Here is a 57,332-nt window from a genome sequence, read left to right as displayed (position 1 = left end):
CGCCAGAGCTTGACGCCCTGGAGTGCGATCTACCGATATTTGTGGAAAAACCGCTCTCCCTGGACCTCGCCACGGCCGAGAAGATAGCCGCGGAGATCAAGCGCAGGGGGCTGCCGTCGGCGGTCGGGCACCACTGGCGCTACCTCGACATCCTCGACCGGGCCCGCGAGCTGCTGGCCGACCGGCCGGTACAGCTCGCGATGGGCTACTGGCTGGACAAGATCCCGCCGGTCCCGTGGTGGACCAACCCTGAGATGTCCGGCGGCCAGGTGCTCGAACAGGCCGTGCACGTGCTCGACCTGGCGAGGGTCCTGGTCGGCGAGGTGACGATGGCGCACACCGTGCCCGCGGCCGAGAAGGACGGGGAGATCGCCAAGGCGACCGCGGCGGTGCTGCGGTTCTCCAACGGGGCGGCGGGACTGCTCGCGGCCACCTGCCTGCTGCCGGGCAAGAACAGGATCGGGCTGGAGCTGTGCGCCGACGGAATCTCGCTGGATCTGAGCGAAACGCGTCTCGCCGCCGACGGGTCGAGCATCATGGAGGATCCTGGCCAGGCCAAGACGCGCGTGGACAGGGAGTTCGTCAACGCCGTCCAGGGCAGGGCGAGTGACGTGCGCGTGCCGTACGAGGAGGCGCTGCGCACCCACCGGCTGGCCCACGCGGTCGCGCGTTCGGCTGTGGAGGGAGGCCCCGTATGGATGACATCCGCACCCTGAGCATCGAGGCGCCCGGCGAGATCACCTTCGTCGAGGAGAAGAGCCCCACCCTCGAACCTGGGACGTTCAGGGTCGAGACCGTCTACAGCGGCGTCTCGGCGGGCACCGAGCTGACCTACGTGAAGGGCACCAACCCCTACCTGCACTCCTCGTGGGACTCAGCGCTCGGCCTGTTCACCGAGGGCGTGCCGTCGATGGAGTACCCGGTGCGCGGCATCGGCTACATGCAGGTCGGCATGGTCACCGAGACCAGGACCGCCGCCGTCCGTGAGGGGACACTGCTGGCGATGGCCTACGGTCACCGCACGGGCTACGTCGCCGACCCGCTCAAGGACCGCTTCGTCGAACTTCCCGACGACCTCGACCCGCTGCTCGGCATCTACGTCGCCCACATGGGCCCGATCTGCGCCAACGGCCTGCTGCACGCCGCCGCCGACCTGCACGGGCCCGCCGTCCACGGTCTGGGCGACGGGGTGAGGGGGCGGCGCGTGGCCGTCACGGGCGCGGGCGTGGTCGGCCTGCTGACCGCCAGCTTCGCCCTCAGGCACGGCGCGGCGGAGGTCGTCGTCGTGGACGAGACCGCCGAAAGGCTCCGCATCGCCGAGGCGCTCGGCGCGAAGACCGTGCAGGAGGATCCGGCCGTCACGCTCAAGGAGCGCTGGCGCCACGCTCCAGGCGACCGCGGCGCGGACGTGGTGTTCCAGTGCAGGGGGCAGGCCCGCTACCTCGCCCTGGCGCTGAAGCTGCTCAGGCCCCAGGGCACGGTGATCGACCTGGCCTTCTACCCCAGCGGCGCCGACGAGGTGCGCCTGGGCGAGGAGTTCCACCACAACGGGCTGTCGATCAGGTGCGCCCAGATCGGCAGGGTGCCGCGCGGCCTCGCCCACGCTTGGGACAGGGAGCGGCTCTCTCACGAGACGATCGAGCTGCTCCACGATCGCCGGGACCTACGCCGGCACGTGGTCACCGACCTCGTGCGTTTCGACGACGCTCCCAAGCTCCTCGCCGACCTCGCGGAGGGACGAAGGCACGCCGTCCAGGCCGTGCTGGCACAGGAGGTCGAGGACTAGCGCGGCCGACCAGCTGAAGTCGCGGCAGCCGTGGCCTTCGAGGGTGAAGGGGTCGAAGTACTCCCTGAACCCCGAGGTCGTGACCGCCCTGACCATGCCGTCGGCCAGCAGCTCCGCGAGATCGGGCCTGCGGTGCCTCAGGCCCTGCCAGACCAGCCAGGTGAGGTTGATCCAGCTGGGCCCGCGCCAGTAACGGGCGGGGTCGAACTCGGCGGTGCCGGGGGCGAAGCTGGGCAGCAGCCCTCGCTTGATCTCGAAGCGGTCGAGCGCGGTGCCGATCAGCGCGTTGACGATCTCGCGGGGCAGGTCGGGCAGGATCAGCGGCACGAGGCCCGCCGCGCTGCTGGAGCGCAGCAGGATGCCGCTGCCGGCGTCGCGACCGTGGAAGAGGCCGTCGTCGTAGAGGTGCTCGACCATCGCGGCGGTGATCCTGGCGGCCTCGGCGTGGTGCGGGGCGGGGTCGAGGCCGACAGCGGAGGCTATCTTCGCCAGGGCCGACTCGGCGGCGCCGTACGCGGCGTTGAACAGCGGGTCCTCCACCGCGAACGCGCCCGCCCTGCGGTAGCCGGTGTCGCGGTAGGCGCGGGCGAGGGCGGTGTAGCGCTCGTAGTCGCGGTCGGTGGGCCGCTCGTCGGGGCTGACGTGGGCCAGGTCGCGGCGGCGCACGCCCATCGGGCCCGCGACGACCGCCGCGAGGGGGATGTCCCACGCGGGGCTGTTGTCCATGCCCGACTCCCACGGGTGCACGATCGACATCAGGCCCTCGGGCGACTGCCTCGCCGTACGGAGGAACTGCTGCTGGGCGACCAGGCGCGGGTAGATGCGGCGCAGGAAGGCAGGGTCCGGCTCGGCCAGGTGGACCTGCCATGCGGCCATGGCGTGCACGGGCGGCTGCACGATGCCGGAGGTCGCGCTGCCCGAGGGGGCGCGCGCCTCCCAGAACTCGGGTCCTGGGAAGTAGGCGCCCTCGGGCACATCGGGGTTGAAGACGATGTGCGGCACCCTGCCGTCGCGCCACTGGGCGCCGAACAGCGACAGCAGCTCGATGCGGGCCCTGCGCGGCGACCATCGCGCGTTGCCGATGGCGATGAAGGCGGAGTCCCAGCTCCATTGGTGGGGGTAGAGCCGCCTGGACGGGACGGTGTAGCTACCGTCCCAGTTGGCGACCAGGACACGCACGGCTTCACGCGCGATCATATGAACTTCCTGATGAAGGCCGCGGTCTGCGGCAGGACGATCTCGGGTTCACCGCGCAGCCGGCACTCGAGGGCGAGGTAGCCGTCGTAGCCGATGGCGTCCAGGGTGGCCAGCTGCGCCGCCCAGTCCAGGTGGCCCGTCCCCGGCTGGTTGCGGTTGGACTCGCTGATCTGCATGTGCGCGAGGTACGGCCCGGCCTCCACCAGCGAGCGGCAGGGGTCGTCCTCCTCGATGTTCATGTGATAGGTGTCGCCGACGACCCTGATGGAGTCCATGGCGCAGTAGGACACCGCCTCGGCCAGAGTGTTGACCATGTGGTTCTCGTAGCGGTTGAGCGGCTCGAGCATGATCTTCACGCCGTTGCGCTGCGCGTGCTCGCCCAGCGTGCCGAGCGCCTCGGCCAGCACCTCGCGGTCGTCGTCGGGGCCGCGCGGCGGCTCGAACGGCGGCAGCCTGCGCGAGAACTGCCCCCATGAGGCAGGCGTCATCACGCCGATGCCGCCCAGCTCGGCGATCACCGTGAGCTGCGAGCGCAGCTGCTGGATGGCGTCCTTGCGCTTGGCGGGGTCGAAGTCACCGATGAAGTGCGGCATGTCCACGCAGACCGTCGGCATCACCACGCCGTCGGCCAGCGCGCGCTTGAGCTCGGTCAGCCTGCTGGCGAAGTGGAAGTCGCCCTTGCCACGCAGCTCGATCGCGTCGAATCCCGCCTCGACCGCGAACGTGAACTTCTCCTGCAGCGTGCGCCCTGGCAGCAGCTGCTCCTGTACGGCGAGCTTCATCCTGTTGTTTCCTCAAGGCTCCGGTCGAAGGCGAAGACGAGTTGCAGTACGTCCGCGGGGTGGCGATCGAGCAGGTCGAACGCCTCGGCCGCCGACTCGACGGGCATGACGTGGCTGATCAGGCGCTCGGCGTCGACCTCGCCCCGGTAGACGAGCTCCATGAACGTGCGCTGCAGCCGCTCGACGTCCCACCTGTGGGACATCCACGAGGCGACGCCGCCGATCTGCGAGGAGACGAGCTGCACCTGGTTGTGGTGGAACTCCTCTCCCAGCCGCAGCCCGACGCCCTCGCCCTGGTAGAAGCCGGCCGCGACGACCCTGCCCCCCTTGCGGACGGTCCTGATCGCCTCGTGGAGCCCCTGGTGGCTGCCGCTGAGCTCGATCGCGGTGTCGGCGCCCTCGATGCGTTTACGGACGAACTCGGCCACCGAGCCCGCCCCCACGTCGAAGGCCTCGGCGGCGCCGAAGCGCTTGGCCAGCTCGAGGCGGGCGGGAAGGGCGTCGGCGGCGACCACCCTGGCGCCGTTGAGCACGGCGAGCCTGGTGGCGAGCAGCCCGATCACGCCCTGCCCGAAGATCGCCACCTGGTCGCCGAGATGGATGTCGGCGGCGTGGACGGCGTTGAGCGCGATCGCGCCGACCCTGGCGAAGACGCCCGCCAGCGGGTCGACGCCCGGCGGGATCATGTGACCCACCAGCTTCTCCGCGGGCACGATCGCCTCGTCGCGGTGGCCCCAGATGCCCCACACCAGCGACCCGACGGGCGGGTCGCTGACGTCGGGAGCGGCCTCGACGACCTCGCCGACTTCCTGGTAGCCCCATCCGCTCAGCGGATAGGTGTGGCTCTGACCCTCGACGAACAGGCGTCGCTCGGTGTCCCACTTGCGGTTGAGGTAGGGGTTGGTCCCCCTGTAGGCGGTCAGCTCCGTGCCCGCCGAGACGCCCGAGTAGAGGGTGCGAACCCGCACGGTGCCGGACGCCAAGTCGCCGGGCTCTTCCGCGCGCACGCGCACGAGACCCGGCTCTTCGATAGTGATGACGTGCATTCCCCACACTTACGCTTTTTGATCAAACAAAAGGTAGCGATTTAGCGCATGTTGGCATGCGATAGTTGCGCCCGTAACACACTTAAGTCTACGACTTTAGCTGGGCATTGCGTAAACAAAATTCCGCGCGTCTTCCGGAAAGCAACCTTTCCCATGATCCGCGATACGCGGGCTGACCAGGCAGATCACGCCATGCGGGTTTCTCAACGGATGCCCGAAATTGCCCTCTGCGTTGCTTGCCCTGCTCAAGGGGTACGCCCAGGCACATCACCCCTGGAGGAGCGTGCCATGCCTCAGAAGGTAACCGCCGTCCTCTCCGCCGCGTTGCTGGCCATCACCGTGGCAGCGTGCGGTGGTGGGACGGAAGAGCGGAGCGCCGACGCGATCACCGTGTGGACCGAGGAGAACCTCGCCGACCGGATGGCCGTGCAGCAGCAGATCGTCGCCGACTTCACCAAGAAGACCGGGATCAAGGTCAACCTGGTCGGCGTCGCGGAGGACCAGTTCAGCCAGATCGTCACCTCGGCCGCCGCGGCGGGCAAACTGCCCGACGTCATCGGCGCGCTCCCCCTCGCGGCGGTGCGCGAGCTGGAGGCCAACGACCTGCTCGACACCGAGACCCCTGGCAAGATCGTCGACCAGCTCGGCCGAGACACCTTCTCCGCCAGGGCGCTGGAGCTCGACAGCGCCTCGGGCAAGCTGCTGGCCGTCCCCAGCGACGGCTGGGCGCAGCTGATCCTCTACCGCAAGGACCTGTTCGAGAAGGCGGGCCTGGAACCGCCCGACACCTACGAGCGGCTGGAGGCGGCGGCCAAGAAGCTCAACACGGGCGGCGTGGCGGGCATCACGCTGGCCATCGCCCCCAAGGACTCCTTCACCGCGCAGAGCTTCGAGCACGTGGCGCTGGCCAACGGCTGCCAGCTGGTCGACAACGCGGGCAACGTCCCCCTGGACCAGCCGCCGTGCGTGCGGGCCTTCGACTTCTACTCGCGGCTGGCCTCGCAGTACTCCGTGAAGGGCAAGCAGGACGTCGACTCCACCAGGGCGACCTACTTCTCGGGCAAGGCGGCGATGACGATCTGGTCGTCGTTCATCCTCGACGAGATGGCGGGGCTGCGGAACGACGCCCTTCCCTCCTGCCCCGCGTGCAGGCAGGACAAGGAGTGGCTGGCCAAGAACACCGGCGTGGTCACCGCGTTGAAGGGCCCCGAGGGCGCCGAGCCCGCGCAGTACGGCGAGATCGTCTCCTGGGCGGTCACCAGGGACGCCAACACCTCCGGCGCGCAGCAGTTCGTCTCGTTCATGATGAACGAGGGCTACGAGCGGTGGATCGGGATGGCCCCCGAGGGCAAGTTCCCCACCCGCAAGGGCTTCGAGGACAAGTGGACGGCGCTGCCTGCCGGGGTCGACAGCAAGAAGCCGCTGTCGGAGGTCTACCCCGCCGAGATCCTCGACTCGCTGCGCAAGAGCCCCGACACCTTCGCCAGGTGGGGCATCCCGCAGGGCCAGGGCAAGCTGGTCGGCGCCACGATGGGCGAGCTGCCCGTGCCCAAGGCGCTCAGCGCGATCGTCGACGGCTCACTCACCCCGCAGGCCGCGGCCACCCAGGCCAAGTCCGACGTCGAGACGATCAAGCGGGGGATCAGGGAATGACCACCGCAGGCGGTGGACGACTCACACGCAGGGGAAGGACGCTTCAGCAACAGGAGGCGAGGGCGGGGCTGGTCCTCATCTCGCCCACACTGCTCATCACGCTGGTGGTCGTCGTCGCTCCCCTGCTGTGGGCGATCATGCTCGCCTTCCAGGACGCCCGGCTGATCAACATCCGCAGGACGGGCCTGTTCGGCAACTACACGCTGGAGAACTTCTCCTACGTCATCTCCGAGCCCGGCTTCTGGTCCGCGCTCCTCAACACGCTCCTCTACACGATCGCCGGGACCGCGCTCTCGATCGTCATCGGCCTGGTCGCGGCGCTCGCGCTGCGGGGCGCCTTCAAGGGCCGCACGCTGGTGAGAGCCTCCATCCTGATCCCCTACGTCGCCCCTGTCGTGGCGGTCGCCTTCCTGTGGGAGGTGATGCTGAACCCCCAGTTCGGCATCGTCAACACCTGGCTGAGCGAGCCGATCGCCTTCCTCACCCAGGCCAGGGGCAGCTTCCTCGGCCTTCAGGTGCCGGTGGCGCTGCTCACGGTCATCGCCTTCGAGGCGTGGCGCTACTTCCCTTTCGCCTTCCTGTTCATCCTCGCCAGGCTCCAGGCGCTGCCCGGCGAGCTGGAGGAGGCGGCGGTGGTGGACGGCGCGACGCCCACCCAGCGCTTCCGCTACGTGATCATGCCGCAGCTCTGGCGGGTGGTCGCGCTGCTGGCGGTGCTGAGGTTCGTGTTCACCTTCACCAAGTTCGACGACGTCTACCTGCTGACGGGAGGCGGCGCCGGCACGGAGGTGGTCAGCGTGCGGGTCTACAACTTCCTCACCGCGCGCGACGACATCGGTGCCTCGGCGGCGCAGGCGATCGTGCTGGCCGTGGTGCTGGTGGTGTTCCTGGCCGTCTACCTGAGGTTCTTCGCCGGAGGTGAGCGTGACCAGAGATCGCTTTGAGCGGGCGCTGTTCAGGGTGCTCAGGCCGCTGGTGATCGCGTTCCTGACGGTGATCACCGCGTTCCCCTTCCTCTACATGGTGATGCTGTCGGTCCGCGACATCCAGGAGCTGATCCTCGACCCTGGATCGCTGTGGCCGCAGAGCTTCACGCTGTCGACGTACGCGGACGTGCTGGGCAGGCAGGGCTTCGTCACCTTCATGGGCAACAGCGCGATCGTCGCGGTCGCCTCGGTCCTGGTGACGCTGCTGATCTCGATCCCCGGCGCGTACGCGGTGGCCAGGCTGCGTTTCTTCGGCCGCCGTCAGGTGCACTTCCTGTTCCTGGCCGTCTACCTCTTCCCCGCGATCGTGCTGGCGATCCCGCTGTTCGTGCTGTTCACCATGCTCGGGCTGCGCGGGTCGCTGCCAGGGCTGATCCTGGTCTACATCGCCCAGACGGTGCCCGTGACGGTCTACATGCTGCGCAACTACTTCGAGACCGTGCCGCAGAGCGTGGAGGAGGCGGCCGCCATCGACGGCTGCAGCCGGATGGAGACGATCTGGCGGGTGGTGCTGCCGCTGTCGAAGCCCGCGCTCATGGCCACGGGTCTCTACGCCTTCATGATCGCCTGGAACGAGTTCCTCTTCGCCCTGCTCTTCCTCGTGGAGCGCAGGGAGAGCTGGACCGTCTCGCTGGGACTGTCGCAACTGGCGGGCAGTATCGAGATCCCGACGACCGTTCTCATGGCAGGATCGGTGGTTCTGACGCTCCCCATCGTCGTGGTGTTCTTCGCCAGTGAGCGATTGCTGACGGAGGGCCTCACGGCAGGCGCTGAGAAGGGCTAGAGATGCTGACGGCAGGACACGTCCTCCAGTTGATCAGGCAGGGCACTTGCCGTACCCGCAAAGAGCTGATCGAGTACACCGGCCTGTCCCGGTCCACCATCACCGACAGGGTCGACAGGCTGATCGAGGCCGGCTACATCCACGAGGCCGAGCGAGGGGCGTCAGGGGGCGGGCGCCCTCCCTCGGTGCTGGCCATCGACCCGGCCAGCAAGGTGGCGCTCGTCGCCGACCTCGGCGCCAGCCACGCCCGCGTCGCGCTGACCGACCTGGCCGCGCGCCCGCTGGCGGAGGAGTCCACCCGGATGCGCATCGACAGGGGGCCCGAGCCCGTCCTGACCTGGGTGCGGGAGGCCTTCGAGCGACTGCTCGACCGCACCGGCAGCCCGCGGGAGCGGGTCTGCAGCATCGGCCTCGACCTGCCCGGCTCGGTCGACCACACCTCGGGCAAGGTGCTGAGGTCCTTCCTCATGCCGGGCTGGGACGACCTGCCGATCAAGGCGGCCTTCGGCGACCGGTTCGACGTGCCCATCCTGGTCGAGAACGACGCGAAGGCGATGGCGCTCGGCGAGTGGTGGGCCTCCTTCCGCACCTCGCCCTCGCTGCTGCTGGTGAAGGTCTCCACCGGCATCGGCGCGGGCATCGTGCTCGACGGGCGCATCTACAGGGGCGTGGAGGAGGCCGCGGGCAACATCGGGCACGTACGGCTGCGCGAGAGCGACGACCGCGTGTGCACGTGCGGCTCGAAGGGCTGCGTCGCCTCGCTGGCCAGCGGGCACGCCCTGGCCGTCGACCTCGGCCAGGAGACCAGCCAGGACGTCGTCCGCCTGGTGCAGGCGGGCGACCCCGAGGCCATCGCGCGCACCCAGGAGGCGGGCCGCACGCTCGGCCTGGTGCTGGCCACGGCGGTCAGCCTGCTCAACCCTGGCGTGCTGGTGCTGGCCGGCGACATGGCGGAGACCAGGGAGCACTACCTCACCGGCATCAGGGAGAGCGTCTACCGGCGCAGCCTGCCGTTCACGACCAGGAACCTGGAGATCGTGACCAGCACGCTCGGCGGCAGGGCGGGCATCGTCGGCACCGCCGTCATGGTGACAGAGCACGTGCTGTCGCCCGCGAGCGTCGACGCCTCACTGGCTTGAAGGCCAGGACGCTGACGGCGAGCACGGCGACACCGAGCAGCATGCCGCCCACCACGTCGCTGACCCAGTGGACACCCAGCGCGACCCGCGTGTAGGAGACCGAGAGCGCGAGGAGGGCGGCGGCCGTCCAGGCCAGCGCCGTCGGCAGGGGCCTGCCGCGCAGGGCGGGCCTCGCCAGCAGCACGAGCACGCCCGCGCCCAGCGTGGCGGCCAGCGCGTGCCCCGAGGGGAAGGACAGCCCGGGAGCGCTGGACACCGGGTCGGGGAAGATCGGTCGCGCCCTGTCGATCAGGAGTTTCAGCCCCTCGCCCAGCAGGCCGCCCGCCACGGTCGTGATCAGCGCCCAGCCCGCGGCCAGCGGCGCGCCCCGCCACGCCAGCCACGCCGCGACCCCGACCACCACCACCCGCCACGTGGCGGGACCCAGCGCGTCGGTCCAGAAGGCCATGAGACGGGTCCATGCGGGGTTGGCGACCGCGTGGGCGTGCAGATCGTGCGCGACGGCCATGTCGAGGCCGTTGAGCGGCTGGCGGGCGACGTGGAGGAGCAGCCCGAAAGGGATCACGGTCAGAGCGAACGCGAGCCTGGCGATCATCACACCAGTCTGCCCGCTAAACGCCGAGCCAGCCCTTCAACAGCGAGGGAGCCTCGACCATCGAAGGCCCGTACCAGGTCAGCGCCCTGCCGCTCACCAGCGCGCTCCTGGCGAAACACTCGGGACCGTCCTGCGCGTGAAAGGCGTAGGGCTCGTCCGGCAGCACCACCAGATCGGGGTCCTTCGCCACGATCTCCGCGAGAGGGATCTTGGGATAGCGCTCCGCGTGGCCGGCGTAGAGGTTGTCGAAGCCCAGCCGCCGCAGCACGTCCCCTGTGAAGGTGTCGCGTCCCACCACCATCCACGGCCTGCGCCAGATCGGGACGACCACCGTCCTGCGCGCCTCGGGCTCGGGCAGGTCCCATGCCGCCCTCGCCCGGTCCAGCCACGCGGGCGAGGGCGTACGGCAGGCCAGCTCGAACATCCTGGCCAGCGAGGTGAACGCCTCCTCGACCGTCCGGATGCGCGTCACCCAGACCGCGATCCCCGACTCCCTGAGTGCCAGGAGGTCGGGCTCCCTGTTCTCCTCCTCGTTGGCCAGCACCACATCGGGGCGCAGCTCCCTGATCCGATCGAGGTCGGGGTTCTTGGTGCCGCGCACCCTGACCACGTCGAGACCCGCGGGATGGGTGCACCAGTCGGTGGCGCCGACGAGCTTGCCCGTGGCGGCCACCGACTCGGTCAGGGAGGGAACGAGGGAGACGATCCTGGCGACCTCCGCGGGCACCCGCGCCTCGGCCCCCGTGTCGTCGGACGGCACGGCACGGCCTACTTCAGGGCCTTGAGCGCGCTGTCGTAGTCGGGCTCCTGGGTGATCTCGGAGACCAGCTCGGAGTGGACGACGTTGTTGTCGCCGTCGAGGACCACCACCGCGCGGGCCGCGAGACCGGCCAGCGGGCCGCCCTCCTGGACCACGCCGTAGTCCGACAGGAACTCCCTGCCGCGCATCAGCGACAGCATGACCACCTGGTCCAGGCCCTCCGCGCCGCAGAAGCGCTTCTGGGCGAAGGGCAGGTCCGCGGAGACGCACAGCACGGCCACGTCGGGGTGCTCGGCCGCCACCTCGTTGAAGCGGCGCACCGAGGCGGCGCAGACGCCGGTGTCGACGCTCGGGAAGATGTTGAGCACCTTGGTCCTGCCACCGAAGTCGGCGAGCGTGACGTCCGACAGGTCGCTGCCGACGAGGCTGAACGCGGGAGCCGCGTCGCCGGGCTGGAGGAAGGTGCCGCCCACGGTGATCGGGTTGCCCTTGAACGTGACTTCGGACATCAGTGCCTCCGGCGAGGAAAGTGTGGCAAACAGAGCCACGATCTTATCCACTGAGCTCGCAATCCCCCGCGCCGGGCGGACCGTGACTCAGTACACTCGGCGACGTTCGACTGGGCCCCCCATCCGGAGTGACATGTGAGCAGCGGGCTCGTTGACGCCCCTCCTTCCCCTGCGCCCGCCCAGGGTCCGCGGCCACGCGCGCGTCGCTGGCTGCGTCGGGTGACCGCGGTCGTGGCGACCGTGGTGCTGGCGGCGGTGGGCGTGGTGATCGGCGTCTACGTGAAACTGACGGGCAACGTCAAGCACATCGAGGTGACCGGCGACGACCTGGGCGCCACCCGTCCGCCCAAGGTCGCCACCACCTCACTCAACGTGCTGATCGTGGGCTCCGACCAGCGTGACGGCAAGAACGCCCGCTACGGCCGCAGCGTCGAGGGCGAGCGCACCGACACGATCATGCTGGCCCACCTGTCGTCCAAGCGGGACGGCGCGATGGTGATCAGCTTCCCCCGCGACTCGCTGGTCCAGCTGCCCGCCTGCCACGCCAAGGGCGGGCTGCCGGGGCAGCAGCCGCATCTCGGCATGATCAACGAGTCGTTCAACTCGGGCGGCATCGGCTGCACGTGGAAGACGATCGAGTCGCTGACCGGCATCCACATCGACCACTTCGTGAAGGTCGACTTCACCGGGTTCAAGAGCATGGTCGACGCGGTCGGCGGGGTGGACGTGTGCCTGCCCCAGCGCATCGACGACACCAAGGCGCTGCTGCACCTGCCCGCCGGACGCCAGTCGCTCAACGGCGAGCAGGCGCTCGGCTACGTCCGCGCCCGCTACAGCATGGGCGACGGCTCCGACATCGGGCGCATCCAGCGGCAGCAGATGTTCCTCTCCTCCATGCTCAAGAAGGTGATGAGCGGCGAGACGCTCACCGACCCCGCCAGGCTGCTCGGCTTCCTCGACGCGGCCACCAAGGCCGTCACCACCGATCCTCAGCTCACCCCCGGCGTCATGAAGGACCTCGCCACGAGCGCCCAGGGCATGACCGCAGGCCAGATCCGCTTCATCACCACCCCCTGGCACTACTCCGTCACCCACCCCGGCCGCGTGGAATGGGTGCAGCCGCAGGCCAGGACCCTGTTCCAGATCGTGGCCAAGGACAAGAGCGTGGCGGGCATCAAGGGCGGCCAGGCCAAGACGCCGCGATCGAAGATCAACGTCGAGGTGCGCAACGGCACGCTCCGCTCCGGTCTGGCCACGACGGTGGCGGTCGGTCTGGAGCAGCGCGGCTACCACATCACCAAGATCGGCGACGCGCCCCGCAAGCCGGTTCCCCGCACGACCGTCCACTACTCGCCCAACGGGGCGAGCCGCGTGCCCACCCTCACCGCCGACCTTCTCTCCGGTACGGCACGGCCTGTGCCGGGGGCGACGACCTCCAGGCTGGTCCTGACGATCGGCGACGACTGGAAGGGGCTCAAGGCGCTGCGAGCGGATGACTCGGAGGCTCTGAAGGGCTTCGACGCCACCCACGACACCTGCGCCTCATGAGCGGCACCCCAGCGACGGTGGCGAGCACCGGGCATCCTGTCGTAGATCAGGGTTCGGGGTGGAGCCGGCCGTCGGCCAGGCCCTCGTGCCCGAGCCTGATCAGCGTCTCTCCCAGGGCGGTCGCCTCCCTCAGGGCGTCCTCCATCGTGGCCAGCCGCCTGAACGCCTCCCCGTAGGCCCGCTGCTCGGCCAGCGACAACCTCGGCAGGCGCGTACGGCGGGCGTCCACCCTGCTCGAACCGGCGGGCACGCGCGCGCCCGCCGAGCGCAGGAAGCCGGCGAGGAAGTGCGGGTCCACGCGGCGCTGGTCGGCCCGGTAGAGGGTGAGCTGAGGCCCCAGAACCGCGCCTGCCGCCGTGATGACCCTGGCCGTGGCGTAGGTGGCCACGACGTCGCCGGGCTCGACCGCGACCAGACCGGCCTCGGGATTCGTCGCGCCCGAGGCGCCGGCTCCGCGCTCCACGTCGTCGGCGGTCAGCACGGGCACCTCACCGCCGTCGAGCGTCATCCTCGGCGGCGCCTGCAGGATCGTCACCAGCCCCGCCTTGACCAGCTCCCCGATCGTGGTCGCGGGCTGGTCGAGCGGCTGGTCGAGGACCCGCAGGTCGGGAGCGTCGACAGAGGCGGCGAGGAAGCGTTCGCGCGCGGCGGCGAAGGCCCTGCCGAGGTCGGCGCCCCCACGCGGCGCGTGCCGCGCGGGGCTGAGGTCGACCTCGTCGTCGAGCAGGTCGATGATGCGCACCCGGCGGCCCTCCTCGCTCAGGGCGGGCTCCACCCTGGCGAGGTCGCCTTCGGCGTCCATGATCAGAATGTCGGACGGCGGGCGCTCGCCACTCTCGGGCCTGCGCAGCAGCCACAGGTCGGGGCCGCCCTGCCAGAGCGTCACCACGGCCCGCAGCGCGCCGGCGCGCAGCAGGTTGCCCCTGATGCGGCGGCCCGCCCTGCGGCTGGCGGCGGCGGCCGGCATGAGGATGGCGACCAGCCCGCCCGGCTTGACGTGGGTGAGGCAGTGCTGGACCCAGGCCAGCTCGGACTCGCCCCTCGGCGGCAGGCCGTACTCCCATCTGGGGTCGCCGCTGAGCTCGTCGTAGCCCCACGAGCGCTCGTTGAAGGGAGGGTCGCAGACGACGGCGTCGGCCCTGACGCCTGGGAAGGCGTCGTGCCTGAGCGCGTCGCCCGCGACGATTTCGGCCTCGATGCCGCGCAGGGCGAGCCTGGCGGCGGCGATGCGGGCCGAGGTCTCCTCAACCTCCTGCCCGAGCACCCTGACGGCCCCGCCCGCGCCGGGGTTTCCTGCGGGGTCTCCCTGGGCGGGGTCGTCGGCCGCGGGCAGGGACAGCGGGAGCGTGGCGAGGCCGCAGGCGGGGTCGAGGACGGTGCCGCCTTCCGGGGCGGCCAGCCGTACCATCAGGGCCGCGACGTCCTCGCGCGTGACGGAGAGCTTGCGGGAGTGGGCCTCCAGGTAGCGGGCGCAGAGGAACTCGTAGGCGGCCCTGGCGCCCCGTTCGGCGGTCAGCTCGGCCAGCAGAGTGGTCAGACCCGCGTCGAGCCCGTGCCCCTCCTCGAGGGTGCGCGCCTTCCCTTCGCCGCTCGACACGGCGGCGCCCTGCTCCCCGAGCGAGGCGAGAAAGCCTCCCGCGGCGGCCACGAGCCGGCCAAGCTGAAGATCTCCGGAAGCTTTCAGGCGTTGCCACGCGCGATCTGCCAGCGAGACCTGGTAGGACTTCCCATAGCGACTCAGCCATGCCTCGACCTCGCGCAACGCGAACAACGGTTGCGAGGAGGTTCCGTCGACCGGTTTGGGGAAGTCGTCGTGGCGGCGGCGCCAGTTGCTCACCGCGGCCCGCCCGACACCGGCGAGCCTGGCGATGTCGCCGGCGTTGACGGTCGGGTCGTGGCTCATGGGGGCCACATTAGTTCACAACACTCTTCAGCGCATCTGCTTGTGAAGTGTTTCAACCAATGATTTACTGCATACTATGACGCACAACATCCGCTATGCCGCCGGGTCGGACGTGGGCCGACGAAGGGAGCAGAACGAGGATTCGGGCTACGTGAGCGCCCGCATGCTGGCGATCGCGGACGGGATGGGCGGCCACGCGGCCGGCGAGCTTGCCAGCTCCGCCACGATAGCGGTGCTGCGCGAGCTCGACGCCAGCTTGCCAGAGGCGGGCGCCGACCTCGAAACGGCCCTGGAGGCCGCCGTGCTCGAGGCGGGGCGCAGGCTGGCGGAGCTGGTCGAGATCGACCCCGCGCGCAGGGGCATGGGCACGACCGTGACCGCCATGTTGTGGGACGGCACGAAGTTCGCATTGGCCCATCTCGGCGACTCCCGCGCTTACTTGCTGCGCGAAGGCGCGCTCTACCAGATCACCAAGGATCACACGTTGGTGCAGTCGATGGTGGACGAAGGCCGCATCACGGAGGACCAGGCGGCGGTTCACCCGCGCCGGTCGATGGTGTTGCGCGTGCTGGGCAGCGAGGGCAGGTCGGAGCCCGACATGTCGCTGCGCGAGGCGGAGCTGGGCGACCGCTACATGTTGTGCTCCGACGGGCTGACCGACGTGCTCGGGCCCGAGACGCTGCACGAGATCCTGACGACCTACGCCGAGCCTGACGCGGCGGTCGGCAAGCTGATCGAGCTGGCCAACGAGGGAGGCGGCCCCGACAACGTGACCGTCATCGTGGCCGACGTGGTGCCTCCTGACGAGAGCAGCAGCTCGATGTACAGGGTGGGCGTCGGATCCTGAGCCGGGTACGGCGGTTCTCCAGCGGGTTGCAAGCGCCGGATCCCACACTCGCGGCAGACGAGAAAGGGAATCCGATGAGAGCCAGCCGTACCATCATGATCGCCGTCACCGCCGGACTGCTGACGGCGGCCCCCGTCACCGTCGCCTCCGCTTCCGCCTCCGCCTCCGCCTCCGCCGACACCGTCGCGCCCGCGACCGGCGGGGAGCTGGGCTGGGGACCCACGTACGCGCCAGGCAAGAGGGCCGTCGCCAAGGGGACGCTGACGTCCTCGGGCCTGAACAAGACGCGCATCCCCGCCACCTCCACGGTCGCCGTCAAGGGCAGGGTCACCGACCTGACCAAGGGCCCGGGCTGCGGGTGGGCGGTCTTCCGCATCTCCTACCGCACGAACGACGGCAACGTGCCCTTCAAGCACCGCAGCTACCTCGACTGCTCCAGGGGCACGCCCCGGGCGTTCGCGTTCACCGACAGGAACGTGGCCCTCGTCGAGCTCAAGGTGTGCAGCGAGGGCCGCGCTTCCCGGCCGTCCGACGTCTGCCTCTACGCCGGCACGTGGAAGATCCTCTACTCCTCCCTGTAGTAGCGCGCCACACCAGCCACATAGCCAATATTTCGGCTCATATCTAGACACTTTCTGGATGTCTGGAGCGCGACAACCGAGGCGCTACTACAGTCCCTCGTTAGTCGCCGGTCATCTGGGGAGGAGTCGTCCTGGACCCGATCGCTGAAGGACTACTGGAGGCGGCACGCCCTGAGCTCGGCTATCGCGAGAACGGCGGCCAGTACACGAAGTTCGGCAAGTGGTACGCGGATCTGGTCGAGGATTCCCAGTACCGCAACGCGCCCTGGTGCGACATGTTCATCTCCTGGGCGGCGCAGAAGGCGGGCGTCCAGGAGTTCGTCGGGCAGTTCGCGTGGACGCCCTCGCACGCGGCCTGGTTCATCAAGCAGGGCGCGTGGTCGCAGCGACCCGAGCCCGGAGCTTTGGTCTTCTACGACTGGAAGGGCGGCAAGAGCTACAAGGGCATCGACCATGTCGGCATCGTCGAGAAGGTCGTCGGATCGAAGATTCACACGATCGAGGCGAACGTCGACAGGGTCTGGCTCAAGCGCAAGGTGCGCGACACCGAGAAGGTCGTCGGATACGGGCTGCCGCGCATGGTCAAGGAGCGTCCAGGGCTGATCGAGGTGCGCCCTTCCGAGAAGCCGGCCGAGCCGTTCGCGGTCCAGGCCGCTCTGCCGGGGCTGACGGTCGAGCAGCAGGGCTCTCCCTTCGACGTGCTCGGCACGCCACAGGCGCTGCTGGCGGCGATGGTGCTGACCACGGTGGTCGTGTCGTTCAGGGTGGCGGGACGCTCCCGCGGCTCGGGCCGTCACCGCAGAGGGCTCGTGTCGTGGCTGGCCCACGGCGCCTCCCAGGCCGGAACCGCCCTCACGACCTCTGCGGAAGCGGGACCCGTCAAACACCCTCGAGCCACGGGCGTCTCAGGGAACTCTCGCCCCGCCGGCGCCGCCGGAGCCGGGCGCCCAGCGGTCTCCCGCGCTCCCGTGCCCTCGATGACCGGCGTGCCCCGCCCACGCGCCGCGGCCCCCGCGACCAGGGCCCGCGTGCCCGCCGTCGCGGGAGCGCGGGCCCCCGAGTCCATGCCGCGAGAGCCCCTGTCTGGACGCGGCGCGAGCCAGGGGCAAGGAGACCGCCTGCGTGGCCCGGTGGACCGTTCCGCCGAGCTCGCGCAGGCCGGCCGTACCCCCGGAAGCGGGCACCAGCCCACCTCCACCGCTTCGGGGGGTACGGCCAAGCGACGCAGGCCGTACGAGGCGGCCACTGGGAAATAGTAGGACGTCCTAGTATCTTCGGAAGGGAGGCCCCTCACAAAGGAGTGATCTGGCGTGCACGCACCGGTCCATCCCGTCCGATTCGTGACCGCCGCAGCGCTGTTCGACGGCCATGACGCCGCGATCAACATCATGCGGCGAATTCTGCAGGTACAAGGGGCGGAGGTGGTCCATCTCGGACACAACCGGTCCGTCGAGGAGATCGTCACCGCCGCCATCCAGGAGGACGTGCAGGGCGTGGCGATCAGCTCGTACCAGGGCGGGCACGTCGAGTTCTTCAGCTACCTCGTCGAGCTGCTGCGCGAGCGCGGCGCGGGACACATCAGGGTGTACGGCGGGGGCGGCGGCGTGATCGTCCCCGAGGAGATCGAGCTGCTGCACTCCCGTGGCGTCGCCCGCATCTTCTCCCCCCAGGACGGCCAGCGGCTCGGCCTGCCCGGAATGATCAACAAGCTGATCGAGGAGTGCGACGTCGAGCTGGGCGGCGCGCCGTCCGTCGAGGCCGTCGTCTCGGGCGACCAGGCCGCGCTGGCCCGCGCCATCACCCTCATCGAGTCGGGCCGGGCCCCCGCCGAGCTGGTGGAGGGCATCCGCGCCCGCGGCGCCTCCCCCACGCCCCCCGCACTCGGAGCCCCCGCCCCTGCGCAGACCCCTGCCGCCGAGGCTCCTGCCGGCGCGCCCGTGTCCACCGGACGCAGAGCGCCCGTGCTCGGGATCACCGGGACGGGCGGCTCAGGGAAGTCGTCGTTGACCGACGAGCTGTTGCGGCGGATCCGCGTCGACAACGACGATAAGCTGCGCATCGCCGTCATCGCCATCGACCCGACCAGGCGGCGCGGCGGCGGGGCGCTGCTCGGCGACCGGATCAGGATGAACAGTCTCGGCGGGCAGACCTACTTCCGCTCCCTCGCCACCCGCGGCGCGTCCAGCGAGGTGCCCGCCTGCCTCGACGACGTGATCGCCGCCTGCAGAGCGGCGGGATACGACCTCGTGGTCGTCGAGACCCCCGGCATCGGGCAGGGCGACGCGGGGATCGTCCCGCACGTGGACGTGCCGATCTACGTCATGACACCCGAGTTCGGCGCGGCCTCGCAGCTGGAGAAGATCGACATGCTCGACTTCGCCGAGGCCGTGGTGATCAACAAGTACGAGCGCAGGGGCGCCGAGGACGCGCTGCGCGACGTCCGCAGGCAGATGGTGCGCAACAGGGCGGCCTTCGGGGTCTCCCCCGACGAGATGCCGGTCTTCGGCACGATCGCGGCCCGCTACAACGACGCGGGCGTCACCGCGCTCTACCACCACCTGCGTGACCTGCTGGTGGAGCGGGGCATGCCGGCGGGTCCCGGGCTGCTGCCGAAGGTGCGGGGACGCACCTCCCAGACGACCGCGGCGGTCGTGCCGCCCGCCAGGGTCCGCTACCTCGCGGAGATCGCGGAGACCGTGCGCGGCTACCACGCCGAGACGATGGCCCAGGCGGCGGTGGCCAGGCGGCGTCAGCAGCTCGCCGCTGTCCGAGCCCTCCTGAACCCCGCCCCCACCCCGCGTTCACCGGGAGCTCCGGCCGACGACCCGGCGGAACCCACAGGAGCGGGCGCGACGACCGCTTACACCGCTGAGGTGGCAGCAACAGGAGTGGACGGCTGGGGATCCAGTCCGGCGGGTCAGGAGACGGGAGCGTTCCCCTCCGAAACCGGTCCGGCCGCCTCGGGGACCGACGCGGGCGCCTCGGGGACCGACGCGCGGCTGGAGGAGCTGGCCCGGCAGGCCGAGAGGGAGCTGAGCGAGGAGAGCAGGACGCTGCTGACGCAGTGGCCGGCGATCAAGGCGCAGTACACCGCCGACGAGCTGGTCGTGAAGGTGCGTGACAGAGAGATCCACACCCCGCTCTGGCGCGAGACCCTCTCGGGCAACCGCATCCCCCGCGTGGCGCTCCCCCGCTTCGAGGACCACGGCGACCTGCTGCGCTTCCTGCGCTCGGAGAACCTACCAGGCCGCTTCCCGTTCACCGCCGGGGTCTTCTCCTTCAAGCGGGACGACGAGGACCCGACCAGGATGTTCGCCGGCGAAGGCGACCCGTTCCGCACCAACCGCCGCTTCAAGCTGCTGTCCGAGGGCCAGCCCGCGACCAGGCTGTCGACCGCCTTCGACTCCGTGACGTTGTACGGCAACGACCCCGACCTCCGTCCCGACATTTACGGAAAAGTCGGCACTTCGGGGGTATCGATCGCGACGCTCGACGACATGAAGGTGCTCTACGACGGCTTCGACCTGTCGGCCCCGAACACCTCGGTCTCGATGACCATCAACGGCCCCGCGCCCACGATCCTGGCCTTCTTCCTCAACGCAGCCGTCGACCAGGCGCTCGAACGCTTCCGCGCCGAGCAGGGCCGCGAGCCGTCCCCGCAGGAGGAGCAGGAGCTGCGGGCCAGGACACTGGCCACGGTGCGCGGCACCGTGCAGGCGGACATCCTCAAGGAGGACCAAGGCCAGAACACCTGCATCTTCTCCACGGAGTTCTCCCTGCGGATGATGGCCGACATCCAGGAATGGTTCATCCGCAACCAGGTGCGCAACTTCTACTCGGTGTCCATCTCCGGGTACCACATCGCCGAGGCGGGCGCGAATCCCATCAGCCAGCTGGCCTTCACGCTGGCCAACGGCTTCACCTACGTCGAGGCGTACCTCGCGCGCGGCATGCGCATCGACGACTTCGCACCCAACCTGTCGTTCTTCTTCTCCAACGGCATGGACCCCGAGTACTCGGTGCTCGGCCGCGTGGCGCGCCGCATCTGGGCCGTCGCCATGAGAGAGAGGTACGGCGCGGCGGAGCGCTCGCAGAAGCTGAAGTACCACATCCAGACCTCCGGACGGTCCCTGCACGCCCAGGAGATGGACTTCAACGACATCCGCACCACGCTGCAGGCCCTCATCGCCATCTACGACAACTGCAACAGCCTGCACACCAACGCCTTCGACGAGGCCGTCACCACCCCCTCAGCCGAGTCCGTACGGCGGGCGATGGCCATCCAGCTCATCATCAACAGGGAGTGGGGCCTGGCCCGCAACGAGAACCCGTTGCAGGGCTCGTTCATCATCGACGAGCTGACGGACCTGGTGGAGGAGGCCGTCCTGGGCGAGTTCGAGCGCCTGTCGGACCGGGGTGGCGTACTGGGCGCGATGGAGACCGGCTACCAGCGCGGCAAGATTCAGGATGAGTCGATGCTGTACGAGACCCGCAAGCACGACGGCTCCCTGCCCATCATCGGCGTGAACACCTTCCGCAACCCTCGCGGGGAGGAGCACCACGGGCCGTTGGAGCTGGCTCGCGGAACCGAGGAGGAGAAGCGCTCGCAGCTGGACCGGCTGCACGACTTCCACGCCAGGCACCGCTCGGAGTCGGCGGCGGCGCTACGGCGGCTGCGGGAGGTGGCGATGTCGGAGGAGAACGCGTTCGAGGTGCTGATGGAGGCGGCCAGGGTGTGCTCCCTCGGCCAGATCACCGAAGCCCTCTTCGAGGCGGGCGGCCAGTACCGCCGCAACGTCTGACCCTCGGGGCCGCCGGCACCACCGCGGCGCCGACCGGCACCACGGTGGCGACCGACACCACGGTGGCGACCATGAACCCTCCAAGCCGACAACCGAAGCCGCTACAGACGGTCGCCGTGTTCCGTTGGAACACGGCGACCTCGGGGTGACGGGCAGCTCCCCCGCCGCCCCTACGACCCGACTTCCTCCGAGAACACCTCGGCCACGGTTCCCGCCGTCGCCGCCCGCGCACCCCACCGCAGAAGCTGCTCGGGATCCTCACAAGCGTCGACGACCCGCCGCTGCTCGTCGTCCAGGTGCAGTCCCCGCGCCTCCAGCATCGTGTGAAGCATCCGAGCCTCGCCCCGAGCCTCGCCCCGGGCCTCGAAGATGCGGGTGAACGAGTCACTGACCAGTGGAACGGTGGTGACCACGATTTCCTCCAAGACAGGCCCGATCGAATCGGGAAGGTGTGTCTTCAGATAAGAGTAGTAGTGAGCTCCGCGGTCGTCACGAAGAGCGACGAGCCGGGTCGCGACAGCGACAGCCGTGTCAAGAGTGGGATGGGCGATGGCGCCGAGCGTCGCCAGCTCGGGTGAGGCGGCGATGTCCTCCGGCTCGCTGAGAACGGGCAACTTGTCAGGCCCGACCACCGTCGGCCTCAGGACGACGCAGGAGTGCTCGATCTGGATGGGCTGGTCGTAGTGGGCGGCGACGCTCTTGTCAGGACAGACGACGACCAGCATCACAGGGCACTTACGTGTGCCCATCAGGCAGCCGACATAGGAGAGCCAGGCCCAGATCTTCTCCTTGATGTGCCTGTTCTGGATCTCGATGATGACGAAGACGCGTTCGCCGTCGGGCGCGGTCAGCGAGACCACGGAGTCGGCTCGGTATTCGACGGGAAGACGGACGTTCATGTCCACCGACTCCAGGCGCACATCGTCGTAGCCGGTGGGATCGCCGTCGGTCGCGAGCGCGAGAAGCTCCAACGCGAATCCGGGACGCCGCTGGATCATCTCCAGCGGCATCTCATGGGGAAGGCCGGGGGGCAAGGTCATCCTCCTTTGGGTGACCGCCACTTTACTGACTGTAGTCACGAAGAGTGATGCGATCTCTGAAGCGCTGATCTCCCGTGCCCTTCACCTCACCTGGCGCGCGCCGAGCGCCATCCGGCATCTGGGACACCGAGGCGGGTGGTCGACGGGGACGGGGGTGGGGCGGGGAGGAGGTGAGGGATGATGCCTTCCCGGAGCCGCGGTGCCCGCGAGCCCCCGAACCGCGTGATGGTCGGGGGCCGGGGTGGTTGGTGTAGCTTTTTCCGAGAGGCGCAGGGAGGGCGAATGGTCATCGGCGACCGGTATGAGCTCGACGACCTCCCCCTGGGCCGTGGCGCCATGGGCGCCGTCTACCGGGGTCACGATCGGCATCTCGATCGCAGGGTGGCCGTCAAGCTGCTCCACCCCCTCCCTGGCAAGGGCCCCGACGAGGAACTCGAGCGCAGGTTCATCAGGGAAGCGCGCATCCTGGCGCGTCTCGAACACCCGGGCGCGCCCGTCCTGTACGACTTCGGCACCCACGAGCAGCGCCTCTACCAGGTGATGCAGTTCATCGACGGCGTCACCGTCGCCGACCTGGTCAGCGAGCACGGTCCGCTGCCCGCCCCGTGGGCGGTGGCCATCGCGGCCCAGGCGTGCGCGGTGCTGTCGGCCGCCCACGCGCTGGAGATCTGCCATCGCGACCTGAAGCCGACCAACCTCATGCTGTGTCCCGACGGCAGTCTGAAGGTGCTCGACTTCGGGCTGGCGATGCAGCGCGAGACCGACGGCTCGCAGTTCACCAGGATCGGGCAGATCCTCGGCACGCCCGCCTACATGGCGCCCGAGCAGATCCAGCGCGGCGTCGCCGAACCGCGCAGCGACCTGTACTCGCTCGGCTGCGTGCTGCACGAGATGCTGACGGGCCGGCAGCTGTTCACCGGGCCGACGGAGTACGTGGTCTTCGAGAAGCAGGTCAAGGAGCGCCCTCCGACGGTTCCCGGGCTCCCCTCCGCGCTGGAGAGGGTCCTGTCGGACGTGCTGGAGAAGTCGGTGGAGGACCGGCCGAAGGACGCCAACGAGCTGTACGAGCGGCTGGAGCCTTTCGCGGTGGATCTGCCGATGCTGCCCGGCTTCCTCACCTCCCCCGTGGTGCCGAGTCCGGGCAGGATGTACGCGAGGATGGCCGGTCGCGTACTCGGCTGAGAGAACGCTCTCCCATGCCAGGTAACACTCTGGAAACGGACCCTTATTCTGGGAGCGCTCCCAACGCTGCGTAATCGCCGCTGTGACGTGGGTAAACGCTGCAAATCGCGAGAGAGCGCTCTTCGCATGGTTACCGAAACGATCCGTTGACAGGCGGCGGCCCGGCCAGCAACCTCTCTGAGAGAGCGCTCTCTCACCTACCTCATCACTGTCTTGCCCTCAGGGAGGGTTCCATGGCCACGCCGTACTCCCAGGCCCGCCGCTTCGGGCGGCTCGCCGTACCGGTGCTCACCGCGTCCGCGCTCGCCCTCGCTCTCGCCGCCTGTGGCGGCGAGGCCCCCAGTGGCACCACCGCAGGCACGCCCGCGGAGAAGGTGACGCTCAGCATCGCCCTCTTCGGCGACTTCGGCTTCAAACCGTTGTACGAGGAGTACAAGAAGACGCACCCCAACGTGGAGGTCGTCGAGCGGGTCACGCAGTTCAACGACCACCACAACAACCTCGTCAAGCGGCTGGCCACGAACGCGGGCGCCGCCGACATCGAGGCCGTGGAGGTCGGCTACATCAGCTCGTTCACCGCGCAGGCCGACAAGTTCCACGACCTCAAGCAGTACGGCCTGGACAAGCGCCAGAGCGACTACCTCGACTGGAAGTGGCAGCAGGGCCTGTCGAAGGACGGCTCCAAGCTGCTCGGCCTCGGCACCGACGTCGGCGGCCTGGCCATGTGCTACCGCAAGGACCTGTTCGAGAAGGCGGGGCTGCCGACCGACCGCGAGAAGGTCGCCGAGCTCTGGCCCACGTGGGAGCAGTACATCGAGACGGGCAAGAAGTTCGCCGGCAGCGTCAAGGACGCCAAGTTCGTCGACTCGCCCGGCGAGATCTTCCGCGCGATCGTCAACCAGGCGCCCGTCGGCCTCTACGACGCGCAGGACCAGATCGTCGTGGGCACCAACCCCGAGGTCAAGAAGGCGTGGGACCTGTCCAACCAGCTCACCCAGAACGACCTGACGGCCAAGCTCGCCGCCTTCTCCCCGCCGTGGAACACCGGCTTCGCCAAGGGCTCGTTCGCCACGATCATCTGCCCCGCCTGGATGACCGGCTACATCCAGGAGCAGGCCAAGGACGCCACGGGCAAGTGGGACATCGCGAAGGTCCCCGGCGGTTCGGGCAACAGCGGCGGCTCCCACCTGCTCCTGCCCAAGCAGGGCAAGCACCCCAAGGAGGCGGCCGAGCTGATCGACTTCCTCACCTCCAAGGACAACCAGGCGAGGGTGTTCAAGGAGGAGGGCACGTTCCCCTCGATCCCCGCGCTCTACGACGACCCGTCGATCCAGAGCTTCACCAAGCCGTTCTTCGGTGACGCGCCGATCGGCAAGATCTACTCCGACGCGGCGCGCAGCCTCAAGCCGCAGCACCTCGGCCCCAAGGAGGGCGACGTGCGCGTGGCCATCGGCGACGGCCTCGGCCGCGTCGAGCAGGGCAAGCAGACACCCGACGAGGCGTGGGCCCAGGTCATCTCGGACGTCCAGAAGATCAAGTAGCGGCCGGTACGGCGGGGCGGCCGCCCGCTCCGCCGTACCGCATGACACCAGAGGACCCCGCATGGCCACGCTCCAAGCCACGGCGAGGCGCAGGCACCGGCGGCTGGTCAGGCACACGCTCGACCTCAAGCTGTCGCCCTACGCCTACATCGCCCCCTTCTTCCTGCTGTTCTGCGCCTTGGGCGTCTTCCCGCTGATCTTCACCGCCTGGGTGAGCCTGCACGAGTGGACGCTCACCTCCGACGTGCACACCTTCATCGGGGCGGAGAACTTCACCACTCTGCTCGGTGACGGCTACTTCTGGAACGCCACGTTCAACACCTTCTCGATCGGGATCATCTCGACGGTCCCCCAGCTGGTGCTGGCGATCTGGCTGGCGCACCTGCTCAACCGCCCGCTGCGGGCGCAGACGTTCTTCCGCATCACGCTGCTGGTGCCGAACGTGACCAGCGTGGTCGCGGTCGTGGTCATCTTCAGCCAGCTCTTCGGCCGCGACTACGGGCTGATCAACTGGATGCTGTCGTGGTTCGGGATCGACGGTGTCGCGTGGGCCGAGGGCACCGCCACCTCGCACGTGGCCATCTCGACGATGATCATGTGGAGGTGGACGGGCTACAACGCGCTGATCTTCCTGGCCGCCATGCAGGCCGTGCCCAAGGAGCTGTACGAGGCGGCCACGCTCGACGGCGCGTCCAACCTGACGCAGCTACGGAAGATCACCATCCCGATGATCAAGCCGACCATCGTCTTCGTGGTCACCGTCTCGACGATCGGCGCGATGCAGATCCTGGCCGAGCCCCTGCTGTTCGGCGCGGGCAGCGGCGCGGGCGGCATCACCAGCGGCGGCCCCGACCACCAGTTCCAGACCCTCGCTCTCTACGTCTACGACCTGGGCTTCAACAAGTTCGACTTCGGTTACGCCTCGGCCGCCTCGTGGGTGATGTTCCTGTTCGTAGTGCTGGCCGCCGGGGTGAACTACCTGCTGACCCGCCGCATGGGAGGTGCCTTCAAGTGAGACGACGCCTCACCTATCTCACGCTGCTGGCGGTGGCGTTCTTCTCGGTCTTCCCGCTCTACTACAGCGTGGTGGTGGCCTCGCGGCACAACTCGGCGCTGGCCGAGGTGCCGCCGCCGCTGCTGCCCGGCGGCAACTTCTTCGCCAACGTGGCGCGCGTCTTCGACACGGTGCCCTTCGCCATGGCGCTGCTCAACTCCTTCCTGGTGGCGGGGTCGATCGCGGTGGCGGTGATGTTCTTCTCGACCCTGGCGGGGTTCGCCTTCGCCAAGCTCAGTTTCAGGGGCAAGAACATCCTGCTGCTCATCACGGTGGCGACCATGATGGTCCCCGCGCAGCTGGGCATCATCCCGCTCTACATGCTCATGGTGAAGATCGAGTGGACGGGCTCGATGTACGCCCTGGTGGTGCCGGCGCTGGTGAACGCCTTCGGGGTGTTCTTCATGACGCAGTACCTCTCGCGGGCGCTGCCCACCGAGCTCCTGGAGGCGGGGCGGGTCGACGGCGCGACGACCTGGCGCCTGTTCTGGCACGTGGTGCTGCCCACGGCCAGGCCCGCGGCGGCCGTGCTCGGGATGCTGACGTTCATGTCGGCGTGGAACGACTACTTCTGGCCGCTGGTGGTCCTGACCCCGGAGAACCCGACGGTGCAGGTGGCGCTCTCGACGCTGGCCAGCGGCTATGTCAACGACTACGTGCTGGGGCTGGCGGGGACGGCGGTGGGGACCCTGCCGCTGATCCTCGTCTTCATCCTCCTCGGCAAGCAGATCATCGGAGGAATCATGCAAGGAGCTGTCAAGGGTTGACATCCTCCCCCTCGTCAACGAGAGGGATCCCCACGGTCACCCGCGAGGGTTCCTGCTTCACCGCCGATCGCCCGCCGAGGAGGTGCCCCCTCTTGAGGTCTTACACCTGCTCCACAGGCGTTTCACCTCTCCGCCAGCCCGGCGGCGAGGATGTTTCTTGCCGCGTTCACGTCCCGGTCATGGACCACGCCGCACGCGCACTCCCACTCCCGCACGGTCAACGGCATCGACCGCTGGATCGCCCCACAGGCGGAACACAGCTTCGAGGACGGGAAGAACCGGTCGATCACAACCAGCTGCCGGCCGTACCAGGCGGCCTTGTACTCCAGCATGCGGCGCAACTCCCGCCAACCCGCATCCGAGATCGCGCGGGCCAGCGAGCGATTCTTCACCAGGTTGCCGACGGCCAGGTCTTCCACGGCGATCACTTGGTTCTCGCGAACAAGCCGGGTACTGACCTGGTGCAGATGATCATTCCTGCGATCGGCGACACGCGCGTGCGCCCTCGCCAGCCGGAGCCTGGCCTTGGCCCGGTTCGCCGAACCCTTCTCCTTCCGTGCCAGTCCCCGCTGGGCTCTGGCCACCTTCCTGCGGGCGGTCCGCTCATGCCTCGGGTTGATGATCTTCTCCCCGGTGGACAGCGTCACCAGCGCCGTGATCCCGGCATCCACCCCGACCGTGTTCTCGACGGGGTCGAGGGGCCGGATCCGGCCCTCGCACAGAATGGACACGAACCAGCGGCCCGCCGCATCCCTCGACACCGTGACGGTCGACGGCTCCGCGCCCTCCGGAAGCGGACGCGACCACACAATGTTCAGCGGGCCGTCCATCTTGGCCAGCGTGAGCCGCCCATCCCGCCAACGGAAGGCCGAACGCGTGTACTCAGCGCTCAACCGCGACCGCTTACGCGACTTGAACACCGGATACCCGGCCCGCCTGGCGAAAAAATTCGCGAAGGCCCCCTGCAGATGCCGCAACGCCTGCTGCAAGGGCACACACGACACCTCCGCGAGAAACGCCAGCCCCTCCGAACGCTTCCACTCCGTCAACGCGGCCGAGGACTCCGCATAGGAGATACGACGACCCTGCTGGGTGAAGGCACGAGTCCGCTCATCCAACGCTTTGTTGTAGACCAGCCGGACACAGCCGAACGTCCGGGCAAGCTCCTCAGCCTGCCCAGGGGTCGGATAGAAGCGGAACTTGAACGCCCGCTTCACCGTCTGCGCCACGCCTCACATCGTGCACGATCAGTGAACACTCGCGCAGGGTGTTCGGTTCATTAGGTGCGGCATCGAGCCGCGCTTCCTCCCTCGCCTGAAGGCAGGGATCTCCACTCTCAAGGAGCTTTGATGACGATCACGACCATGGAGACGCGGGGGACCGTGGTCTTCCCTGAGAACTTCGTCTGGGGCGCGGCGACCGCCTCCTACCAGATCGAGGGCGCGGCCAAGGCGGACGGGCGCGGCCCGTCGATCTGGGACACCTTCTCCGCCACGCCCGGCAAGGTGCGCGAGGGCGACACCGGCGAGGTGGCCTGCGACCATTACCACCGCTATCGCGACGACGTGGCGCTGATGAAGGACCTGGGCCTGAACGCCTACCGGTTCTCCGTCGCCTGGCCGAGGATCCAGCCCACCGGCTCGGGGGCGGCCAACCAGGCGGGTCTGGCCTTCTACGACAGGCTGGTGGACACGCTGCTCGAAGCGGGCATCGCACCCTATGTCACGCTCTATCACTGGGACCTGCCCCAGGCGCTCGAGGACCTGGGGGGCTGGACCTCCCGCGACACCTCCTACCGCTTCGCCGACTACGCCGCCATCATGTACGACCGCCTCGGCGACAGGGTGAGTCACTGGACCACGCTCAACGAGCCATGGGTCTCGGCCTTCCTCGGCTACGGCAACGGCGTGCACGCGCCTGGCCGTACCTCCGCCCATGACGCGCTCAGGGCCGCGCACCACCTGCTGCTCGGCCACGGGCTCGCGGCGAGCGCGCTGCGCTCGGCGGGCGCCGAGCAGATCATGCTGGTGGTCAACTCGGCTCCCGTGCTGACACCCGCCCAGGTGAACGACCCCTCCGCGGCGGTGTCGGAGGCCGACGCGGCGGCCACGCACCGCGCCCACGCGCTGCTGACGCGCCAGTTCCTCGACCCTGCGCTGCTCGGCCGCTACCCCGAGGAGGTCCTGGAGGCCGCGGAACGCAACGGCGGCACCGCGCACGTCCTCGACGGCGACATGGAGATCATCAACGCCCCGATCGACCTGGTGGGGATCAACTACTACAACCCCTGCGTGGTCGAGGACGGCCCAGGGCTGCCCGCGGACGCCGCGTGGCCAGGCTCCGAGGGCGTGCGGTTCGCCACCGTCGAGGCTCCCGTCACCGCGATGGGCTGGCCGATCGTGCCCAGCGGCCTGTCCCGCCTGCTCGTACGGCTGTCGCAGGACTACCCGCGGGTCGGCCTCATGGTCACCGAGAACGGCGCCGCCTTCGACGACGTGGTGGAGGACGGCAGGGTCCACGACGAGGCCAGGCTCGCCTATCTGGAGGGGCACCTGCGCGCGGCGCACGAGGCCATCGAGGCGGGCGCCGACCTGCGCGGTTACCTGGTGTGGTCGCTGCTGGACAACTTCGAGTGGGCCGAGGGCTACGGCCGTAGGTTCGGCGTCGTCCACGTCGATTACACCACCCAGGCACGCACCCTCAAGGACAGCGCGCTCTGGTACCGGGACGTGATCAGCCGCAACGGTCTGTGAGCGAGGGGGGCCCGGGTGATTTTCCCGGGCTCCCCTTGAACCGTGACATCACAGATATTGACCTCGTTATGTGCGCAAACAATCCTCAGAGAACGCTCTCACGGCCTAGGAGGATGCACATGGCGTTTGCCTCCCGACTACTCGTCGGGGCCGTCGGTCTGGCACTGGTCGCCACCGGCTGCGGCTCCACTTCCACCGCACCAGAGGCCGAGGGGAGCACACCGGCCGACTGCGCCGCCTTCTCCGCGTACGGCAAGCACGACGGCAAGAAGGTCAGCGTCTACTCCCCCATCCGTGACGCCGAGGCCGACCTCTTCCAGCAGAACTGGAAGCCGTTCGAGAAGTGCACCGGCATGAAGATCACCTACGAGGGCACCGGCGAGTTCGAGGCGCAGATCCAGGTCCGCTCCGACGGCGGCACCCCGCCCGACCTGGCCTTCTTCCCCCAGCCCGGCCTCCTGGCGCGCTTCGCCAAGGCGGGCAAGCTGAAGCCCGCCCCCGCCGAGGTCAAGACGCTGGCCGAGGAGGGCTGGTCCAAGGACTGGCTGAACTACGGCACCGTCGACGGCGCCTTCTACGCCGCGCCGCTGGGCGCCAGCGTGAAGTCCTTCGTCTGGTACTCGCCCAAGACCTTCCAGGAGAAGGGCTGGAAGGTCCCGACGACCTGGGACGAGCTGATGACGCTCACCGAGACGATCGCGGCGGGCGGCCTCAAGCCGTGGTGCGCGGGCATCGAGTCGGGCGAGGCCACCGGCTGGCCGGCCACCGACTGGATCGAGGACGTCATCCTGCGCGAGCTCGGCCCCGAGGAGTACGACAGGTGGGTCGCGCACGAGCTGAAGTTCAACGACCCCAAGGTCGTCGCCGCCGTGGACAAGGTCGGCGCGATCCTCAAGAACGACAAGTACGTCAACGGCGGCTACGGCCCCGTCAAGTCGATCGCCAGCACCGCCTTCCAGGAGGGCGGCGTGCCGATCACGACGGGCAAGTGCGCGATGCACCGCCAGGCCTCCTTCTACGCCAACTTCTGGCCCGAGGGCACGAAGGTCGCCCAGGACGGTGACGTCTTCGCCTTCTACCTGCCGGGCAAGGACGCCTCCAGCAAGCCCGTGCTCGGCGCGGGCGAGTTCGTCGCCGCCTTCACCGACAGGCCCGAGGTCAAGGCGTTCCAGCGCTACCTGGCCACCGCCGAGCACGCCAACGCCAGGATGAAGCTGGGCACCTACGTCTCCGCGCGCAAGGGCGTGGACCTGGCCAACGCGCAGAACCCGATCGACAAGCTGTCGATGGAGATGCTCGGGGACCCCGCCACCGTGTTCAGGTTCGACGGCTCCGACCTGATGCCCGCCGCCGTCGGCTCGGGCTCCTTCTGGAAGGGCATGACGGACTGGATCAACGGCAAGGACACCAGGACGGTGCTCGACTACATCGACGCCTCCTGGCCCCCGTCCTGACCGCCCCGCCGTGACACGTCGCGGTACGGCGGGCACCGGCGCCCGCCGTACCGTCTCTCCCCGGAAGGACCACCAGGAGGATCCTTGGACCTGGACTTCGACCTGAGCGCCGAGTCGCCGAAGTTCGTGCAGCTGGCGATCGGCGTCGTGGCCTTCCTGGCCGTGGTCGGCCTCGTCCTGCTGCTCCTCGACCGGACGCCGATGCGGCAGCGGGCCAGGCTGCACGCGACGATCCTGCTCGCTCCCGCCGTCACGCTGCTGACCATCGGCCTGATCGTCCCCGCCGTGCGCACGACGCTGCTGTCGTTCATGAGCGGCGACGGCACGGACTTCGTCGGCCTGGCCAACTACGCCTGGATGTTCACCCAGCCCGAGGCCGTCACCGTGCTGCGCAACACCCTCGCATGGGTCGTGCTCGTGCCGTTGCTGGTGACCGCGATCGGGCTGGTCTACGCGGTGATCGTGGACCACAGCAGGTTCGAGTCGCTGGCCAAGACGCTGGTCTTCCTGCCGATGGCCATCTCGTTCGTCGGGGCGGGCATCATCTGGAAGTTCGTCTACGCCTACCGCCCCGAGGGCGCCGACCAGATCGGCCTGCTCAACCAGGTCGTCGTGTGGTTCGGCGGCGAGCCCCGGCAGTGGCTGCTCGACTCGCCGCTCAACACGCTCTTCCTGATCGTGGTGATGGTGTGGATCCAGGCGGGCTTCGCCACGGTCGTGCTGTCGGCCGCCATCAAGAGCATCCCCTCCGACATCGTGGAGGCGGCGAAACTCGACGGCGCGGGTCCGGCGCAGATGTTCTTCAGGGTGACGTTGCCGTCGATCAGGCCGGCGATCATCGTCGTGCTGGTCACCCAGTCGTTCGGCATGCTGAAGCTCTTCGACATCGTCCGCACGATGACCGGCGGCCAGTTCGACACGAGCGTCCTGGCCAACGAGATGTACAACCAGGCCTTCCGCTACGGCGAGACCGGCAGGGGCGCCGCGCTGGCGGTCTTCCTGTTCGTCCTGGTCACGCCGGTCGTCGTCTACCAGCTCAGGACCAGGAGGGCCGTCCGATGACGAGCGTGCGCGCGAGCCTGTCCAGCAGGACGGCCTCCCTTGTCGCGCTGCTGATCGCGCTGCTGTGGACGACGCCGACCTTCGGCCTGCTGCTGTCGTCCTTCAGGCAGGAGGACCAGATCAAGTCCACCGGCTGGTGGACCTTCTTCTCCGCCCCCGAGCTCACCTTGGAGAACTACCAGGAGGTGCTGTTCGGCGCGTCCTCCTCCTCGGGACAGCTGGCCAGCTTCCTCATCAACTCGATCGTCATCACCGTGCCCTCGGTGCTGTTCCCGCTGGCCTTCGGCTCGTTCGCCGCCTACGCGCTGGCCTGGCTGCCGTTCAGGGGCCGCGACTGGATCTACATCGGCGTCTTCGCGCTCCAGGTGGTGCCGCTGCAGATGGCGCTGGTGCCGCTGCTGTCGTTCTTCTCCCAGGGCGTCGAGGTCTTCGGCCTGCAACTGCTTCCCGCCTGGAACCTGGAGGGCACCGGCAGGTTCGTCCAGGTGTGGTTCGCCCACACCTGTTTCGGGCTGCCGCTGAGCATCTTCCTGCTGCACAACTTCATGTCCGAGCTGCCAGGCGAGCTGATGGAGGCCGCCCGCTCCGACGGGGCCACGCACGGCATGATCTTCCGCAGGATCGTGCTGCCGCTGATCGCGCCCGCCCTGGCCAGCTTGGCGATCTTCCAGTTCCTGTGGGTGTGGAACGACCTGCTGGTGGGGCTGATCTTCGCGGGCGGCACCGCCGAGAGCGCGCCGATGACCGTACGGCTGGCCCAGATGGCGGGCACGCGCGGCAACGAGTGGCAGCGCCTGACCGCTGGGGCGTTCGTCTCTGTCATCATTCCTCTCGTGGTCTTTCTGTCGATGCAGCGGTATTTCGTCCGAGGGCTCCTGGCCGGAAGCGTCAAAGGATGAGGCGCCCCACGCTGGAGGCTGTCGCCGCCAGGGCTGGGGTTTCGCGTGCCACGGTCTCCCGGGTGGTCAACGGGCAGGCCACGGTGGCGCCCGACATCCGCGACGCGGTGCTGCGGGCCGTCGACGAGCTCGGCTACGTGCCCAACTCGGCCGCGCGCAGCCTGGTCACCCAGCGCACCGACTCCATCGCGCTGGTCTTCTCCGAGCCGCCGACCAGGGTGTTCTCCGAGGACCCGATGTTCTCCACCGTCATCCGCTCGGCCAGCGTCGAGCTGGAGGCGGCCGACAAGCAGATCGTGCTCATGCTGACCAGCTCGGCCAAGAGCCAGGCCAGGATCGAGCGCTACATCGCCAGCGGGCACGTCGACGGGGTCATGCTCATCTCGATGCACGGGGCCGACCCGCTGCCCGCCGCCATCGCGCGCATGCGGGTGCCCGTCGTCTCGTACGGCAGGCCGGCCGTCCCCATAGACATCCCCTACGTCGACAACGACAACGTCGGAGGGGCGGCTGAGGCCGTCACGCACCTGGTGGAGTCGGGGCGGCGCAGGATCGCCACCATCGCGGGGCCGCAGGACATGATCGCCGGGATAGACCGGCTGGCGGGCTACCGCGACGTGCTGCGCGGCTCCGACCGTCGCTCGATCGTCGCGGTCGGCGACTTCACCCGCGAGTCCGGCGCCATCGCGATGCGGCAGCTGCTGGAGGACGACCCCGCGCTCGACGCCGTCTTCTGCGCCAACGACCTGATGGCCGTGGGGGCGTTGCAGGCGCTGCGGCAGGCGGGCCGCAGGGTGCCGGACGACGTCGCGGTGGTCGGCTTCGACGACATCGAGGCGGCCAAGTACACCGACCCGCCGCTGACCACGGTCCGCCACCACATCTTCGAGCAGGCCGCGGCTATGACGAGGCTGCTGATCGGGCTGTTCGAAGGCGGCTCGGCCGAGCCGGTGATCCTGCCGACCGAACTGGTCATCCGCGAATCCTCCTGAGATGCTGGCCACGGGGGTGGCTGCATGGGTCCTCCGGGCGACTTCACCGATTTCGTCCTCATCAAGGGCATGGGGTTCGTGCGCTACGGCGTCGTGCTCACCGGTGACCAGCGCGAGGGGGCCGACCTCGCCAAGGAGGCGCTGTCCTGCCTCGAGGGCCCGAAGTCCGGCAATGCCGACAGCTTCATCGGCACCACGATGACCCGCCTGTACGTCAGCTCCAGGCGGCGCAGACGTCCGCCGAGCATCCCGGCGTCGGACATCACCGCCCACGGCGGCGACCCCGAGGTGTGGCGGCAGCTCAAGGAGCTGCCCGCGCTCCCCCGCGCGGTGATCATCCTGCGCTCGTACGGCGGGCTGTCCAACGAGGAGATCGCGAAGGTCCTCGACCTGCCCCTGTCCACGGTGCGCGACCAGACCGTCCCCTTTCGCCAGGACGACCTTCTCAGGACCCTCGACGCCGCCGCGGCCACGGCTCAACCCGCCGACCTGCTGTCGGACCTGGCGCGGCTGCGCCGCCGCAGAGGCAGGAGGCGGCTGCGCTCGGCGGCGGTCGCGGGGCTCGCCCTGGTCACGATCGCGGGGGTGGCCGTGCTGGTCAGGCCCACGATCGCGGCCCCGGCCGCGCCCCTGTCGGCCACCGCGCGCCCCGAGCCCTCCACGGTCGGCCTGGCCAGGGCGGCACAGGAGGTGTGGCCCCACGCGGTCTCCATGCTGCCCGCCCGCTCCGCCGACGGCCTGGTCTACCAGCCCGCCGTCGCGATCGACGACCGCCGCGTGGTGCTGCTCGCGCAGCGGCGGCTCGGCTACGACGACGTGCGGCTGGACGTCTACGACGCCGGCACCGGCCGTCTCACCAGGTTCGCCAAGCTGCCGGGTGACGACGAGACCCGCAGGTTCGCCACGGACGGGCGGTTCGTCGTGTGGAGCGCGCTGAGCCTGCGCGAGGACGACACGCTGGAGACGCGGTTCTGGAGGGTGCCGGTCAAGGGCGGCAGGCCCAGGCTGGTGACGAAGGCGGCGCAGGGTGACGCGCTGGCTCCCTCGCAGACGCACTTCCAGCTCGGCGGCGGCTACCTGCTCTGGAACACCGACAAGGCGATCTACCGGCTGCCGCTGTCGGGCAGGGGACGAAGGGAGAAGGTGCGCGAGGGGCTGAGGCTGCTGGAGTGGCCGTGGGCCGCCGACCTCTCCGGGCGCACGCTGACCGATCTGGAGACCGGCAGGTCGCGCGAGATCGTCACGAGGGAGCGGGGGCTCGCGCGGTGTTCGCCCGACTGGTGCGTGGAGCGGAACGCGATCTCGGGGCTGATGACGGCCCGCCGTACCGACGGGTCGGGGAGCGTCGAGCTGCCGGGGTCGACGACCGAGGGGCCGATCCTGAACAGGTTCGTGGTGCTGCGGCTGCGGGCCGGCCTCAAGGTGATCAAGGATCTGCGGGCCGGCACGCTGGCCACCTTCGACCCCGCCGAGCCCGCCCTGGCCACCGTCCTGGGCGACAGGACCGCGCAGGGCACGCTGCTGGCCTGGAGCGACTCCGCGGGCCGCGATCTGTGGGTGCTCAACCTCAAGGCGGTCAGGTGACGGCGTTCAGGTGACGCGGTAGACGCGCAGCTGCATGGCCAGGGTGGCGTAGTAGCCGACGAGGGTGGTGAGCTCGAAGAGGGTCCGCTCGTCGAGCGCGGCGTACTCGTCGTCGGTGAGGTCGCCGGATTCGAGCAGCCTTCGCGTCGTGGTGAGCACGGCCGCCTCGAAGGGGTCGGCGCTGTGGAGGGTGGCGAGCTCGTCCTCGGTGAGCCCCGCGGCGCGGCCCGCGCTCTCGTGGGCCCTGCGTTCGAAGGCGCTGTCCCAGTGGGCGGCGACGGTGAGGATGGCCAGCTCACGGGCGCGCGGCGGCAGGGTGGAGCGGTAGCGGATCGCCGCGCCGAGCTCCTGGAGGGCGTCGCCGACGGGCGGGCTGAGCAGCATCGCGGTGAAGGGGCCGACCAGGGCGCCCCGCTCGTCGGTCATCGACGCGCCGCGAGGGCCCGAGGTTATCTTCTCGTGCAGCGCCAACGCCTCGCCGTCCAGCTCACCTGGGGCCCGCCTGGGCAGTCTCGCCATCCGCCCACCCTAGCCCCGCGCGCTCGCATGGAACCCCGCCGCGCTCCCCGGAGCAGGCCGTGGAGCGGGGCGGGGTCGCGATCCAAGGAGAGCCCTACGGCGTCAGCCACACCGCCGTGTCACTCGGCAACGAGCCGTCCACCAGCGATCCGCTCTGCAGCAGCACCGCCTCGTGCGGCGGCAGCCGTACCGGCTCGGCGCCCAGGTTGACCACGCACGTCAGCCCCGAGTCCCGGGTGAACGCCAACACCTCGGGCCCCAGGTCGAGCCAGGTCAGCGACCCGTCGCCCAACCTGTCCCCGCGCAGGCGGAGGGCGGTGCGATAGAGGGTCAGCATGGAGCCGGGATCACCCGCCTGCGCCTCGACGGTCAGTTCCTTCCACTCCGGCGGCTGCGGCAGCCACGGCTCCCCTGTGCCGGGCCCGAACCCGAACGGCGGCGCGTCGCCCGCCCACGGCAGCGGCACCCTGCACCCGTCGCGTCCTGGCACCGTGTGCCCTGACCTGGTCCACATGGGGTCCTGGCGCAGGTGGTCAGGGATGTCGTCGACCTCGGGCAGCCCGAGCTCCTCGCCCTGGTAGACGTAGACCCCGCCGGGCAGCGCCATCGCCAGCAGCGCGGCCGCCCTGGCCCTGCGGTGGCCGAGCTCCAGGTCGGAGGGGGCGCCGTCCCTGCGGGCGCCGTGGTCCCACGAGGTGTCGGCCCTGCCGTACCTGGTGACCACGCGGGCGACGTCGTGGTTGGACAGCACCCACGTCGGCGGCGCTCCCACGGAGGCATGGGTGGCCAGGGTCAGCGAGATGCTGGCCCGCAGCGCGGCGGGCTCCCACGGGCAGGCCAGGAAGTCGAAGTTGAAGGCGGTATGCAGCTCGTCGGGGCGCAGGTAGCGGGCGAAGCGCTCCTGGTCGGGCAGCCACACCTCGCCGACGAGGATCCGCTCGTCGTACTCGTCGGCCACCCGCCGCCAGCTTCTGTAGATGTCGTGCACGCCGTCGAGGTCCTCGAACGAGGACGCCGACTTGACCAGCAGCGCCGCCGAGTCGATGCGGATGCCGTCGGCGCCCCTGTCGAACCAGAAGCGCAGCACGTCGTGGAACTCCTGGTGCACGTCGGGGTTGTCCCAGTTGAAGTCGGGCTGCCCTGGATCGAACAGGTGGAGGTACCACTGGCCGTCCTCGACCTGTGTCCAGGCGGGCCCGCCGAAGATGGAGCGCCAGTCGTTCGGCTCGTCGCGGAACCAGAAGCGGTCCCGCTTGGACCTGTCCTTCAGCGCCTCCTGGAACCAGGCGCTCGCGGTGGAGCTGTGGTTGGGCACGACGTCGATGATGATCCTGATGCCCAGCGCGTGGGCCTCCTCGATGAACGTCTCCGCCTCTTCGAGCGTGCCGAAGACCGGCTCCACGTCACGGTAGTCGGCGACGTCGTAGCCGCCGTCGGCCATCGGCGAGGGATACCAGGGGTTGAGCCAGATCGCGTTGATCCCGAGATCGGAGAGGTACGGCAGGCGCGAGCGCAGCCCGGCCAGGTCACCGACGCCGTCGCCGTTCCCGTCGGCGAAACTGCGCAGGTAGACCTGGTAGATCGCGGCTCCCCGCCACCACGTGTCGGACATTGCGCTCCTAACCCTTGAGGCTTCCGGCGGTGAGCCCCGCCATGATGTGCCGTTGGAAGAACAGGAAGATGACGATCGTCGGCATGCTGGCGATCACCAGGGCGGCGGTGAGCGCGTTGGTCGGCATCGTCTGCGACAGCGAGTTGATGGCGACGCTCACGGTCATGCTGTCGGTGTCGGGCAGGACCAGGAGCGGATAGAGGAAGTCCTTCCACACGGCGACCACCGTGAAGATCGACACCACGCCGAGGATGGGGCGCGAGACCGGCAGCACGATCGACCACAGGATGCGCGCGGGCGAGGCGCCGTCCATCTCCGCCGCCTCGATGAGCTCTCTCGGGATGGAGTCGAAGAAGCGCTTGAGCAGGAAGATGTTGAAGCCGTTCGCCGCGGCGGGCAGCCAGATCGCCCACGGGCTGTTGAGCAGGTCGAGGTCGACGATCGTCACGAACAGCGGCAGCATCAGCACCATGGGCGGGATCATCAGGGTCGCGAGCATCATCCCGGTGATCAGCTTGCCGAACATCGGCCGCAGCTTCGACAGCGCGAAGGCGGCCGAGACGTCGACGGCCAGCGTGAACAGCCACGCGCCCACGGCGTAGATCGCGGTGTTCTTCAGCAGCAGGCCGAGGTCGAGCAGGTTCCACGCCTCGAGGTAGGCGTCGAAGCTCGGATCCTGAGGGACGAGCGTCGGCGGGATCTGGTCGAGCTCCTCCGGCGCCTTCAGCGCTCCCGTGACCATCCAGTAGAGCGGGAACATGAAGATCGCGGTGAAGGCGACGACCATCCCCACCAGCACGATCCAGTAGATCGTCCTGCCCCTGCGGGTGTTGAGCTGGTGAGGGGAGACCAGGGTGCGGAACTGCGTCTCGATCCTGCGCCGCGCGAGCCTGCGGGGCCTGGTCCTGCGGTGCCGTACGGCGGTGGCGATCATGTGTTCTCCCGCGAGACGCGCAGGTACACGGCGGAGAAGACGATCAGAACGATCATGAGCATGAGGCCCATCGCGCTGCCGCCGCCGAAGTTCCCGAAGTTGAAGGCGTACTGGTACATCAGGTAGGCCACGGTCACGGTGGCGTTCTCAGGTCCGCCGCCGGTGAGCATGAACGGCTCGATGAACACCTGCATGGTCGCGATGATCTGCAGGAGCAGCATCACCAGCAGGATCAGCTTGGTCTGCGGGATCGTGACGTGCCTGATGCGCTTGAACATGCCCGCGCCGTCGAGTTCGGCCGCCTCGTAGAGCTCGCTCGGGATGGTCTGCAGGGCCGCCAGGTAGATGAGCGTGCCGCTGCCGAGGTTCATCCAGGTGGAGACGATGACCAGGGAGATGAGCGCGGTGTCGGTGGAGTCGAGCCAGGCCAGGCCCGGCAGGTGGAAGAAGCCGAGAATCTGGTTGAACAGGCCGGGCCCCGGGTCGTAGAACCACTTGAACAGCAGCACGGAGACGGCCGGCGGGAGCATGACGGGCAGGTAGACCACGAACCGCAGGTACGCCTTGGCGTGCCGCAGCTCGTTGAGGATGACGGCCACGCAGAACGGGATCACGTAGCCGATCAGGAGGGCGAGCCCGGTGAAGGCGGCGGTGTTGATCCAGGCCTGGGCGAAGGCAGGGTCCTCGACCACCGTCTCGAAGTTGTCGAGACCCACCCACGTGGGGGCGTCGACGAAGTTGTTCTCCTGCAGGCTCAGGAGGACTTCCCTGACCATCGGGTACCACGAGAAGAGGCCGAAGCAGATCAGGGCGGCGACCAGGAAGCCGTAGGCGGTGAGGTTGCGTCTGGCCTCGCGTCCCCTTCGTGACGGCGGCCTTCTCCCCACGCTTGCCACGTTCAACGGTTACTCCAGTGATTCGGCGACCGGCCGCCGTCCGGAGGGTCGTGTGGGTGACGACCCTCCGGGAGACGATGGTCGGGATCGGGCGGACCGGCGCGCAGGAGGCTAGCTCGCCTTGCTCAGCACGTCGTTGACCTTGGCCTCCGCCTCGGCGAGCAGCTGGTCGATGTCGGCGTCCTGACGGGTCAGCACCGCGGACATCGGGGTGTCGAGGATCTGGAAGATCTGCTGGTTCATGGGCGGCTCGAGCTTGAGCGGGATGTCGGCCGACCCCTCCACGTACGCGGCGAAGTTCTCCGTCGGCAGCGTCGAGTTCGCCTTGCGCAGCTCAAGGAGCTTCCGGCCGGTCGGGCTGTCGCCCCACACGTTGTTGTCGGGCAGGCCGACGGCCCGCCCCGTCGCCTTCTGGCGCGCGTAGTCGAACTGGCCCCTGCCGGGCGTGAGGACGTAGTAGTCGAGCCAGAGCAGTCCTGCCTTGATCTGCTCGGGGGTGGCCTTGGGGTTGAACATGTACCCGTCGCCGCCGCCCAGCGTGGCCTTGGCCTCGGGGAAGGCGGCCAGACCGAAGTCCTCGTACTTGGCCTTGCGGTTGTCGTGCAGCTCGGTGATGACGTCGGGCGCGCCGAGGATCATGCCCATCTTGCCCGCGCCCATGAGCCGCATGAGGTCGTCCCACTGGTAGAGCTGCTTGGTGCCCATGCTGTTGTCGGTCCAGCGCATGTCCTTCAGGTTCTGCAGGACCGCCTTGCCCTCGGGGGTGTTGAAGGCCGCCTTCTTGCCGGTCTCGTCGACGACCGCGCCGCCCCTGCCGTAGATGGACTGGGTGAAGTGCCAGCCGCCGGTGTTGCCCGCGCTGTACTCGCCGTAGCCGATGTAGCCGGGGCCGAGCGCGCTGATCTTCTTGGCCGCCTCGCGGATCTCCGCCCAGGTCTTGGGCGGGGTGTTCGGGTCAAGACCGGCCTGAGTGAACAGCTTGCGGTTGTAGACCAGGCCGACCTTGTAATTTCCGCGCGGAACGCCGTAAATCTTGCCGTCAACCGTGTACGCGGCCATCACGCTGGGATCGATGTCCTTGAGCGTGGTGATGGTGTCCGCGTAGGCGGTGATATCGGCGGCCTGGCCCGCCTTGATCGCGGTCTGCACGTCGCCGAAGTAGCCGTAGAAGACGTCCTCCATCTGGCCACCCGCCAGCTTGGCGTCGTACGTCTTCACGTCGTGGCAGGGGAAGCCGTCCTTGCTGTCGATCGTGATGTGCGGGTGCAGCTTCTGGAAGGCGGCGACGTCGTCGTCCCAGTCCTTGCGCTGGAGAGGGTTGGTCTTGGGCGGCTGGCAGCCGACGGAGATCGTGACGGGCGCGGCGGCCTTGGCCGACCCGCCGGCCGCCGAGGCGGCGGGCGCGGGCTGTTCGGCCGTGGAACCGCATGCCGCGACCGACAGGCCGAGGCCGGTGACGATCAGCAGGCCGAGTGCTCTGCGGGAGCTGCTCATCGGTCTGGACCCTTCTGATGGGGATGGGGAGGATCCACACGATAAGCAGCGCCGACACATTCCTGCAATCTTTTGACAGTAGATCGAAATATAACGACTAAGTGACGAGCGCCACTGATGCCTTCTCAGCAACAGCCGTGCATGAAGGACCGGACGCCAGAGGTCCCCCTGTCGGCGAGTCCCGCCGACGGAAGCGATAGCGGCCTGCTCATGACGGAGATCCGCGCCATGGGGCGAGGAAGCTCCCTACAGCGGCGGCTCGACGACCTGACCGAGGGGCGCGAATGGACGCCGAGGGACGCGGGTGGGCGTCGATCTCGGCGGGCAGGGGTCCTCCGGCCTCGCGGGTCGGTATGGGAGGTCAGTGGACGCGGGCGGTGGAGGCCCTGACGACCAGCTCGGGTTCGAAGAGCAGTTCGTCGGCCGGGACCACCGCCTTGTCGATCAGCGCGACCAGCAGGTCCACGGCGGCGCGGCCCATGGCGTCGATGGGCTGGCGGACCGTGGTGAGCGGCGGGTCGGTGCAGGTCATGAGGGCCGAGTCGTCGTACCCGATCACCGACAGGTCGTCGGGGACCTTGAGCCCCGCTCGCCTGGCCGCCCTGATCGTGCCCAGGGCCAGCATGTCGCTGGCGCAGATGACCCCGGTCGCGCCCTTGCGCACCAGCCTGGTCGCGGCGGCGTGGCCGCCCTCCAGGGAGAACATCGTGTACTCCACCAGGTCGGCGTCGCCGCCGAGTGACAGGAAGGCCTCGAGCTTGCGGCGGGAGGGCATGTGGTCCTTGGGGCCGAGGACCATGCCGACGCGCTCGTGACCGAGCGCGCGCAGATGGCCCACCGCCATCTCGGCCGCTACCGCGTCGTCGGAGGAGACCTGGGGGAAGCCGAGGTGTTCGACGGCGGCGTTCACCAGGACGGTCGGGAGTTTGCGCTCGAGGATGAGCTCGTAGTGATCGTGGGAGGCGTCGGCCTGGGCGTAGAGCCCGCCCGCGAACACGACGCCCGACACCTGCTGCTGCAGCAGCAGGTCGACGTAGTCGGCCTCGGAGACGCCCCCGACGGTCCTGGTGCACAGGACGCTGGTGAACCCCTGCTGGGCCAGCGCGCCGCCGACCACCTCGGCGAAGGCGGGGAAGATCGGGTTCTGCAGCTCGGGCAGCACCAGCCCGACCAGGCGGGCGCGATCGCCGCGCAGCTGGGTGGGGCGCTCGTAGCCGAGGACGTCGAGCGCGGTCAGCACGGCCTCGCGAGTGGCCTCGGAGACCCCGGGCTTCCCGTTCAGCACGCGGCTGACCGTGGCCTCGCTCACCCCGACCTTCTTGGCCACCTCAGCAAGTCGTCGCGTCATGCGCAAACTATACGCCGCTCGCCGTAAGTGCTTGCAACCACTTGCGCTCATCCGGCATCACCGCTTGCGGCGGCGTTTCGGGTTCTTGGACGCACGCCGAGCGGCCCCACCTGCGGCGGTCACCGTCGGGAGCGCTCCCTGGAAGCAATCGTAGATTTGCGAAACTGCGTCGAAATATTGCAGAGGTTTGTTCGCCATCTTATGGTGCAGCCACTCCCCCTCACGAAGGGTCTGCCCATGAGACGCACCCTCGCGTTACTCGCCGCCTTGGCGCTCGCAGTCCTGGGCCACGCGCCACCCGCCTGGTCGGCGGGGCCCAACCTCGCCGCGGGCAAGCAGGTGTCCGCGAGCAGCCACACCGACGTCTACGCCGCGGGCCGCGCCAACGACGGCGACCAGGCCACCTACTGGGAGAGCGCCAACAACGCCTTTCCCCAGTGGATCCAGGTCGACCTCGGCTCTGCCGTCAGCGTCAACGAGGTCGTGCTCAAGCTGCCGTCCAGCTGGCAGAGCCGTACGCAGACGCTGACCGTCCAGGGCAGCACCGACGGATCGACCTTCACCACGCTGTCCGCCTCGGCGGCCCGCACCTTCAACCCGACCGCGACGATCACCTTCGCGCAGGCCGGCGCCCGCTACGTGCGGGTCACGATCACCGCCAACACCGGCTGGCCCGCGGGGCAGCTGAGCGAGTTCGAGGTCTACGGCCCGGTCACAGGGCCCGACACGCAGGCCCCGACCGCCCCCGGCGGCCTGACCTACACCGAGCCGTCCACCGGGCAGATCAGGCTCGCCTGGCAGGCCTCGACCGACAACGTCGGCGTGACCGGCTACGACATCTACGCCAACAACGCCCTTCGTGGCACGGTCGCCGGCGACATCGTCACCTACACCGACAGCCAGCCTGCAGGCGCCACCGTGTCGTACCACGTCAGAGCGAAGGACGCGGCCGGCAACCAGTCGCCTGACAGCAACACCGTCACCCGGCAGGGCTCAGGAGGCGGCGGCGCCAACCTCGCCCAGGGCAAGCCCATCACCGCCTCGGGCTCCACCTGGGTCTACACCCCCGGCAACGCCAACGACGGCGACCTCACCACCTACTGGGAGGGCGGCGGCGGCTACCCGAACACGCTGACCGTGCAGCTCGGCTCGAACGCCGACGTCAGCTCGGTCGTGCTGAAGCTCAACCCCGACAGCGCGTGGGGCGCCCGCACCCAGACCCTCCAGGTGCTCGGCAGGGAGCAGGGCTCCTCGGCCTTCACCTCGCTGAAGTCCTCGGCCTCCTACGCCTTCAACCCCTCCAGCGGCAACACGGTGACGATCCCGGTCAGCGGGAGGGTCGCCGACGTGCGCCTGTCCTTCACCGCCAACACCGGCGCCCCGAACGGGCAGGTGGCCGAGTTTCAGGTCGTCGGAGTCCCCGCGCCCAACCCCGACCTGACGATCACCGGCATGACGGTGTCGCCTGGCGCGCCCGTCGAGAGCGACGCCATCACCCTGTCGGCCACCGTGAGGAACGCGGGCACCCGGGCCTCCGGCGCCACCGACGTCACCTTCCACCTCGGCACCACCAAGGTCGGCACCGCCAACGTGGGCGCCCTCGCCGCGGGCGCCTCCGCCACCGTCTCGTCGAACATCGGCACCCGTACGGCCGGAACGTACGCCGTCTCGGCCAAGGTCGACGAGGCCGACTCCGTCATCGAGCAGAACGAGACCAACAACACCCACACCCACCCCGCCCAGCTGGTCGTCAAACCCGTCGACAGCGCCGACCTGCTCGCCTCACCCGTCGGCTGGACGCCGGGCAACCCGGCGAGGGGCGACACCGTCACCTTCACCGTCGCGATCAGGAACCAGGGCAACGTGGCCTCGGCAGCCGGCGCGCACGGCATCACGCTGACGGTGACCAACGAGGCGGGCACCGTGGTGAAGACCCTCACCGGCGCACACAACGGCATCGTCAACGCGGGGGCGACCACCGCGCCCGTCACCCTCGGCACCTGGACCGCGGCCGACGGCAGGTACACGGTCAAGACCGTCATCGCCGACGACGCCAACGAGCTGCCCGTCAAGCGGGCCAACAACACCACGACCCAGCCGCTGTTCGTGGGACGCGGCGCGAGCCTGCCGTACGACATGTACGAGGCGGAGGACGGCACGCTGGGTGGCGGCGCCCAGCTCGTCGGCCCGAACAGGACCATCGGCGACCTGGCGGGCGAGGCCTCGGGGCGCAGGGCGGTCACGCTCAACACGACAGGCGCCTCGGTCGAGTTCGTCACCAAGGCGGCGGCCAACACGCTGGTCACCCGGTTCTCCATCCCCGACGGCACCACCTCGACGCTGAACGTCTACGTCGACGGCGCCTTCCTCAAGGCGATCAACCTGACCTCCAAGCACGCCTGGCTGTACGGCAAGGAGGACAGCCCGAGCAACTCGCCTGGGGCGGGAGCCCCTCGTCACATCTACGACGAGGCCAACCTCCTGCTCGGCACGACCGTGGCCAAGGGCAGCAGGATCAGACTGCAGAAGGACGCCGCCAACAGCGGCACGTTCGCGATCGACTTCATCAACCTGGAGCTGGCCACCGCCCTGCCCAACCCCGATCCGGCGCGCTACGCCGTACCGGCCGGGTTCACCCACCAGGACGTGCAGAACGCGCTCGACAGGGCGCGCCAGGACGCCGACCTGGTCGGCGTCTACCTGCCCGCGGGCGACTACCCGACGGCTCAGAAGTTCCAGGTGTACGGCAAGGCCGTCAAGGTGGCCGGCGCGGGGCCGTGGTTCACCCGGTTCGTCTCCCCTGTCACGCAGGAGAACACCGACGTCGGCTTCAGAGTGGAGAGTTCGGCGAACGGCTCGACGTTCAGCGGGTTCGCCTCCTTCGGCAACTACACCACCAGGAACGACGGCCCCGGCAAGGTCTGGGACTTCACCGGCGTCTCGAACGTGACCATGGACAACATCTGGGTGGAGCACCAGATGTGCATGTTCTGGGGGGCCAACGTCCACAACATCACGATCACGAACTCCCGCATCCGTGACACGTTCGCCGACGGGGTCAACATGACCAACGGCAGTACGAACAACACCGTCAGGAACGTGGAGGCGCGCTCCACCGGCGACGACAGCTTCGCGCTGTTCGCCGCCACGGACTCCAACAACGCCGACCAGACGGGCAACGTCTACGAGAACCTGACCGCGACGCTGACGTGGCGGGCGGCGGGGCTGGCGGTGTACGGCGGTTCGGACAACGTCTTCCGCAACATCCACATCGCCGACATGCTCGTCTACTCCGGGATCACGATCAGCTCGCTCGACTTCGGTTATCCGATGAGGGGCTTCGGCACCACACCGACCCGGTTCGAGAACATCTCGCTCGTGAGAGCGGGCGGGCACTTCTGGGGCAACCAGACCTTCCCGGCGATCTGGCTGTTCTCCGCCTCGAAGGTGTTCCAGGGGATCAGGATCAGCAACGTGGACATCGTGGATCCGACGTACTCGGGGATCATGTTCCAGACGCAGTACCTCGGCGGCAGGCCGGTGAACCCGATCACCGACACCGTGCTGACGAACGTCTCGATCACGGGAGCGCGGAAGAGCGGTGACGCGTTCGACGCGAAGTCCGGGTTCGGGATCTGGGCCAACGAACTGCCCGAGGAAGGACAGGGCCCCGCGGTCGGTTCGGCCACGTTCGACGGGCTGCGGATGAGCGGCAACCACACCGACGTGCGCAACACGACGTCCACCTTCACCATCACCGTCAACTAGACCGGGAGGCGCGGGCTCGGTGTGCTCCCGATCCCGCGCCTCTCCCGCGGTCTCCCCGGTCTCCCGGGGTCTCCTCCATCTCCCAAAGTACTCCCCGGTCTCCTTGGTCTCCCCTGTCTCCTGTGGCCTCCTCGGTCTCCGGTTTCCCAGTCTCCCGGGGTCTCCCCGCTCTCCCGGTCTCCCCCGGTCTCCCCCCGGTTTCCCCCAGGCCGGCCGGGCCGCTCGCCGTGACGGTGAAGGGATATCGGGGTAAGCAGCGGAGTATGCCCGCCTTCGCGTCCTCCGGTGATCTGGAGGAGAAGCAACAGACCCTGGAGATCGTCGGCGACGGTGTCTACGCGCTCACCGCCGAGGGCGATCCCAACGTCGGCGCGATCGAGGCCGACGACTTCCTCGTCTGCTTCGAGGCCATGGCCACCCCCACCGCCGCGAGGCAGTGGCTGGCCAGGCTGCGAGAGCACACCGACAAGCCGATCCGCTACCTCGTCCTCTCGCACTACCACGCCGTCAGGGTGCTGGGCGCGTCCGCGTTCGGCGCCGACGTGATCGTCTCGCACGCCAACACCAGGGCCCTCATCGAGGAGCGCGGGCAGCAGGACTGGGAGTCGGAGTACGGCAGGATGCCCAGGCTGTTCAAGGACCCCGGCTCGATCCCCGGCCTCACCCTGCCCACGCTCACCTTCACCGACCGCCTCGCCATCGACCTCGGCGGTGGCCGCTTCCTCGAACTGCACCACCTGGGCAGGGGTCACACCGAGGGCGACATCGTGGCGTGGCTGCCGGACGAGCGGATCCTGTTCGCCGGCGACCTGGTCGAGGCCAGGGCCGCCCTCTACACCGGCGACGCCTTCCACCGCGAGTGGTCGACGACCACGCTCGACCGCGTCGCCGCGCTCGGCGCCCGCACGCTGATCGGCGGGCGGGGTCCGGTCACGCGCGAGGTGGTCGCGGCGATCGGGCAGACGCGCGACTTCCTCGAGGTCATGCTGCGCGAGGTCGGCGCGGCGCACAGGCGAGGCGGCACGCTGAAGGAGGCCTTCGACGCCGCCCACGCAGCCCTCGCGCCGCGGTACGGCGGGTGGCCGATCTTCGAGCACTGCCTGCCGTTCAACGTCTCCCGCCTCTGGGACGAGCTGGACGGCGTCGAGCGGCCGGTCATCTGGACGGCGGAACGGGACAGGGCGGTATGGGACCTGCTCCAGTCGTGATCGCGGGGGCGGGCCCCGTCGGGCTCGCCACCGCGCTGCTCCTGGCCCGCTGGCGGGTGCCGACCGTGCTGCTGGAGGCGGCGGCGCAGCGCGCCTGCCCCGGCTCGAAGGCGATCTGCTTCCAGCGCGACGTGCTCGACATCCTCGACCGCGTGGGCGTGGCGGGCGCCATGGTGGCCGAAGGGGTCACCTGGACCACGGGCCGCACCTACTTCCGCGAGCACGAGCTCTACTCGGTGACCTTCCCCGAGGCGGAGGTGCCGCCGTGGATCAACATCTCACAGGCCAGGGTGGAGGAGCTGCTGTGCGCCAGGGTCGCCGCCGAGCCGCTGATCGACCTCAGGCACGGCAGCCCGGTGATCGGCTACCGCGAGGACGCCGAGGGGGTCGACGTCCTCACGCCCGACGGCCCCGTGCGCGGCTCGCACCTGGTCGGCGCGGACGGCCCGCGCAGCGCCGTCAGGAGGCTGGCCGACATCGCCTTCCCCGGCCGCTCGTTCGAGGACCTGTTCCTGATCTGCGACATCAAGGCGTCGCTGCCGTTCCCCAAAGAGCGCCGCTTCTACTTCGACCCGCCGTGGAATCCCGGACGGCAGGTGCTGGTCCACCAGTGTCCCGACTCGGTGTGGCGGATCGACTGGCAGGTGCCTCCGGGCTTCGACCCGGCGACGGCCGACCTCGACGCCATGGTCAGGCGCATCACGGGCAGCCGGCCGTACGAGATCGTCTGGCTGACGGTCTACCGGTTCCACTCGCGGGTGGCCACCTCGCTCGGGCGCGGGCGGGTCTTCCTCGCGGGCGACGCCGCGCACCTGTTCGCCCCCTTCGGGGCGCGCGGCCTGAACTCGGGGCTGCAGGACGCGGAGAACCTGGCCTGGAAACTGGCCCTGGTACGGCGGGGCGCGCCCGATCGGCTGCTGGACTCCTACGACGCCGAGCGGCGGGCGGCGGCGCTGGTCAATCTGGCGGTGACGGCGAGGACGATGGAGTTCCTCGTGCCACAGAGTCCGCCGCAGTGGGAGTGGCGGCGCACGGTGCTGGAGCGGGCCGTCGCCGATCCGGAGGCCAGGAAGCTGATCGACTCGGGGAAGCTGGCCGAGCCGTACTGGTACGTCGACTCCCCGCTGACCACCTCCACGGGCCCTGTGCCGGAGGAGCCCGGCGCGGCGCGGCCCCCGGTGCCGGGGGTGATCTGCCCTGATGCGCCGGTGCGGGGCGGGCGGTTGAGGCAGCGCTTCGGCGCGGGCTTCGTCGTGCTGGTCGCGCGGCCCGACAGGATCGCGCCCGCGACGGCCATGGGGGCCGAGCTCGGGGCGGACGTGCCTGTCGAGGTGCTCGCGCGCTCCGAGCTCGGGCTCGACTCGGCGGTGCTCGGCGAAGGGGCCGGGCCCGACAGCGTCCACCTGGTCAGGCCCGACGGTCACCTGGCCGCGATCCTGCCCTCGTTCTCGGCCGAGGCGCTCACGACCGCACTCCACAGGGCCGTGGGACGCTGACCTTAGAGCCCCGGGCGCTGACCCCAGAGCCCGGGGCTCTGGGGTCAGAGCCGCAGGGCGCTGACGTCAGGAGGCTCTGGCTCACTTTCGATGATCTCGGTGACAGAACGTGGCTCCGTCAGCTGGAGTGGAGGGCGCGAGCCCGTGGAAGTCGAAGTCGGCGCGGCCGAACAGCTCAGGCCCGGAGGAACTCGGCGATTGGCTCGGCCTGGCCGAAGACGGCGTGACCGACCTCGGGGAGCAGGTTCACGGTCGAGTGCGAGATGCACTCACGGACGCGCCGCGCGGTCTGGTGGGAGTCGAACATGGCGTCATTGCCACCGACGATGACGAGTACGGGCATGGTGAGGCCGCGCAACGCGTCGTCGGAGAACACCGGGAGCTTCTCCCTGCGCGGGTTGAAGTGCGTGAACGTCAGGACGACGGCGTCGAGCGCCTGCCGGTCCTTCTCCGCGTCCAGTCCTGCGACAGCCATCGCCGACTCGCGCAGTCCGCCGCGTCGGAACGGGCGGGTCAGCAGCGCCTTGAAGATCCAGCCGACCTTCTGCCGCCCCACGCCGCCGGGGCACATCAGGGCCAGGCGGGTCACTCGCTCTGGACGGCGGACGGCGTAGTCCAGGGCCGTCCAGCCGCCGAGGGACGTGCCGACGAACGCGGCGTCGGTGATCCCGAGCCCGTCCAGTACGTCGTCCAGCCAGAGCGATACGGCGTCGGAGTCCAGGGCGGGGCGCGAGGGCGCGCTCAGGCCCGGCTCGCCGACGAGGTCGACGGCGTAGGTGCGGAAGTGCTGAGACCAGGTGGCGATATCTCCTCGCCACATCGACGTGTTCGCGCCCGAGCCGTGCAGCAGCACCAGAGGCGGCGCGTCCTGCGGGCCGGAGACGAGGACGAAGGTCTCGCCCTCGCGAGTCGGCACCCGTACGTGCTCGGCGGGAAGCGGCCAGGCGTCCAGCACCTGCCGGTAGTGGTCGCGGAGCTCGCGTTCACCGGCCTCGGACTTGTAGATCATGGTCATGACGACTGCGCCCCCAGTCGCGCGTCGAGCGCGTCGAGATCTGGAACGAACCACACGTGGCAGGACCTGTTCGACTCGCCGACGAGCGCGCGCAGAGCAGAACTGGCCGCCAGACATGAGATGTCGCCGACGACCACAAGATTCGGTCCGTAGTTGACGAACTTCCGCATGAGCTCGCCCGCGAAACGGGTGCCCAGCGAGAAGAACCGCTCGTCCAGGCGGGCCGCGGGCACCGCCATCATGTCCTGTTTCGGCATGGCCATCGGGACCACCTCCTTGGCAGCAGTGAAGTCCTTGTCACCGTGTCAAGGTCAAGTGGGGTCACGGCACGAGATCACCAGGCATCCTCTGGCGGCGCCGGCGAAGGACCCATCCGTCCAGCAGGTGGCCCTCGCGAGTGAGCCAGAGCCCCTCAGGACCGCGGGACGCTGACGTCTCAGCGACCCGGGCGGCGCAACAGCACGGCCAGGTCGACGGCGGCGAACAGCGCGACCGCGTACGCGATGGCCGCCTCCCACCACCAGACCTCCGCCCCCGTGCTCACCGCCCGCACGGTGAAGAAGACCGCGGCGACCAGCGCCACCGGCAGCGCGATGGCGGACAGGATCTTCCTGGCCCGCTTCGGGCTGCGCGCGGTGGCCGGCTCGGTTCCCGCGCGGTCACGCAACCACATGCTCGGCCTCCTTCCGGGACGAGGCACCTCAAGCGAGGCACCTCAGGGCCGTGGCGAGGCGGGGGTCGAGCTCATGCTCGGGCAGGGTCCTGCCGACCGTCGCGTCGACGAACTCGGGGAAGGACATCGACTTGCTCACCCCGTCGGCGTGGACCCAGACCTGTTCGGCCGTCGGCTCCACCTGCGCCTTGGACCCCTGCTCGGCCAGCACGTGCCTGGCCAGCATCAGCCGCCACCAGATGCGGTCGTCCAGCTCGGCGTCCGCGACGGGCGCGCCCACGTCGTCGGCGTGGGTGGCGTACTCCGAGGCGTAGTGGAAGGTCTGCAGGCCGGCGGGGTAGGGCCCGGCGGAGGTCTGCAAGGTCCCTTCGCGGCCGAGCGCCCTCATCCGCTCACGGGTCTGGCCGTTCTTGGTCCGCCACTCCTCCAGCACCTGCTCGACGGGCAGGGCGCGGCGCTGCCGTACGCACCACTCGTTGAACCCGTCGAACCCCGAGACACCCTCGGCCTCGACCATGGCGAAGAAGCCCTGCACGTCGCCGTCGAGGCAGGCGTGGTTGTAGAGCTCCTCGCCCGCCAGGTGCCCGAGCACGTCGCGCGCGGACCAGCCGTCGCAGCGCGAGGGCCGGTTCCACCCCTCCTCGTCGAGCGAGGCGAAGTGCCGGTCGAGCCTGGCCGCCTCGGTGTCGAAGAGGTCGAAGGGGTCGAAATCCTCCAGCTGCTTCATATGAAGCCCGTTACCCAGGGTGTCCGCCGTCACTCATCAGCCCGCCGCCCGCGAACGCGAACGCCGCCGGGAACGCGAGAACGCCGGCCCGCTGGAGAGCGGACCGGCGTTCTCAGTGAGACCCGGTTCTCAGTGAGACCCGGTTCTCAGTGAGACCAGTTCTCGGTGAGACCTACTGGTGGTGCTCAGCGGTGGTAGCGGTAGACGCGCACCCAGTCGCTGCGGCTCTCGGAGCCGTTGGTCTCGTCGTCACCCTCGTACACGGCCTTGAACGTGCCGCTCTTCCAGGCGCGGGTCTTCGCGGCGAACTTGCCGCCCCACCGGCTCTCGGTGCGGGTGACGTACTTCCAGCCGCTGGAGCCGCTGGCGCGGAAGTAGATCTCGACGTCGCCCCCGCGCACGCCCTCCCAGCCGTCCTCGTCCGCCTGGAGGCGACCGGAGAACCAGATGGTGCGACCCTTCTTCACGGGGTCGGGGCTGGCCTTGAAGCTCGAGATGCGGGTGTCGGCCTTGCCGGCCTGGATCTCGACCTCGAAGTAGGCCTTGTCGCGGTCGGTCTCGCCGTCCTTCTTGGCGGTGGCGGTGGCCCGCCACTTGCCCGCGTCGCCGGAGTTGAACGGCACCGTGAACTTCCAGTGGTCGCCGTCAGGGATGGCGGTGACGTTCTTGGCCGCGAACGTGCGCACATCGCCGACCGGCTCGACCTTGAGCTCGACGTTGGCGCCCTTGGTGACGTCGACGTAGAAGCTCGCGGTGGCCTCGCCGCCCTTGGCGACGACTACCGGGTCAGGGTTGATGTCCTCGATCTGCACGTCCAGAGCGGTGGCCTGCGCGGCCGCTCCGCCGGTGACGAGCAGAGCGCCACCCATGGTGGCGGCGATGAGTCCTGCTGCGATCTTCTTCATGAGGGTGCTGATTCCTCTCCCCGTGTCGATGGGGTCAGGCTCGGGATTGCCCGACCCCCTCTATCACTTAGAGGCACCTTAGCCAGAAAAGGTTGGCTCAAGATGCGGAAAAGTTTTGATCACAAACTCGACATAGGTGTGACCTGGGGTTCTTATGTGAAAAATTGTGACATGAGCGATGTCTATACGTTGGGTGAGCCCCTGGGCGTGGTGGCCAGTGGAAGGGTCCGTCACGACAGTGAGGCCCGACTCGACGTGGGCGGTGCCGAGCTGACTCTGGCGATCGCCCTGGCCAGGCTCGGCCACCGGGTGAGCTACCTCGGCAAGGTGGGCGCGGACGAGCTCGGCGCCAGGATCGTCACGGTGCTGCGCGGCGAGGGCGTCGACCTGTCCGACCTTCGCGAGGACGAGACGGCGCCCACCGGGCTGCTGCTGAAGGAGTCGAGGATCGGGCAGAGCCCGCACGTCGTCCACTACCGGCACCGCTCGGCCGGCTCCAGGCTCTCGCCAGGGAACGTGCCGATCGACAGGATCGCCGCCTCCCGCCTCCTTCACGTCACCGGCGTGACGCCCGCGCTCGGCCGCGACCCCCGCGACGCCGTCGAGTCGGCCGTGGGCGCGGCGCTGACGGCAGGCGTCCCGGTGTCGGTTTCGGTCGACTACCGGCCGGAGTTGTGGCCTTCGCTGGCGGAGGCGGAGGAGGTGCTCGGTGACCTGGCGCGCAGGGCGGCTCTGCTGTTCGTCAGACAGGACGAGCTCGACCTGGTCAAGCCCGCCCTCACCCCCGACAGGGAGGTCGTCGTGACGCGCGGGGAGAAGGGCGCCAGCGTGCGCTCGGCGGGCATGCGCCACGACGCGGCGAGCGTGTCCGTGCCGGTGGTCGACCCGACGGGCGCGCACGAGGCGTTCGTCGCGGGCTACCTCAGCGCCGTGCTCGACGGCCTGACCCCGCAGGAGCGCCTGACCAGAGGCACCCTGCTCGGCGCGGCCGCCGTCACGAGCGCGAGCGACTGGCAGGGCCTGCCCACCCGCGCCGAACTGCTCAACCGATAGGCGGCCCGCCTGCCGACCGCATCCGCATCACCTACATGAAGGGCAGGAAGAGGGTCATCGGGTCAATGCCCTGACCTCCTCGACGAGAGTCGCCGCCTCGTCCACCGCGCGGGCAGAGAGGGCGGGCTCGTCGTCGGAGCAGGCCGCGAAGACCGCCCCCACGCGTTCGGCGAACCCCTGCGGCGTGATCTCCAGCCGCCCCGCCGACGCCACCATCCCCTTCTCGTTGATCAGCCACCGCCCCGCCCTGCCGTGCAGGGCGTGGCAGGCCACCCCCACCGCCTTGAACAGGCATCCTGCCGTGTACGCGGGGTCGTCGCCCTTGACTCCGTACCTGGCCAGCTGGACGGAGAACTCCGCCTCCCACAACCCCTCGGCGAGCGCCCGCCCCAGCCGCTCGGGGTAGGCCTGCGTCTCCTCCCGCAGCTCACCGAGCTCGCCCGAGGGATCCTCCAGCACCCTGCACAGCGCCACCTCCCCCGCGTAGGCGTGGGAGTAGAAGCCGAGCGGATGGCCCGCCTGCGTGGCGACCTCGTAACGGCCCTGCCCGCAGTCCGCCCAGACGCGGCGCACCCTGTCCAGGTCGCGGTAGATCCAGTCGACCCGCTGTCCGCCGATCGTCAGCCAGCCGCCGCCGTTCACCCACGGCCCCCATCCGCCGGGCGCCGTCACCTCCACTCCTTCGCCGCCCACCTGGGCCGCGAGCCGCCGCAGCGCCTCCACATCCAGCGAGCCCCTGTAGTAGAGCCCGAGGTCGATGTCGGAGTCGGGCCTGTGCGTCCCCCTGGCCCTGCTGCCGCCGAGCACCACCCCCGCCACTCCGTCGACCGCCGACAACCGTCCTGCCAGTTCCCGCAGCTTCACATCGTCCATGACGGACTATTCGAGCACGGGCTGCCGCCCGCCTGACGCGCGGACGGCGTGGAAGCCGGCGAGCATGACCGCCGTGGAGACCGTGACGAGCAACAGCCGGTGGTCGACCAGCGTCACCATGGCGGCGCCCGCCGCGACGGACAGCAGCTGCGCACCGCCGCCCAGCGCGTCGAAGGCGGTCGAGACGCGCCCCACGACCTCGTCGGGGCTGCGGCGCTGCAGCAGCGTGCGGACCGCGACGCTCGAAAGCGTGAGACTGGCCCCCGCGAGCGCCATCGAGGCGACCATCGCCGCCTCGGCCGACACCAGCCACATCCCGATCGCCAGGCCGTACAGGACGATGCCTACGCCGACCATGCGCAGCTCGCCCAGCGTGTCGACCGCGCGGGCGACGACGAAGCCGCCCGCGATGGCGCCCAGGCCCATGGCGGTGGAGGTGACCGCGGTGAACTCGGGCGAGCGCCCCAGGCTCTCGATGACGGCGAAGATGAGCGACTCGGTCAGCCCCGCGGCCAGGAACATCAGCACGAAGGCGCGGGCGGCGGATCTGATCTCGGGCTCGGCCCTGATGTGCCGCAGCCCCGCGGTGACCTCGTCGCGCCACCTGCCGAACGGAGGACGGGGGACGGGAGCCGTCGTGGGCAGCAGCGCGAAGGCGGCAGCGGCGACGGCGAAGGTGAGCATGTCGAAGGCCACGGCCGCCCACAGCCCCGCGCCGGTGTAGATGGCCATGCCCAGCAGCGGCCCGAGCAGGCGGGCGCCGTGCCTGGCGGTCTGCAGGGCGTTGTTGGCCTGGGCGAGAAGCTCGCAGGGAAGCATGGTCTTCAACAGGCCGCTCAGGGCGCCGAAGATCGCGGTGTAGGAGCAGCCCATCGCCATGGACACCGGGTACACCAGCCAGAAGGTCTCCTGCCCGCTCACCAGCGCCAGAGGCAGCAGCGCGACGGCGGAGACGACACAGGAGCCGATCAGGAAGCGGCGCCGGTCGACCCTGTCGATCACCATGCCGAACAGCGGCGCCAGGCACATCGGCGCGGTGAAGAAGAACAGCGCGAGTCCGGCCGCGCCGTCGGAGCCCGTCAGCTTCTTGGCCAGGATCGAAGGGATCAGCAGCAGGGACGCGTCACCCAGCAGGCTGGCGGCCATGCCCAGGAAGACAGGACGGACGTCTCGCCTGCCGAGGACGGCCCTCATCACAGCGACCCGGCGGATAACTCGGGCATGGCGTCCATTCCGGGAGGTGGGGGTCGGTCACCACCGAAACACGCGAAAACCGGGCGGTCAAGAACCGGCGGCGCCGCGCAACGCCCGGTAGAGCAGCCTGGGGTCGCCGAGGCGGTGACGCAGCAGCTTCTCCAGCCCGCCGATCGGCACGAGGTTCTGCGGCGCCCGCGGATCCTTGTAGTCGACCCCCGCCAGTGAGGGCAGCACCAGCGTGAGCGCGTCGGCCAGCCGTACCACCTCGTCGGCGGGCAGCTCCGCGCCCGCCTCGCACCTGGCGATGCCCGCCCACGGGGCGGCCGAGCCGACCGGCAGGCGGACGTACCAGGCGTGCCGCCGCCAGCTGGTGCCCATCAGGAAGACGGGGGTGCGCTGGCCGGGCGAGAGCGCCGAGACGACCGAGCTCTGCGGGCCGGGCAGGTAGGCGGCGTGGTGGGTCTTGATGTAGCCGACGGTGCGCGGCAGGTGGGTGCGCCCGCGCAGCGGGCCGTCCACGAGCAGCAGGTCGTCGCCGCGCGAGCGGTGCCGCACCGCGAGATCCACCTCGAGCTGCGTGACCTGCCGCTGGAGCGCCAGCGACAGCTCGTCCATGCTGGGCCCCGACGCCCTTTCGGCCCGGTAGGTGGCGTGCGGGGTCTTGACCTCGGGCGTCTGCGCCGAGGCGCTGAACAGCGCCCTGCCCACCTCCACGGCGGCCAGCGAGGCGCCCGCCGGGCCGCACTCGACGATGCCCGCGGCGAACGAGGCCGCGATGCCCGGCGTCGGCATCGGTGAGGACGGATCGTGGACCCACACGCGGGCGTCGATCCTGCGCACGCCGTCGGCGATCAGCAGCACCTCGGGCGTCTCCGTGCCGGGCGGCGGGTCGATCGGCTTCCAGTCGGCGGCGTCCCTCTCGACGTCGAGGACCAGCTCGGCGCTGGTGGGGCCCAGCTCGGCCAGCGCCTCGACGGCCAGCGCGGCCGCGTAGCCCGGATCCCACGGATCGACGGTGAACTCGGCGACGGCCGCCGTCATGGGCCCACCTTCCGCAGGTGCGAGCCCCTGGCGTCGCGCCCGATCTCGAAGCGCACAGGCACCCTGTCGGCCAGCGCGGGAACGTGTGTGACGACGCCGACCATGCGGTCCTGCCCCGCGGCGAGGCGTTCGAGCGTGGTGGCGACGGTGTCGAGCGTGGCGGGGTCGAGCGTGCCGAACCCCTCGTCGAGGAAGATCGAGTCGAGGCTGCGCGCGACGGTTCCCGACAGCGCGAGGGCCAGCGCGAGGGCGGCCTGGAAGGTCTCGCCCCCCGACAGCGTGCGCGCGCTGCGCCGCAGGCCCGCCTCGCCGTGGTCGATGACCTCGATGTCGCCCTTGCCGCCGAGCGCCAGCTCGTACTGCCCGTCTGACAGCTCACGCAGCGTGTCGGAGGCGGTGACGACGAGGAGCTCGAGGGCCTCGGCGCACAGCCACCTCTCGAAGGCGTTGGCCCTCAGCAGCAGGGTCAGCTCGTGCGCGACCCTGGCCTCCTGCTCCTTCTCGACCGCGCGCGCCTCCAGCGCGCGGGCGCGCTCGCGATCCTCCCTGACCCGCTCGAGCCTGCTCTCCGCGCGGGCGACGGCGGTGGCGATCGCGCCGCCGATCTGCTCGGGCGTGGCCTGCGCGGCCACACCGATCTGATGCTCGGCCAGCTGCGCGACCAGCCTGGTCCGCTCCCTCGTACGGCCCGCCTCGACCTCCGCCAGCTCGGCGTCGCGCTCGTTCAGCTCGGCCCTCGCGGCGCGTCCTGCCTGGTTGCGCCATTCGAGCAGCGCCGTCCACGCCCTGTGCAGGTCCTCCCGGTCGACGGGCGGCGGCGCGCCGCCCTGCTGCACGCCGAGGGTGAGGGCGCGGTCGCGGGCCAGCTCCAGGTCGCGCCAGCCCTGCTCGCTCTTGCGCGCGGCGGACTCGGCCGCCCGCTGCGCCTTCTCCATCCTGGCGCGGCAGGCCCGTACGGCCTTGCGCGCCTCCGACACCACCTCGTCGGCCTTGCGCATGGCGGCCATGCGCTCCTCCAGGACGGCCCGATCGACGGGCGGCGGCAGCTCGGCGAGCCTGGCCGACAGCGCCGTGGCCTGCGAGTCCAGCATGGCGGCCTCGGTCTCCGCCTTGCCGAGCGTGGTCCTGGCGTGCTCGGCCTCTCCCCTGGCGATCGCCATGGCGCGCTCGGCCGTGCCGACGTCGGCCAGCTCCGGGTGGTGCGGCAGCTCGGTCAGCGGGCGCAGGCAGGCAGGGCACGGCTCCCCCACCCTCAGCCTGGCGGCCAGCTCGGCGGCGGTGTGCGCGTCACGGAGCCTGTCGCGCTCGGCCTCGGGCGGCGCCCGCG

The 57,332-nt window shown here is 69.6% G+C and carries 47 protein-coding genes and 2 pseudogenes (1 of these 49 running past the window's edge); 25 read left to right on the top strand and 24 right to left on the bottom strand.

Going from position 1 to position 57,332, the window contains the following annotated elements:
- Together ABFX50_RS42980 and ABFX50_RS42975 are read left to right on the top strand one after the other, a co-directional pair.
- On the top strand, positions 1-716 hold the 3' portion of the coding sequence (locus tag ABFX50_RS42980) for a Gfo/Idh/MocA family protein (RefSeq protein WP_346155037.1). 238 nt of this gene lie to the left of the window's left edge; 716 of the gene's 954 nt are visible here — the last part of the coding sequence; its start codon lies beyond the left edge, outside the window; the stop codon is at positions 714-716.
- Positions 695-1,786, top strand: coding sequence for a zinc-binding dehydrogenase (locus tag ABFX50_RS42975; protein ID WP_183649292.1), 1,092 nt, complete (start codon positions 695-697; stop codon positions 1,784-1,786). The genes ABFX50_RS42980 and ABFX50_RS42975 overlap by 22 nt, the downstream gene beginning before the upstream one ends.
- 18 nt (positions 1,787-1,804) lie before the next feature.
- Here the strand turns inward: ABFX50_RS42975 and ABFX50_RS42970 are convergent.
- From ABFX50_RS42970 to ABFX50_RS42960, 3 genes and pseudogenes are all read right to left on the bottom strand, one after another.
- A pseudogene (locus ABFX50_RS42970) lies at positions 1,805-2,983 on the bottom strand (MGH1-like glycoside hydrolase domain-containing protein); the annotation flags it as partial.
- A complete protein-coding gene (locus ABFX50_RS42965; RefSeq protein ID WP_183649295.1) occupies positions 2,980-3,765 on the bottom strand; it encodes a sugar phosphate isomerase/epimerase family protein in 786 nt (261 codons plus the stop codon). The gene ABFX50_RS42965 and the pseudogene ABFX50_RS42970, both read right to left, overlap by 4 nt.
- Complete coding sequence (locus ABFX50_RS42960; RefSeq protein ID WP_183649298.1) at positions 3,762-4,811, bottom strand: zinc-binding dehydrogenase; 1,050 nt, start codon at positions 4,809-4,811, stop codon at positions 3,762-3,764. Before ABFX50_RS42960 ends, ABFX50_RS42965 begins: the two co-directional genes overlap by 4 nt.
- A 288-nt stretch (positions 4,812-5,099) precedes the next feature.
- Here ABFX50_RS42960 and ABFX50_RS42955 point away from each other — a divergent pair, with 288 nt between their 5' ends.
- The 4 genes from ABFX50_RS42955 to ABFX50_RS42940 are packed head-to-tail and all read left to right on the top strand — an operon-like array spanning position 5,100 to position 9,373.
- Entirely contained in the window at positions 5,100-6,464 is a 1,365-nt protein-coding gene (locus ABFX50_RS42955) for an ABC transporter substrate-binding protein (protein ID WP_346125815.1), read from the top strand.
- A complete protein-coding gene (locus ABFX50_RS42950; protein WP_183649304.1) occupies positions 6,461-7,408 on the top strand; it encodes a carbohydrate ABC transporter permease in 948 nt (315 codons plus the stop codon). The genes ABFX50_RS42955 and ABFX50_RS42950 overlap by 4 nt, the downstream gene beginning before the upstream one ends.
- Complete coding sequence (locus ABFX50_RS42945; RefSeq protein WP_346155036.1) at positions 7,389-8,234, top strand: carbohydrate ABC transporter permease; 846 nt, start codon at positions 7,389-7,391, stop codon at positions 8,232-8,234. Before ABFX50_RS42950 ends, ABFX50_RS42945 begins: the two co-directional genes overlap by 20 nt.
- Positions 8,235-8,236: 2 nt before the next feature.
- Positions 8,237-9,373 carry an ROK family transcriptional regulator gene (locus ABFX50_RS42940; RefSeq protein WP_346125818.1) on the top strand — a complete coding sequence of 379 codons (1,137 nt, stop codon included), beginning with the start codon at positions 8,237-8,239 and terminating at the stop codon, positions 9,371-9,373.
- Here the strand turns inward: ABFX50_RS42940 and ABFX50_RS42935 are convergent.
- The 3 genes from ABFX50_RS42935 to tpx are packed head-to-tail and all read right to left on the bottom strand — an operon-like array spanning position 9,318 to position 11,237.
- Complete coding sequence (locus ABFX50_RS42935) at positions 9,318-9,968, bottom strand: phosphatase PAP2 family protein (protein ID WP_346155035.1); 651 nt, start codon at positions 9,966-9,968, stop codon at positions 9,318-9,320. The two genes, ABFX50_RS42940 and ABFX50_RS42935, sit on opposite strands and share 56 nt — an antisense overlap.
- A 16-nt stretch (positions 9,969-9,984) precedes the next feature.
- Positions 9,985-10,728, bottom strand: a complete 744-nt coding sequence (locus tag ABFX50_RS42930) for a helical backbone metal receptor (RefSeq protein WP_346155034.1) — start codon at positions 10,726-10,728, stop codon at positions 9,985-9,987.
- Positions 10,729-10,736: 8 nt separating this feature from the next.
- On the bottom strand, positions 10,737-11,237 hold the full coding sequence (tpx, locus tag ABFX50_RS42925) for a thiol peroxidase (protein ID WP_183649315.1): 501 nt from the start codon (positions 11,235-11,237) through the stop codon (positions 10,737-10,739).
- A gap of 219 nt (positions 11,238-11,456) precedes the next feature.
- Here tpx and ABFX50_RS42920 point away from each other — a divergent pair, with 219 nt between their 5' ends.
- Entirely contained in the window at positions 11,457-12,785 is a 1,329-nt protein-coding gene (locus tag ABFX50_RS42920; protein ID WP_346155033.1) for an LCP family protein, read from the top strand.
- Between the two features lie 46 nt (positions 12,786-12,831).
- Here ABFX50_RS42920 and ABFX50_RS42915 read toward each other — a convergent pair whose 3' ends face one another.
- Positions 12,832-14,688: an N-6 DNA methylase gene (locus ABFX50_RS42915; RefSeq protein ID WP_346155032.1), complete on the bottom strand. Its 1,857-nt coding sequence runs from the start codon at positions 14,686-14,688 to the stop codon at positions 12,832-12,834.
- Positions 14,689-14,764: 76 nt separating this feature from the next.
- On the opposite strand from ABFX50_RS42915, the gene ABFX50_RS42910 reads away from it, so the two are divergent.
- The 4 genes from ABFX50_RS42910 to ABFX50_RS42895 all read left to right on the top strand — a co-directional run bounded on the left by ABFX50_RS42910 (position 14,765) and on the right by ABFX50_RS42895 (position 20,918).
- Positions 14,765-15,535 (top strand): PP2C family protein-serine/threonine phosphatase, encoded by a 771-nt coding sequence (locus tag ABFX50_RS42910; RefSeq protein WP_346155031.1) that lies wholly within the window; start codon positions 14,765-14,767, stop codon positions 15,533-15,535.
- 74 nt (positions 15,536-15,609) lie between these two features.
- Entirely contained in the window at positions 15,610-16,116 is a 507-nt protein-coding gene (locus ABFX50_RS42905) for a hypothetical protein (RefSeq protein ID WP_346155030.1), read from the top strand.
- A gap of 113 nt (positions 16,117-16,229) precedes the next feature.
- Entirely contained in the window at positions 16,230-17,372 is a 1,143-nt protein-coding gene (locus ABFX50_RS42900) for a CHAP domain-containing protein (RefSeq protein ID WP_346155054.1), read from the top strand.
- Between the two features lie 54 nt (positions 17,373-17,426).
- Positions 17,427-20,918 carry a methylmalonyl-CoA mutase family protein gene (locus ABFX50_RS42895; protein WP_346155029.1) on the top strand — a complete coding sequence of 1,164 codons (3,492 nt, stop codon included), beginning with the start codon at positions 17,427-17,429 and terminating at the stop codon, positions 20,916-20,918.
- Between the two features lie 170 nt (positions 20,919-21,088).
- On the opposite strand, the gene ABFX50_RS42890 is transcribed toward ABFX50_RS42895, so the two are convergent.
- Positions 21,089-21,958 (bottom strand): hypothetical protein, encoded by an 870-nt coding sequence (locus ABFX50_RS42890; protein ID WP_346155028.1) that lies wholly within the window; start codon positions 21,956-21,958, stop codon positions 21,089-21,091.
- A 282-nt stretch (positions 21,959-22,240) separates the two neighbouring features.
- Between ABFX50_RS42890 and ABFX50_RS42885 the strand changes: the two genes are divergently transcribed.
- The 4 genes from ABFX50_RS42885 to ABFX50_RS42870 all read left to right on the top strand — a co-directional run bounded on the left by ABFX50_RS42885 (position 22,241) and on the right by ABFX50_RS42870 (position 26,502).
- Positions 22,241-23,140 (top strand): serine/threonine-protein kinase, encoded by a 900-nt coding sequence (locus tag ABFX50_RS42885; protein WP_346155027.1) that lies wholly within the window; start codon positions 22,241-22,243, stop codon positions 23,138-23,140.
- Between the two features lie 233 nt (positions 23,141-23,373).
- Positions 23,374-24,681: an ABC transporter substrate-binding protein gene (locus ABFX50_RS42880; RefSeq protein ID WP_183649347.1), complete on the top strand. Its 1,308-nt coding sequence runs from the start codon at positions 23,374-23,376 to the stop codon at positions 24,679-24,681.
- A gap of 61 nt (positions 24,682-24,742) precedes the next feature.
- Positions 24,743-25,696, top strand: a complete 954-nt coding sequence (locus ABFX50_RS42875; protein WP_346155026.1) for a carbohydrate ABC transporter permease — start codon at positions 24,743-24,745, stop codon at positions 25,694-25,696.
- Positions 25,693-26,502, top strand: coding sequence for a carbohydrate ABC transporter permease (locus ABFX50_RS42870; RefSeq protein ID WP_346125829.1), 810 nt, complete (start codon positions 25,693-25,695; stop codon positions 26,500-26,502). The genes ABFX50_RS42875 and ABFX50_RS42870 overlap by 4 nt, the downstream gene beginning before the upstream one ends.
- Here the strand turns inward: ABFX50_RS42870 and ABFX50_RS42865 are convergent.
- Positions 26,492-27,731 (bottom strand): annotated as a pseudogene (locus ABFX50_RS42865) (RNA-guided endonuclease InsQ/TnpB family protein). The gene ABFX50_RS42870 and the pseudogene ABFX50_RS42865 sit on opposite strands and share 11 nt — an antisense overlap.
- 120 nt (positions 27,732-27,851) lie before the next feature.
- Between ABFX50_RS42865 and ABFX50_RS42860 the strand changes: the two are divergent.
- The 6 genes from ABFX50_RS42860 (at position 27,852) to ABFX50_RS42835 (ending at position 35,246) form a co-directional block, all read left to right on the top strand.
- Positions 27,852-29,255, top strand: coding sequence for a GH1 family beta-glucosidase (locus ABFX50_RS42860; protein WP_346155024.1), 1,404 nt, complete (start codon positions 27,852-27,854; stop codon positions 29,253-29,255).
- Positions 29,256-29,374: 119 nt separating this feature from the next.
- The gene (locus tag ABFX50_RS42855) at positions 29,375-30,709 is read left to right on the top strand and encodes an ABC transporter substrate-binding protein (RefSeq protein WP_346155023.1); all 1,335 of its coding nucleotides are present in this window, start codon (positions 29,375-29,377) and stop codon (positions 30,707-30,709) included.
- 90 nt (positions 30,710-30,799) lie between these two features.
- The gene (locus ABFX50_RS42850; RefSeq protein WP_183660165.1) at positions 30,800-31,771 is read left to right on the top strand and encodes a carbohydrate ABC transporter permease; all 972 of its coding nucleotides are present in this window, start codon (positions 30,800-30,802) and stop codon (positions 31,769-31,771) included.
- Positions 31,768-32,670 (top strand): carbohydrate ABC transporter permease, encoded by a 903-nt coding sequence (locus ABFX50_RS42845; protein WP_346155022.1) that lies wholly within the window; start codon positions 31,768-31,770, stop codon positions 32,668-32,670. The genes ABFX50_RS42850 and ABFX50_RS42845 overlap by 4 nt, the downstream gene beginning before the upstream one ends.
- On the top strand, positions 32,667-33,662 hold the full coding sequence (locus ABFX50_RS42840; RefSeq protein ID WP_346125833.1) for a LacI family DNA-binding transcriptional regulator: 996 nt from the start codon (positions 32,667-32,669) through the stop codon (positions 33,660-33,662). The genes ABFX50_RS42845 and ABFX50_RS42840 overlap by 4 nt, the downstream gene beginning before the upstream one ends.
- 24 nt (positions 33,663-33,686) lie before the next feature.
- A complete protein-coding gene (locus ABFX50_RS42835) occupies positions 33,687-35,246 on the top strand; it encodes a sigma factor-like helix-turn-helix DNA-binding protein (RefSeq protein ID WP_346155021.1) in 1,560 nt (519 codons plus the stop codon).
- 6 nt (positions 35,247-35,252) lie between these two features.
- On the opposite strand, the gene ABFX50_RS42830 is transcribed toward ABFX50_RS42835, so the two are convergent.
- The 6 genes from ABFX50_RS42830 to ABFX50_RS42805 all read right to left on the bottom strand — a co-directional run bounded on the left by ABFX50_RS42830 (position 35,253) and on the right by ABFX50_RS42805 (position 42,100).
- A complete protein-coding gene (locus ABFX50_RS42830; RefSeq protein ID WP_346155020.1) occupies positions 35,253-35,765 on the bottom strand; it encodes a carboxymuconolactone decarboxylase family protein in 513 nt (170 codons plus the stop codon).
- A 94-nt stretch (positions 35,766-35,859) separates the two neighbouring features.
- Positions 35,860-37,377, bottom strand: coding sequence for a glycoside hydrolase family 13 protein (locus ABFX50_RS42825; protein ID WP_346155019.1), 1,518 nt, complete (start codon positions 37,375-37,377; stop codon positions 35,860-35,862).
- A gap of 7 nt (positions 37,378-37,384) precedes the next feature.
- Positions 37,385-38,311, bottom strand: coding sequence for a carbohydrate ABC transporter permease (locus ABFX50_RS42820; RefSeq protein ID WP_346155018.1), 927 nt, complete (start codon positions 38,309-38,311; stop codon positions 37,385-37,387).
- Entirely contained in the window at positions 38,308-39,198 is an 891-nt protein-coding gene (locus ABFX50_RS42815) for a carbohydrate ABC transporter permease (protein ID WP_346155017.1), read from the bottom strand. Before ABFX50_RS42815 ends, ABFX50_RS42820 begins: the two co-directional genes overlap by 4 nt.
- A 120-nt stretch (positions 39,199-39,318) precedes the next feature.
- Positions 39,319-40,701 carry an ABC transporter substrate-binding protein gene (locus ABFX50_RS42810; RefSeq protein ID WP_346155016.1) on the bottom strand — a complete coding sequence of 461 codons (1,383 nt, stop codon included), beginning with the start codon at positions 40,699-40,701 and terminating at the stop codon, positions 39,319-39,321.
- Between the two features lie 361 nt (positions 40,702-41,062).
- Positions 41,063-42,100 carry a LacI family DNA-binding transcriptional regulator gene (locus ABFX50_RS42805; RefSeq protein ID WP_346155015.1) on the bottom strand — a complete coding sequence of 346 codons (1,038 nt, stop codon included), beginning with the start codon at positions 42,098-42,100 and terminating at the stop codon, positions 41,063-41,065.
- 186 nt (positions 42,101-42,286) lie between these two features.
- Between ABFX50_RS42805 and ABFX50_RS42800 the strand changes: the two genes are divergently transcribed.
- The 3 genes from ABFX50_RS42800 (at position 42,287) to ABFX50_RS42790 (ending at position 48,521) form a co-directional block, all read left to right on the top strand.
- Complete coding sequence (locus ABFX50_RS42800; protein WP_346155014.1) at positions 42,287-45,817, top strand: galactose-binding domain-containing protein; 3,531 nt, start codon at positions 42,287-42,289, stop codon at positions 45,815-45,817.
- 263 nt (positions 45,818-46,080) lie between these two features.
- Entirely contained in the window at positions 46,081-47,025 is a 945-nt protein-coding gene (locus ABFX50_RS42795; protein WP_346155013.1) for an MBL fold metallo-hydrolase, read from the top strand.
- A complete protein-coding gene (locus ABFX50_RS42790) occupies positions 47,004-48,521 on the top strand; it encodes an FAD-dependent monooxygenase (RefSeq protein WP_346155012.1) in 1,518 nt (505 codons plus the stop codon). Before ABFX50_RS42795 ends, ABFX50_RS42790 begins: the two co-directional genes overlap by 22 nt.
- 175 nt (positions 48,522-48,696) lie before the next feature.
- On the opposite strand, the gene ABFX50_RS42785 is transcribed toward ABFX50_RS42790, so the two are convergent.
- From ABFX50_RS42785 to ABFX50_RS42765, 5 genes are all read right to left on the bottom strand, one after another.
- The gene (locus tag ABFX50_RS42785) at positions 48,697-49,536 is read right to left on the bottom strand and encodes an alpha/beta fold hydrolase (RefSeq protein ID WP_346155011.1); all 840 of its coding nucleotides are present in this window, start codon (positions 49,534-49,536) and stop codon (positions 48,697-48,699) included.
- Complete coding sequence (locus ABFX50_RS42780) at positions 49,533-49,799, bottom strand: DUF4180 domain-containing protein (RefSeq protein ID WP_346155010.1); 267 nt, start codon at positions 49,797-49,799, stop codon at positions 49,533-49,535. The genes ABFX50_RS42785 and ABFX50_RS42780 overlap by 4 nt, the downstream gene beginning before the upstream one ends.
- A gap of 173 nt (positions 49,800-49,972) precedes the next feature.
- The gene (locus ABFX50_RS42775; protein ID WP_346155009.1) at positions 49,973-50,209 is read right to left on the bottom strand and encodes a DUF6343 family protein; all 237 of its coding nucleotides are present in this window, start codon (positions 50,207-50,209) and stop codon (positions 49,973-49,975) included.
- 28 nt (positions 50,210-50,237) lie between these two features.
- Complete coding sequence (locus ABFX50_RS42770) at positions 50,238-50,936, bottom strand: maleylpyruvate isomerase family mycothiol-dependent enzyme (protein WP_346155008.1); 699 nt, start codon at positions 50,934-50,936, stop codon at positions 50,238-50,240.
- Between the two features lie 185 nt (positions 50,937-51,121).
- Positions 51,122-51,841 (bottom strand): hypothetical protein, encoded by a 720-nt coding sequence (locus ABFX50_RS42765; protein WP_346155007.1) that lies wholly within the window; start codon positions 51,839-51,841, stop codon positions 51,122-51,124.
- Positions 51,842-52,012: 171 nt separating this feature from the next.
- Between ABFX50_RS42765 and ABFX50_RS42760 the strand changes: the two genes are divergently transcribed.
- Positions 52,013-52,894, top strand: a complete 882-nt coding sequence (locus ABFX50_RS42760) for a sugar kinase (RefSeq protein ID WP_346155006.1) — start codon at positions 52,013-52,015, stop codon at positions 52,892-52,894.
- A gap of 54 nt (positions 52,895-52,948) precedes the next feature.
- On the opposite strand, the gene ABFX50_RS42755 is transcribed toward ABFX50_RS42760, so the two are convergent.
- The 4 genes from ABFX50_RS42755 to ABFX50_RS42740 all read right to left on the bottom strand — a co-directional run.
- Positions 52,949-53,767, bottom strand: coding sequence for a nucleotidyltransferase domain-containing protein (locus ABFX50_RS42755; RefSeq protein ID WP_346155005.1), 819 nt, complete (start codon positions 53,765-53,767; stop codon positions 52,949-52,951).
- 6 nt (positions 53,768-53,773) lie between these two features.
- Positions 53,774-54,961, bottom strand: coding sequence for an MFS transporter (locus ABFX50_RS42750; protein WP_346155004.1), 1,188 nt, complete (start codon positions 54,959-54,961; stop codon positions 53,774-53,776).
- 87 nt (positions 54,962-55,048) lie between these two features.
- Entirely contained in the window at positions 55,049-56,005 is a 957-nt protein-coding gene (locus ABFX50_RS42745) for a hypothetical protein (RefSeq protein WP_183649426.1), read from the bottom strand.
- Positions 56,002-57,332, bottom strand: a 1,331-nt coding sequence (locus ABFX50_RS42740) for an SbcC/MukB-like Walker B domain-containing protein (protein ID WP_346155003.1), incomplete at its 5' end; no start/stop codon positions are given. The genes ABFX50_RS42740 and ABFX50_RS42745, both read right to left, overlap by 4 nt.

Source organism: Nonomuraea recticatena, assembly GCF_039533245.1.
Taxonomy (GTDB): domain Bacteria; phylum Actinomycetota; class Actinomycetes; order Streptosporangiales; family Streptosporangiaceae; genus Nonomuraea; species Nonomuraea roseola.
Note: the sequence above shows the minus strand (reverse complement) of the source record. Positions and strands in the feature narration are given on the sequence as shown.

Bases quoted from the DNA above. Each gene is read 5' to 3' on its own strand.
- ABFX50_RS42975 (WP_183649292.1), top strand. From the start codon at position 695: ATGGATGACATCCGCACCCTGAGCATCGAGGCGCCCGGCGAGATCACC.
- ABFX50_RS42965 (WP_183649295.1), bottom strand. From the start codon at position 3,765: ATGAAGCTCGCCGTACAGGAGCAGCTGCTGCCAGGGCGCACGCTGCAG.
- ABFX50_RS42960 (WP_183649298.1), bottom strand. From the start codon at position 4,811: ATGCACGTCATCACTATCGAAGAGCCGGGTCTCGTGCGCGTGCGCGCG.
- ABFX50_RS42955 (WP_346125815.1), top strand. From the start codon at position 5,100: ATGCCTCAGAAGGTAACCGCCGTCCTCTCCGCCGCGTTGCTGGCCATC.
- ABFX50_RS42950 (WP_183649304.1), top strand. From the start codon at position 6,461: ATGACCACCGCAGGCGGTGGACGACTCACACGCAGGGGAAGGACGCTT.
- ABFX50_RS42940 (WP_346125818.1), top strand. From the start codon at position 8,237: ATGCTGACGGCAGGACACGTCCTCCAGTTGATCAGGCAGGGCACTTGC.
- ABFX50_RS42935 (WP_346155035.1), bottom strand. From the start codon at position 9,968: ATGATCGCCAGGCTCGCGTTCGCTCTGACCGTGATCCCTTTCGGGCTG.
- tpx (WP_183649315.1), bottom strand. From the start codon at position 11,237: ATGTCCGAAGTCACGTTCAAGGGCAACCCGATCACCGTGGGCGGCACC.
- ABFX50_RS42915 (WP_346155032.1), bottom strand. From the start codon at position 14,688: ATGAGCCACGACCCGACCGTCAACGCCGGCGACATCGCCAGGCTCGCC.
- ABFX50_RS42910 (WP_346155031.1), top strand. From the start codon at position 14,765: ATGACGCACAACATCCGCTATGCCGCCGGGTCGGACGTGGGCCGACGA.
- ABFX50_RS42905 (WP_346155030.1), top strand. From the start codon at position 15,610: ATGAGAGCCAGCCGTACCATCATGATCGCCGTCACCGCCGGACTGCTG.
- ABFX50_RS42890 (WP_346155028.1), bottom strand. From the start codon at position 21,958: ATGACCTTGCCCCCCGGCCTTCCCCATGAGATGCCGCTGGAGATGATC.
- ABFX50_RS42885 (WP_346155027.1), top strand. From the start codon at position 22,241: ATGGTCATCGGCGACCGGTATGAGCTCGACGACCTCCCCCTGGGCCGT.
- ABFX50_RS42880 (WP_183649347.1), top strand. From the start codon at position 23,374: ATGGCCACGCCGTACTCCCAGGCCCGCCGCTTCGGGCGGCTCGCCGTA.
- ABFX50_RS42875 (WP_346155026.1), top strand. From the start codon at position 24,743: ATGGCCACGCTCCAAGCCACGGCGAGGCGCAGGCACCGGCGGCTGGTC.
- ABFX50_RS42860 (WP_346155024.1), top strand. From the start codon at position 27,852: ATGACGATCACGACCATGGAGACGCGGGGGACCGTGGTCTTCCCTGAG.
- ABFX50_RS42855 (WP_346155023.1), top strand. From the start codon at position 29,375: ATGGCGTTTGCCTCCCGACTACTCGTCGGGGCCGTCGGTCTGGCACTG.
- ABFX50_RS42845 (WP_346155022.1), top strand. From the start codon at position 31,768: ATGACGAGCGTGCGCGCGAGCCTGTCCAGCAGGACGGCCTCCCTTGTC.
- ABFX50_RS42840 (WP_346125833.1), top strand. From the start codon at position 32,667: ATGAGGCGCCCCACGCTGGAGGCTGTCGCCGCCAGGGCTGGGGTTTCG.
- ABFX50_RS42835 (WP_346155021.1), top strand. From the start codon at position 33,687: ATGGGTCCTCCGGGCGACTTCACCGATTTCGTCCTCATCAAGGGCATG.
- ABFX50_RS42830 (WP_346155020.1), bottom strand. From the start codon at position 35,765: ATGGCGAGACTGCCCAGGCGGGCCCCAGGTGAGCTGGACGGCGAGGCG.
- ABFX50_RS42825 (WP_346155019.1), bottom strand. From the start codon at position 37,377: ATGTCCGACACGTGGTGGCGGGGAGCCGCGATCTACCAGGTCTACCTG.
- ABFX50_RS42820 (WP_346155018.1), bottom strand. From the start codon at position 38,311: ATGATCGCCACCGCCGTACGGCACCGCAGGACCAGGCCCCGCAGGCTC.
- ABFX50_RS42810 (WP_346155016.1), bottom strand. From the start codon at position 40,701: ATGAGCAGCTCCCGCAGAGCACTCGGCCTGCTGATCGTCACCGGCCTC.
- ABFX50_RS42805 (WP_346155015.1), bottom strand. From the start codon at position 42,100: ATGAGCGCAAGTGGTTGCAAGCACTTACGGCGAGCGGCGTATAGTTTG.
- ABFX50_RS42800 (WP_346155014.1), top strand. From the start codon at position 42,287: ATGAGACGCACCCTCGCGTTACTCGCCGCCTTGGCGCTCGCAGTCCTG.
- ABFX50_RS42795 (WP_346155013.1), top strand. From the start codon at position 46,081: ATGCCCGCCTTCGCGTCCTCCGGTGATCTGGAGGAGAAGCAACAGACC.
- ABFX50_RS42790 (WP_346155012.1), top strand. From the start codon at position 47,004: ATGGGACCTGCTCCAGTCGTGATCGCGGGGGCGGGCCCCGTCGGGCTC.
- ABFX50_RS42785 (WP_346155011.1), bottom strand. From the start codon at position 49,536: ATGACCATGATCTACAAGTCCGAGGCCGGTGAACGCGAGCTCCGCGAC.
- ABFX50_RS42780 (WP_346155010.1), bottom strand. From the start codon at position 49,799: ATGGCCATGCCGAAACAGGACATGATGGCGGTGCCCGCGGCCCGCCTG.
- ABFX50_RS42775 (WP_346155009.1), bottom strand. From the start codon at position 50,209: ATGTGGTTGCGTGACCGCGCGGGAACCGAGCCGGCCACCGCGCGCAGC.
- ABFX50_RS42770 (WP_346155008.1), bottom strand. From the start codon at position 50,936: ATGAAGCAGCTGGAGGATTTCGACCCCTTCGACCTCTTCGACACCGAG.
- ABFX50_RS42765 (WP_346155007.1), bottom strand. From the start codon at position 51,841: ATGAAGAAGATCGCAGCAGGACTCATCGCCGCCACCATGGGTGGCGCT.
- ABFX50_RS42760 (WP_346155006.1), top strand. From the start codon at position 52,013: ATGAGCGATGTCTATACGTTGGGTGAGCCCCTGGGCGTGGTGGCCAGT.
- ABFX50_RS42755 (WP_346155005.1), bottom strand. From the start codon at position 53,767: ATGGACGATGTGAAGCTGCGGGAACTGGCAGGACGGTTGTCGGCGGTC.
- ABFX50_RS42750 (WP_346155004.1), bottom strand. From the start codon at position 54,961: ATGAGGGCCGTCCTCGGCAGGCGAGACGTCCGTCCTGTCTTCCTGGGC.
- ABFX50_RS42745 (WP_183649426.1), bottom strand. From the start codon at position 56,005: ATGACGGCGGCCGTCGCCGAGTTCACCGTCGATCCGTGGGATCCGGGC.